The following is a 57,671-nucleotide window of genomic DNA, read 5'->3' on the forward strand; positions in this document are numbered from 1 at the left end:
AGGGTATCAAGTGATAGCAGAAGAACTTTATCGAATATTAAACTAGATAAAATGCTAGCTATATTAGCGACAGTGTGTAAAAGTTAGTTTATAATGTTAAGCAAAAAGTTCTCATATAAAAAGTAAGAAAGGAAAATTATCGTGAAAAAAATTAATTTTATTTATTATTTATGCGCAATAGCAATGGTTATCTCTTTGGGAAATGTATTTATAAATGGTGATTTCTCAGTAGAGGGTTCGGCACTGTTAAATAACAATTGGGGAGTTATGTCTTTGGTGGATCTCTTTGCAGGAATCATTATCTTTTCAACTTGGATTGTATTTAGAGAAAAGAATAAACTATTGATTGGAGTACTTTTAGTTTTAATGGTGTTATTTGGATTTTTAACTGCAAGCTTGTATATACTAGTTAATTTATATAAAAGTAAAGGCGACTGGACGGAATTTTTCTTCGGCAGTAGAAGAAAAGAGATAGTAGAAAAATTAAATACTACAAGAAAATGAAACCTTTGAACAATTATTTGAAAATAGGATAGATGAAGTCCAATGATTTTTAACGGATAAGATAAGTGATGCAAGTTTTCCACCTATAGTGGATTAGATTCAATGGTTATCTAAAAATTAAGGTATAATGTATTTATTAAGGAGTGAGTTTATGTTTACGTTTACGTTGGGAAGAAAGACAGATTTTAGTTATAAAACAAATCAACTAATAGCACTATTGTCACTGTTAGTAGTTGCTATAGGATGGATGTTAACAGGAAAGGTTTCGTCAGGGATTTATATAGGAGTTGGAGTATTTTTAACTTGGGCACTTTCTAGAGAAATTGATCCAAAACATGAGTATTCAGCATTTCTGGCCGCTGCCTTTTCATTTTTGAATTTACTGTATTATGACAATGTTCAGCTTTTAGTGATTGTTTGGATGCTTTTACTCATGAGAATAGTAAATGGAATTACAGGAAAAGAGCTAACCGTTTTTGATATTTTTTCAGTATTAGGACTCACTATATACCTATCTTTAAACGGTGGAAACAGTGTGTATTTAGTGATATTTATTTTAGCTATAGCCTTTATTATAAAAGCTAGAGAAAAAATGAGAGCAGCATTGATAGCTAGTGGGATTGGTTTAGCATTCTTTATAGTAGAGAGCTTTTTTATGAGCTATTTATCATTCAACACTATAAATTATTTAGATCCAATCAATATATTCGCCATTGCCACATTAAGTCTATCTTTTGTATTATTTTGGTTTTTATCAAAAGCTGAAACTGAAGATGATAAAGGCAATAGATTAAACAGATTTAAACTCTTAGCAAGTCAAATAGTGTATAGTTCTGCTGTTCTGCTGTTATTTTTATTTGGTGATACAAGTCTTAATAATTTAATTATATACTTGTCAGCTATAGTAGGGGTAACAATTTACTTTATTGGATTTAACATTTTAAATAGGGAAAAATAAAAATAGTTCTAATTAAAATGATAATACATTTGAGCTTATGTTTAAAGACTTGACTCGATTACTCATCTATTAGTTTATAATAAAATTATAAGATCTTATTGATAAAAATATCTGGATTTTTTTACTTTTAAAATAAAAAAAGAACCATTATTTAGTAAGGTTTTAGATACACGTTTTTAAGCAATTTTATGTATTACATTCTGCTAATAAGCGGACAAGACAAAGAGCAATCAATCTTTTTTTTTGATGTTTTGTACTATGTTTTTTACTTTTTTAGTTAACTCAGGATACCTTTTTTAACGATTTTTTAAAACGGTTCATATAAAAAAACTCCTCGAATATTTTTTGAGGAGTTTTTGGAGCGAATTAGTCTGAGACTAATTAGTTAAAACGAATAATTTCTTCGACTAAATCCACTAAGTTTCTATTTGACATATCTGGTTTCAAATAGTAAGGGTTGTATTGATCTTCTTTACGTTTGATATAAGCTGTGACAAGTCCAACTTTTTTAGCACCAAATAAATCCCAATCATGAGTCGCAACCATGACCGTTTCATCAGCATGAATGTTTTCTTCATTCATTACATAGTGGTAGATATCTTTAAATGGTTTATATTTTTGTACGGACTCTACAGAATAATACGAATCAAATAAATCAATAAGTCCTGAATGAATCAGCTGCTCCTTAACCATTTTGTAAGAAGAATTCGTTACGGAAATGACTTTTATATCATTGTCTCTTAATAATTTAAGCGCTGCAGGGACATCATCATATGCTGGTAAATTTCTAAATGAACCTAAAATATCCGTTTTGATTTCATCTGTTAACTCTTTGCCACTCTCTAAAAAAACACTTTCTAACGCAGCTTCTGAAAGTTTTCCAAAATCAGTGTATTCATCCATACCGCCGATGACAGTGGAGGAGTGAAGCAACTTGGCAAACCAATAATTAAGCACATATTTATCCTCAAAATGTTTCCCAAATTTTTCTTTTAATACGTTCAAATCTAGCAGTGTTTCGTTCATATCGAATAATACCGTTTTTATCATTTTTTCAGCTCCTTATAGTTTATGATCTTAGCTTTCTTAGTTGTGAAGTTATTAAATAATCGTTTTGCATACTTACTTCAATGACTGTTTTATACGATAACATATGTGTTTCATTTTCATCTTTATTATTTTGTCCAATTTGGAATCATTTCGACATCGGCAGCTTCTAATGTTGTAAATATGGGACATCTTGAATCAACTATTATTTGTAATTCATTAATACGCTCTTCAGATTCGTTTGTTTTTACACGAGCATTTATTTTAATTGATTTAAAGTAAGGACGGACATCTTTATTACCCATCATGCCTTCTGGATTCATTTCTCCTTTTATATCAAATTCTATACCTTGAAGATCAAAATCTATTTCTTTTGCTACCATATTAGCTATAGCGTTCTCACATCCTGCTAGTGAAGCTAGAAATACCCCCAGTGGATTTGCTCCTTCATCTTTTCCACCCAATTGTTGAGGCTCATCAATAATAATCTGATGCCCTTTAGAATTAGCGACTGTTTGCATCCCTTTTGAAATTGCTGTAATTTTTTCGATTTTTTTAGTCATTTGATTTTCTCCTATTTATGTTAATTTTATTCTTACTTATTCTATAAATATTGATTATCTCTACATTGTTTATACATGTTTTTAAGCAGTAGAAATAATTTCATCTTTAGATTGAAATCCATTTTTTTGATCAACTAGTTATCCATCTTTGAAGAAGGGGATTGCAGAAATAATCATAATACTATATTTTTTTGTTATTCCTGGATTTTTATCAATATCTGATTATTCCATTTTCTACTTGGAAAATTTCTTTTAATACAGGTGCAATCAATTTAGAAGGTCCACACCAAGGTACTCCAAGTTCAGCGATAACTGAGCCATCTTTTGTACCACCCACAAATGTTGCATCTGTTTAACATTTAATAGATTTATAATCTCTCTTTATTTTTTAACCGTTAAAATACGCTCAAGTGGTTATACATTGATAGTACAGTATGGTATTATTAAAGTCAATCAATCAGTTTAAAGGAGAATGATAAATGATTAAAAATATAGAAACAAGATATTCTTATCTATCTGAATATTTATTCATTAATCTACTTAATACAATTAATGGAAGAAACAATGTTTTTACAGATTTTCTTGAAGAAGAAGGTTTAATGGATGCTTGGCTGTCATTAATGAAAGAAAGAGGTTTATTACATTCCGAACAAGTTGAGAAAATAAAGGAATCTCCAATTGATATAAAAAAAATACAATTATTTCGTGAGCAGTGTAGATCTTACTTTTTAGAACCCGAAACAAAATCAAAATTTTTAGAGAATTTAGCATCTAATACTGAGAAAGCCCCTCTTTTTTTCGACAAAGAATTTAGACCTACACCAAGTGAAGGCGGGACTGATGGACTCATTTCACTTATCACTTATGATATGCTTACGGCCCATTATAATGGCCTATTTCCTAAAATTAAAAAATGCAAGTCTGACTCATGTTATGCATTATTCGTTGATACAAGTGGAAGACGAAAATGGTGCTCAATGGAAATTTGTGGTAATAGAACAAAAGCACATAAATATTATGCTAAAAAAAGTAATAAATAGACATAGAAATATAGGGACGATATTATCAGTTGAAGAGTTTTTGGGATTATATACAAAGTAATTTAATGAATATGCTAATGGGCTTAAAGTTGAAACTATATCCTATTAATTAAAAATGAGCTGGAATAAATACGGTATTAATCCGAATTTATTCCAGCTCATCTTCAGTTAGTAATGACTAAATTTTTTGGTAATCAATTGTATTTATTTTAATTCAATTAAATTTGTTGTTTTGCCATACTTGCTGAAACTTTTTCATCAATACGTAGGAAAGGTAGATATATAAATACACTTGCTGTAATAATTAAGACTTGCAATAAGGATGCACGCCAATCACCGCCGGTTGCTAAGAACCCAGAAAGTATTGGTGGTGTAGTCCATGGAATCTGGACGACAACATGATTAATTAATCCAGCTGCTGTAGCAAAATAAGCAATTGTTAAAGAAAATACAGGAGCTAGTACAAAAGGAATAATTAAACTTACATTAAAAACAATTGGAAGACCAAATATAATCGGCTCACTAATATTAAAAATTGCAGGTGCAACTGTAAGTTTAGCAAATTCTTTATACTCGCTACGACGACTAAATATAAAAATAGCAATTAATAACGCAATAGTATTTCCTGATCCTCCCATTACGGCAAAACTATCTTTGAACGCCATATTAATAATATGAGGAATTTCTTCTTTATTGGCATATGCAGCCATATTCTCTTGCATATTTTGAAGTAAAAACGGATCAAGAAGAGGACCTGAGATAACTGCTTGATGTATACCAAATCCAAAGAATAAATTGGCTACTGATGTAATTAATAAGAACCCAGGTAATCCGGTAGTAATTTTACCTAAAGGACCAGTTATAAGTGTTGTAATTAATCCGTTTACGTCTATATTAAATAATTGATTAACTGCAAAAGAAATAATCGCAAATGTGGTAACAGTTATAATAATTGGAATTAAAACATTAAATGATTTCGAAACTGCTGGCGGAATGTTGCCTGATAATTTGATTTCTAATTTTTCATTATTTGATAATTTAATAAATAATTCAGTTGCCAACAACCCAACAAAAATTCCGACAAACATTCCAGAAGCCCCTATATGAGATATTGGTAATATTCCTGTAACTTCAATAGCTTCACTAGCATTTTCTGGTGTAAACATTGTATTCATAGGTGTTAATACAACAAATGTTGAAATTGATACGAGTATAACTGCAATATGATTAGTGTAACCCCTGTTAACAGACATGTGGTAAGAAACTGCTGCAACAATTAATAAAGCAGTAATACTTAATGTCCCGTTTGCAATTGACATACCAATTTGCTGAACAGTTGTCAGTGTGTCTGGATCAATTATTTTACCCATAAATCCTGTAGGTTCTAAAATAACGTAATTTATTAATGTTACAAAACCAGCTAACATCATAAACGGCATAAAGGTTGCAAATGAATCACGCAAAGTACGTAGATGAATTTGATTGCCTATTTTTGTTGCAATTAATCCGAACTTTTCAAGTAACTTATCTTTTTTTGTCATATTCATAAACCTCTTCTCCTTTTTTGTAAGCGATAACTTTTTATTATAATCCTATATTACAGCAGATTTATATAAAAGTAAATACTTTAAAAAAAAGATATATATATTAAAAAAAATAAAGAAAAAATCTTAAGAAATTGTTTCTAACTGACTAATTTTCAACAAATACTGCTTCAAATATAAAGTCTTTATATATATGTCTAGATAAGGAATATTCAAAAGGAGTTCCAGAAGAAAGTGAGACTACCTTATCTACTTCAATCATAAAATCTCCTTTTTCAATATCTAATATATGCACATCAAACTCTGTCGCTAGATCCCCTTTTATCCATATATGAGAGTCTTTAATCTCTAAGTTAAGTTCCTGATTAATGTAAGAGTAAACAGATTTCTTTAAATGTTTGGGCTCAAGTCCTGGTATAATTGACAAAGGCATAAATGTCTGTTCGATTGAATACGGTTGTTGGTCTATAAAACGACTTCTAATAATGTTATAAACATAATCCTTTGAATCAATTTTTAGCATATCAGCTACCTTTTTAGATGGTAACTCAATTGAAAAATTATGAATTTGGGATTTAACATGTTCTTCTCCTACCACACTAAATAATCCTGCATTTGGTCCAAAAACCTTTGAGTTATCAATAGGTGTTCTTAAAACTTCAGTTCCAAAACCACTTCTACTTCTTAAAACTCCTTCAGAAACGAGCAAGTCAATACCTTTTTTTACAGTAAGTTTACTAGTTTTATATTCTTCTGCAAGTTTTTCTCCTGATGGAAGCTTTTTTCCAACCTTATAATAACCGGTCATAATTTTTTCTTTTATATCTAGATATACATTCATATATTTTGGGATTTTTTTCATAATATAGCTCCTAATTTTTTTAATAAGTATAGTAACAGGTATATTTTACCATAGATATGGGGTCGATTGCTAGATGAAATATATAACATGATTATGAAAGTATATTGTTTTAAATAAAAGTATTTATTTTTATCGAAAGTAATGTTAATATAGTTTTATAATGTAAGGAGGAATACGAATGAATAAACAAAAATTATCTTTCCCACAAGATTTTTGGTGGGGTTCTGCATGGTCAGCCGAACAGGCTGAAGGAAGAGGAGAAACTGGGAAAGCTGAAACGGTCTGGGAGAGATGGTATGAAGAAGAACCATATCGTTTTTATAAAGGGATTGGTTCAGAAATAACTACTGATCATATTCATCAATATAAAGAAGATGTCCAGTTAATGAAACAAACCGGACACAATTCATTTCGTGTCTCAATTTCTTGGGCTAGAATGTTTCCTGATGGTGGTACTGGCAAAGTAAATCCTAAAGCAATTGCATTTTATAAAGACTTATTTAAAGAGATGAATGAAAATGGTATAAAGGTTTTTGCAAATCTTTACCATTTTGATATGCCTGCTAAATTACAGGACATAGGAGGCTGGGAATCTCGAGAGATTGTTGACGCATATGTAAACTTTGCTGATACATGCTTCAAAGAATTTGGAGACTTAGTCTATCATTGGTTTACCTTTAATGAACCACTTGGACCTATTTTAGGTTCATATCTAGAAGATTTTCATTATCCAAATATTGTTGATTTTAAAAGAGGTGCTCAAGCAGCTTTCTTTACAATCTTATCTCATGCTAAAGCTATTGAAGCCTTTAAAAAATATAATTTATCTAGCAAAATTGGCGTTATTTTGAATTTAAGTCCAACGTTTCCAAGAAGTCAAAATCCAGCTGACGTAAAAGCAGCTGAAATTGCTGATTTGTTCTATACAAGAAGTTTTCTTGATCCTATGGTTAAAGGAACTTTTCCTGAAAAATTAGTTAATTTATTAAAAGATTATGATCAAATGCCTGCTGATTTTACTGTATCAGATTTAGCATGTATTGCTGCAAACACTTCACAAATACTAGGATTAAATTACTATGAACCTCGTCGAGTAAAAGCTCGCCTAACAGCGATTAACCAAGAAGGTCCATTTTTACCGGAATGGTTCTTTGAAAATCATATTATGCCGGGGCGTCGTATGAATGAATACAGAGGTTGGGAGATTTATGAAAGAGGTATTTATGATTTATGTATAGACATTAAAAATAATTATGGAAATATTGAAGCATTTATTTCCGAGAACGGAATGGGAGTTGCAAATGAAGAACTTTTCATGGATGAGAGTGGTCAAGTAATAGACACATACCGTATTGAATTCATTAAGGACCACTTAGCGTATTTATGGAAAGCTATTAATGATGGATGCAATATTAAAGGTTATCATTTATGGGCTTTTATTGATTGTTGGTCATGGATTAATTCTTACAAAAATCGTTATGGATTAGTCTCTTTAGATTTACCTACCCAAAAACGAACAATTAAGAAAAGTGGAGAATTTTATAAGCAACTAAGCGATGAAAATGGTTTTGAATACGATAAAGATTTACTAGTGTAATATATTCTGAAAGATTTATTCAGAGTTAAATATGCTTTTAAAGAACAAAAAGAGGCTATTAAAATAGCAGAAATAACTACCTATAATAAAATAGTTGGTTAAAGGTGTATAGTGACCTCAAAAATTTGAAGTTTTCAGAGTACAGAAATCTATTCTGTTTTTTGTTTTTTCTCTAAGCTCATCGTTGTTAACTATCCATAATGCAATCTATGCACCATATTTTCAAAATAAGAATAGATAACGGCCTTTGTCATTTAAATACTCATGGACAACAGTCAATTTGAATTCAAAATCATAATTGGCCACAGAACCTCAAAAAAAAATTAGATTTTTAGGTTTAACTTTATTTGAGAGCAGCTTATGATTCAAAAGACGAAATAGCGTTGGTATATAATTCAATCTTAAATTAGTCAGAAATAGCTTGCGATAGTGCTCGTACTAAATAAACTTGTAAGTCTTCTCCTTGAAGGTAGTACAAGAAATTTATTTTTAATCTGCTTATAATACAACATTTATAAAGATCTATCGTTAAAGTTAATAGATCAAAAACACAGTAAATGTTTAGATAAATCAACTAATAATTAGTGAGATTATTTTAAAAAATGATACTCTGATAGATAAAAATAAAGAATTAAGATATAGTTAAATTGGTAAATGTAGGATTAAAAATTTTTACTTTGGACGAGTAATTAAGTACACTTGTTATATTCACACGTATACATGTATCTAAGTTTACAAAGATATGTGTATACTATGAGTAATAGTAAGGAGACCAGAAAATGAAAAAGTAGAAAATCCGACTTTGATTTGTCCGAAAATGAATAACAAAAAAGCAAGCAGAAATAAAAATTGTTCGTATTGGGATTGATGGGCATGAGTACTTGAGAAACGAAACATTTAAAAGAAATTTACGGAAAATTTCCGATCAATTACGAACGTAAAAAAAAACGAAAAAAAAAATGAAAAAACGAAAAAAATTCTATAAACTAAAATTATTATTTGGTTCAAATTTTTATTCTATTTGTTTTTATACAAAAGCCGAATTACTTTCTTCTTTTCATTTTTCTTTTTATAATAAAGATAACAAAGAGAGGGAGGGATAAAATGGAAACTTATCGTAATTTAGATTTGCAATTTATCGATGGAGGTTGGCGTAATGGAAAAGGCTCAAAGCAAGTTGAGTCCATCAACCCTTACACACAAGAAACCTATGCAACATTTCAAGCAGCCAGTTTAGATGATATCGACGAAGCGTATCAATCTGCAAAAGAACATCAACCAGCTTGGTCAGATATGAATCCTTTTGAACGAAACGGTATTATGCGCAAAGCTGCAGAAATCATGGAACGCCGAAAAGATGAACTGATTGATATACTGGTTAAAGAATCTGGTTCAACGATTATAAAAGCTGAACAAGAAGTAGAGTTGAGTATTTCAATCGTTCGTTTAGCAACAAATTTCCCATTTGCTATGGAAACGACCGTCAATCAATCAATGGTTCCGGGTAAAACGAACTACCTGATTCGTAAGCCGTTAGGAGTCGTAGGAGTGATTGGACCTTTTAATTATCCAATGTATCTAGCCATGCGCTCCGTGGCACCAGCATTGGCAACAGGAAATTCGGTAGTTCTGAAGCCTTCTTCTTCTACCCCAGTCAGCGGCGGAACGGTACTAGGGAAAATTTTTGAAGAAGCTGGAGTACCTAAAGGTGTTATGCATGTTTTGACGCCTAAAACTTCTGAAATCGGTGACGCTTTTTATGAGCATCCGATCCCTAAAATGATTTCATTTACTGGATCAACTGAGGTTGGAACACATATCGGTGAGATAGCAGGTAAAAATGTGAAAAATACGATTCTCGAACTAGGTGGAAATAATGCCTTTGTTGTATTAGATGATGCGGATATCGAAAAAGCTGCTCGTGGAGCCGTTTTTGGACGGTTCTTGCATAGCGGTCAAATCTGTATGTCTGTTAATCGAATCATTGTTGAAGAATCGGTTATGGAAGAGTTTTGTGAGAAATTTGTAGAATTAGCTAAAACAATTAAAGTAGGGGACCCAGAGAAGAAAGACACTTTGGTAGGACCGCTTATTTCACATTCTGCTATCGAAAGACTTCAAAAAGAAATTAAGCAAGCAAAAGAAGAAGGAGCAGAGATGCTGCTTGAAGGGAAAGTAGACGGAAATGTTATGGGGCCTACAATTCTTAAGGGCACCAACGATATGACTACTGCGAAAAATGAGATGTTTGGACCAGTTGTGACTGTCATTCCTGTCAAAGATGACGAAGAAGCGCTTAAGGTAGCTAATGATACAGAAGCTGGATTAAGTGGCGCTCTTCATACAACAGATAAAGAGCGTGCATTCAAATTTGCTCAGAAATGGGAAACAGGTATGGTTCATATCAATGATCAAAGTGTTAACGATGAACCTTATATTGCTTTCGGAGGCGAAAAAATGTCCGGTCTCGGCCGTTTCGGCAGAGAGCATTCACTGGATGAATTTACTACGTATCAATGGATATCTGATCAAGTCAAACCTAGAGACTATCCATTTTAAATAATATAAGACTACTAGTCTTATAAGAAAACCCATCATTTAGTTAAGAGATAGGCGAAGATGAATTTCTTCGTCTGTCTTTCTTTTGTACTTAAGTTGGAGTGTGTTATTATTTAATAAAGAATTAAGTGAGCTATGTTCTTCACGATAGGATAAAAGAATCAAATTGAAAAAATAACAGAATCCCAGACTGAAGTTCAATAAATCCTCACTAATTTTATCTTCGTTGACTCCAATATAGTGTTTCATAATTGTTTTGCTGCTAAGAATAAAGATTTCCATTAACGTGGCCACATCTTTGGTCTTTTTGTAGTAATGGTAGCTAAAGATTTTGCGCAGCGTGTTTGCTGCCAGGTCTTTGATATATTCCTGAATCAGATCCTGTAGACTACTTAAATATAAAATAGGGGTTTTCCTCGTTTTCTGTTCGACAATTCGGGGATTTTTAACTGAAAGAATGGCCTTTTTCTTCAGTTTGACGATATCTAACATACATAAACCGTAATTAATTCCAATCAAAAAAGGGAGAACATCTCGTTTCGCATTTTTATTGCGTCTTAACCCAAATAAAAAGTCATTTATTGCTTGCTGTAATTTTAATGGTTGCACGGTGGAACTCATCGAAAAGTTTTATTTTCTCACAAAAAAGATACATGATTTCGTTTTAGTATATTATATAGTCATTTGTCAAAAGGAGTTTTGAAAAAAACCTAGTATGAAAGGACGATTGATATACAATTTTATCTCATTTCATGTATCATAAAAAAAATAGACTAAAAACCTCCTGTGAAAACTGGTGCGATAAGAAAAAATTGAGATAGATTAGAAGAGGCGGATAAACAGAGAGTTGACCTGACATTCATAAAGCAATCTTTTCTTGTTGTTAGCTGGATTATATACGTCGTGTTTTTAATTATCCCACTGTCATACTAATATAAACAATTTTTTATCATCAATTTCTTTAAATATTGGAATAATAGCTTTTCAATACCTGGATAGAGAATAGATAAAAGAAACAGAAAAATAATAGGCTAAAAAGCTTTATTTTTCTAGTTCGTTTATTTGCTGCTTTTAAGAAGAGTTTTTAAGAGTTTTTAAAACTAAATTGTAATCATTCGTACAAAATTATTTATCGTACTATTTTAAAATAGTGAACTAGAAAAAAGAGTATCCTAACTAGTCCATTTGGAGACTGGATTTATTCGACTTTTTTGTTTGAATGTTATTATGAACTGCATTTAGGTTGTACTTGACCATCTATTGAACTTGTACTATACTATTTTGAAGCGTAAAAAATATAAGCCTAAACTTCGCCACCGGGTGAAGCTTATAAGGTATTCTGTAGCATTCCATTAGGTCTTAGGAGGAATGTTATCAGAATGCCTTTTTATTTTGAAAGGAGAAAAAATGAAGCATTCAGTTCTTCAAAAATTTATTAAGTATACCAGTGTAAATATTTTAGGCATGATGGGTCTTTCTCTTTATATCTTGGCGGATACCTATTTTGTGTCTAAAGCTTTGGGCTCAATAGGAATAGCCTCACTGAATCTTTCAATTTCTATTTATAGTATTATACATGGTCTGGGTTTAATGATAGGGATTGGAGGGGCTACTAAATTCATTATATTAAAAACACAAAAGAATGAGAAAGCTAATCGTGTATTTTCTACCGCATTAAAAGTAGGACTGGTGATAGGAATACTATTAATCTTGATAGGTATTTTTGGCTCAAAGCGTTTAGCTATGGGTCTAGGAGCAGATAGCGTAACTCTACCATTAACGCAAACGTATCTGACTACAATTCTAGTTTTTGCACCATTTTTTATAGTGAATAATATTCTGTTAGCCTTTGTACGAAATGACAACAATCCAAATTTATCAATGATTGCCATGCTAGTGGGTAGTTTTTCAAATATCATTTTAGACTATCTATTTATATTCCCGCTTAATATGGGAATATTTGGTGCTGCTTTTGCAACCGCCCTCGCCCCAATGATAAGTATTTTAGTTCTGATGGTTCATTTCGCACATAAGAATAACACGATTAAGTTGATTAGAAATAAATTGGAATTAAATCTAGTTTATGATATTTTTAGTTTAGGACTATCTTCATTTATTATTGAAGTCTCTTCAGCCGTTGCTTTGATTACTTTTAACATCGTTATTTTACGACTAGAAGGAAATGACGGGGTAGCAGCCTATGCCATTGTAGCTAATTTAGCTTTAGTAGCCATTGCGATTTTCACTGGATTAGCTCAAGGTGCCCAACCGTTAATAAGCAACTATTTTGGGCTAAAAGAATTTGATAGGCTAAAAAAAACCCGTAAATTTGCCTTGATTACAACGTTTATAATCGCATTTGTAATCTATATTATCACTATGGTGTTTTCTGAAAGTATTATACAAATTTTTAACAGTGAAAATAATAGCCTTGTTGCGCAAATGGCAGATGTAGGACTAAAATTTTATTTTCTTGGATTCTTCTTTGCAGGTATAAACATTGTAACCACTATGATCTTGAGTGCTACAGAAAACATTAGAGAAGCACTATTTATCTCACTCTCACGAGGATTAATCATTATTGTTCCTGTAGTTCTAATGGCAAGTTATTTTTGGAATATGATAGGTGTATGGCTTGCATTTGTTATAACAGAATCGATTGTCACTGGAATAGGTATTTATTTAGAACAGTTGAGAAATAAGTCAATAATCAATCGAAAGAACTAAGACACCAAAGAGGCTTTAAACATTTTCACAAGAAGAAAAATAAAATTTTGTTCTAATAAGGTTCTAGATACACGAATTTATCTCATTTCATGTGTTCATGAGTCATAATGACCTTTTTCAAGTTTTAAATAAATATAAGATGTAGTATTGAATTATGAGATTAAGGATTAGATAAAAGAAACTACACAATCAAGGAAATAAATAATAGCTCAAAACCAACATACAAACAGTAGGTATGTCACACTTCTAGAAAAGAGGTTATTATTATGAAACTTGAAAGTTTATATGCGGTTATTATGACAGAGGAAGTAAAAAAAGTTGCTCTTTTCTATACAACTATTTTAAATTTTGAAATCATTTAGGAAGAAGATGGGTATATCAGCTTAATAAATAAACAAGGTGAACATACTTTTGAACTTGCAGTATTAGACTACCAACACAAAACGGTTCCTAAGGATTTTAGAAACAAAACTACAGGCTTAATTATTAATTTTAAAGTTGAGAATGCCACAGAATTATATAATAAGATACGATTAGATGATAACATAAAAATTGTGAAGACATTAAGAGATGAGGATTTTGGGCAAAGACACTTTATAATGAGTGATCCAATTGGAGTTCTTATTGACGTAATCGAAAATATCCCACCATCAAAAGCCTTTGCTGATATGTATAAAGAAGAGGTTTAAATGAAAAATAATGAACAGTCAGAATTAACCAAGTCTAAAATTCTAGCTACCGCTTTAAAAGAAGTTACTCAAAGGGATACGCACAAGTTTCCTTAGAAAAAATTGTAAAGCAATTGAAGTTGACTAGAGGGTCGTTGTACTACCATTTCAAAGGAAAAAAAGGTCTATTTCAGGCAGTAGTAGAAAACGTGCAAGAAAGTGTAGCAAGAGAAGTAGAAAAAGCAGCCATGCTAGAGTCTAATCCTTGGAAATCGCTTGTATCAGGGTCTAAGGCATTTATCAGAGTAATGTTGAGTGACGAAAATCAAAGAGTTTTGATAGTCGATGCACCAACCGCAATAGGCTTGAGACTTTGGGAAGAAATAGATGACACTTATTCCGGATCATATTTATATGATCATTTAAAAAGTATGTCTGCTATGGGTAAACTAACTAATCTTTCTGTTGAGGCGCTGACGTCCATGCTCTCTGGTGCAATGGATGAAGTTGTTATGTGGGTTGGAAAACGTGATAATAAAGAAACAGCAATAACTGAAGTTGGCGAAATTATCGAACAAATGATACTAGCGTTTAAAAGGGAGGTAGATTCATGTGGGAAAAAAATTAGTAAGCTATTATGATTTAAGTTATGCGACTGATATTGCAAATAAACTTAAATGTTCAGATAGTAAATTTGATGCAGAAATTTTTTTAGACTACTTAAATACAAATCTTGGAAGTGAAACCTTTCTTGCAAGACAAGATTTGTATGTAAATGCTTTTGAACTAGCACTTAATATTGAGTACAAAGATTATCTGGAATTGTTTAAATCCATTTGGGGTAGCGAACTTAAGAAAGAAACAGGTATGTTTACAGAGGGTTGGTGGCTTTGGCCAATAGGTCGCTTTGTTGAACGACATGCAAACGAAGACCCAATCGCTTCATATATTTTTATTAAAGAGTTTACAAAGAGACAGACGGGTGAATATGCTATAAGACCACTGCTGATACAACATACTGAATTAACTATGAAAACCATGTTAACATGGAGTACTGATCAAAACGTTCATGTAAGAAGATTAGCGAGTGAAGGGATAAGAATTCATTTACCATGGGCGCCAAAGACAGTAGCAGCACTCGACTATTTTGATATATACAAAACTATACTAACTAACCTCAAGAATGATACTTCAAAATTCATACAAAAAAGTGTAGGAAACAATTTAAATGATCTATACAAGGAAAATCAATCACTTGCAGATGAAATGATTAATTCTTGGAAAGAAGATGAACTTACAGCTGCTACTAAATGGATTATAAAACATGGACAAAGGCGATTGTAAGCAATCTAATTTGTTACAATAAAGAATATGGCTAAGTGGCTATAAAGAAATAAATTCAATAAAAAAGATTTTTGTATTTTGGTAAAAAACATCCTCTTATGAAATTGATATTCTTAAATTTTTAAAAGACTATGTTTTAGGAAAAAGCATAAAGAGATTCAGGCGCCTAGAGGTCGAAAAAGGGCGTTTTCTTAACTTTCTTCAAAAGGTTTCCCTATCAACGTTTGTAGGACACTTTTAAGGTGTTTTTTTGCCTGTCTTTTGTTTCTATGTTCACGACGAACCTTTTCAGACTAAAGGCGAAAAAAGGATCAGAGAGGACAGACGGTTTTTAGCCTCGCAGAAGACCACACTTTATGACGTAAAGTATAGAGGGTTGTACTTTACATCGAAGTTAGGCCGATATGAGACTTAAACCAGCAAGTGAAGACTGTCTTGAAAGATGGTCGCTTAGCGCTTACCAATAATTTAGCAGAGCGAGGTATAAAATCTCTCGTAATGGGAAGAAAAAATTGGCTTTTTGCGGCAACTACTGGAGGCGCACGTTCAAACGCTGCTATCTTAAGTATTCAAGAAACAGCAAAAGCAAACGGCTTGAATCCACGTAATTATTTTGAATACCTTCTAACACACCGACCAAATCAAAAAAATACACCCTTGGAGGCCTATTTACCATGGGCTCCAGAGGTGTAAGAAGAGTGTCGTTAAATAAAATAGATTTACTAATCCCGAGGATACTTCTAAGTATAGAGGTGTCTTTTTTAAAATTCTAGGTATCTTTCTATTGAGCGCTTACTTATAACAAGTGAAAAAGGAGAGGTAATCTATGTCGATTGTAAACCCTAGCCAAGCTAAAAAGTTTTTTATCAATTACTAAAAGACGTCAACAAAACCAATGAACCTATTTATATCTCAGGTAAAAATGAAGATAGCGAAGCTGTTATGGTTAGCAAAAAAGACTGGGATGCTATGGATGCTATTCAAGAAACTTTATACCTTCAATCTTCTGGATGAGCTGATGTGATCCAGCAGCGTAAACAAGAGAATGAGTTTATTTCATTGGGGGATATCGATTGGGATACTCTACAAAATGAGCAAGATCCGCTACGAAAGATCTAAAAAATTTAAAATCTGCTCTTTTAGATAAAAAATTCAAATAATTAATGGTTGTCTTACAAAAGAATTCTTTTCAAAACCATCCTCCGTATGAGAAATTTAAAAGATAAAGACTCGAGACGCTTAAATATTCAGCATCGAATTGTTTACGCTGTAGATAATGATGCAAAAGAAATCATTATCTGGTCAGCTTGGACACACTATGAAAGATAGAAAATTACTTTGAAAAAGGTGAGATTCTATCTTTTTATACTACAATAAGAAAACAAAAAAGAACCTTGTCATAAGGTTCCAAATACAAGATTCTATAGAATTTCATGTATTACAAATTGGGAAAAATCTTTAGTCATTTTTTCTATTTCTACCTGACCATTTTCTTTGAGTTTATCGTATCGGTTGAAGTCATTATTAAAAGCAACTACATCTGAATCAAGTGTATTTTCATCATAAGTCATCCTTTCGCTATTCTCTACCTGAAAGACATCAGCATAAAAATCCATTCCCTGGTAAACGTTTATATTAACTGACATAGCGGTTACTTCAGACATTCCTCTCACTCCCTTAACATGGATGTTTATTTGTATTCTTGGTCTCTTCCTACCATAAGTCTTCTTTGATAGCATCATCGGGTTAATTTAACTATTTGACCAGTAAAATGTTGACAGACCAGTTTTCTTTTTCAAGTTTTTTAATTTTGTTTTGAGAAATAAATTCGCTGCTTCCTTTACCTGGAAAAGCTTGATCTCCAAATTTCTCATATTCAGCAACCCAGCGATACAAAGTATTTTCATGAATATCAAGTGTGCATGATATAAAACGAATGGGTTGTCCTTCAATTAGAATTAAATCGACAGCTTGTCTTTTGAATTTTTTACTATAGGATTGTCGCTTCACAACAAGACCTCCAATTTTCTCTTAACTACGTGTCCACTTTAGTATAGCCTTTCCAATATACACACTATCTTTTCTGCCCAACTAAATGTAGCCTATCCAAAGATTTTCATTCAGATTTAGGGAAGAAATAGGAAAACATGAAGATAGATAATATATTAGAAGCATTTAATATAAAACGTTCCTTAAGTAGAAAAGAAAATTTCTGCGATAATACAGCAAGCGAAGCTATAAATAAGATTTTGAAGATAGCATCTATATATCAGAATAATTCTAAAAGAACTAGAATTGCAGCTAGCTGAATATAGTTACTAGTATAACTATATGAAGATTCATGGCTCTTTAGGATATATAACACCTATAGAATATAGAAATGTGATTCGTCTAAAAATGATAGCATAAATTATGTTTAAAAGATAAAAATTTGTTCGGCCATCATAAGTTAAGAATGTTATTTTTTATTCATATTATTACTCAGCATTTTTTATGATGCAAGCTGGTAGAACTCATATATGTACTTTTTCGGGAGATATGTTACAATGTATAAAATTGGAAAGAGGGGTATTATGGATAAAAAAAGAATTGTTATTTATACTATATTATTTTTAGCAACATTAGCAATAGCAACACAAGGATTTACTAATATCGGTTTGGATGGACTAATTGTTCCCTTAATTTTTACCTTTGTTTATTTTACGATAATCTTTATTATAGCAACAGTGATTAAGAACAATTCAATCGTCGATATTGGTTGGGGCATGGGTTTTGTTGTTGGAAGTTGGCTTACATTGATTGTGACTGAAAATCCCACGGTTTTATCATATGTTATTGTTGGCTTTATTAGTGTGTGGGGTCTTAGGTTATCATTACGTTTACTAAAAAGAAATTATGGGAAACCCGAAGATTTCAGATATGCACAGTGGCGTAAAGAGTGGGGTGATAAAGTAGTTGTCATTGCCTTTTTTAGAGTGTTTATGGTTCAAGGTATTATTAACTTTATCGTTGGGTCTGCAAGCTATTCAGTAATAAAATACAATGAATTTAATTTTAATTCAGCTTACCAGTATTTCGTTTACGTGGCATTATTTATTTCGCTAGTAGGACTATTCTTTGAAGTAGTTGGTGATGAACAATTAAGACAACACATTAATAAAGGATCACATACACTGCTACAATCAGGATTATGGTCAATCACACGTCATCCAAACTATTTTGGAGAGATTTTAATTTGGATTGGATTATATGCCAGTGGTATTACGTTGTTCTTTGCTGGTTCTGTAAGCCCAATTTATTATCTGTTTTTAATTATCTCACCTATTTTGATGACTACCGTATTAATCAAAGTATCAACTCCATTACTAGAGAAAAATATGGAGAAATATGATGCATGGGAAGAATATACAAAAAAAGTTCCAATGATTTTTCCTTGGGCTAAAAAATAATGTAGAATAGTTCATTGTTAAAAATACTTTATTAAATAAAATTCAAAAAGCTGTGTGTGAGGAATGAGTTATTTTATTCCTTACACACAGCTTTTTATAGTGAGCAATTTTTTGTGTTAAGAATAGGCTAACTAACTATTTTTTAAACTTATTCATTTGTCTCTTAACAAGATTAAAAAGAAATAATATCAATCCGCTAAATATAAATAAATAGCCTAAGGGAATAAGAAAAAAGAAGGGTTCATGTAAAAAACCGTTACTATCTATTTCTGATTTTGAGAATCCCTTTATTACAAATAATATCCCTCCAATAAGCATTAATAAAAAACTGATCATATTAAATCGAGTTTTCTTTACTTCAGTTCCATCTTTTACTAACTTGTCTGTCATTGTATCATCTCCTAAAATAAGTTGATTAAGGGGGGCATAGAATAGTTTAGCAACCGTAACAGCCATTTCTAAATCAGAAAAATTTCGACTGTTTTTCCAACTAGATATAGTTTGTCGAGAAACAGTTAATTTTTGGGCTAAGGGTTCTTGTGTTAATTGATTATCTGTTCGAATGTTCTTTATTTAATCATTAAATCCCAATACTTTTCGTTAAAATAGTGATTATTATAAGAAAGAATAAAAGAATAAAAGAATAAAAGTAAAAAACATCCTGATAAAAAATATACTTCCTAAATATTTATTGTACTTAAAGTTAATAATAAATATCGTACTTACAATTATAGCCGTAAATAAAAGATATGAGGGAATAAATATTTTCAGAAGATTTATATATTAACGACCAATAGGTTACATCGATGGTTTAAAACATTATTTTTCCATGTCTGATTTTCTAAGAAAATAATAACCTAAGATTAATAAAATATAGCCTATAACTATTTCTTGAGTGACTAATTCAACTATAGCTCCACTAAAAGTAAGAGCAGAAAAAAATTTAAAAAGGACAGACTTATTCAACTACATACCTCTCATTCTGATAGTTATCTTAGTATCTTTAAAAATATCAACAAGATAAAGAAACGTAATGGTTTATACAACAACATATACTACTAAAGATAAGAATTAGTAGTTTATAATTTCAATTTCATACCTGTTTAAAAGAAACTTGGAACTCAAACGTAAAAATGAAGTAAATAAAGATTAGTTAGAATAATATCATGAAATTTAGATTGTTGACTATCTTCTACTGAGACTTGATTTCGGATATTGCAACAATTTTTGTTTCTTCAAAAGTGACAATTACATAAATCTTGTTATTTTCATTATTGAGAATATGCCCATCTAGCAACATTCTTTTAGGTCCTAATTCTCCAATAATTCCTACTTCATTAATAATTACATCGACATCTTTATTTTCTTTAAAATAGTTTATTGCTTCTTTTTTTGTATTTTCTTCTGATTTAGGTAATTCTTCTTTACTAAGCAGATTCGTATAGGTAGTTGAAATATAGAGTACGAATGAAAAAGCAATAAATATTAAAACACCTCTAATGGAAACTAAATTTTTTTCATTATAGTGTCTCCTTTAGTAGATAGCTAAAATGAGTTTTTTTTATATTCCAAAATATCACCCGGTTGACAGTCTAAAACTTCACATATTTTTTCTAAAGTTGAAAACTTAGCAGCTTTTGCTTTTCCATTTTTTAAAATAGAGATATTTGCTATTGTAATTCCAACTTTCTCAGCTAATTCTGTCACACTCATTTTTCTTTTAGCTAACATTACATCTATGTTTACTATGATGGCCATCATTTAACACCTCAAATCGTTAAGTCGTTATCTTGTTTTATTTCACTAGCATTTCTAACTAAATGAGAAAGCATGGAAGTGAATACAGAAATAATTACTGAGAAAAATAAAATTATGACTAAGATGATTAAACTATTGATGGAATAAGTTTCAAATTTAAAAATAAAAAAAAGTGCACTAGTATATAAAATACCTTCAATCATTGATAAAAAACTTATTATCTTTAATCGTTCTGCATTTTTAGCGGTAAAAGCTTGATCAAAGCTAATATCTGTACATATAGACCAACCTAAAAATAGAGCGATAAAAAAAGGAACAGTCGTAACCCAAATGAATGCAACAAATGGAGTATAAAGTGTTTTAAGGTTTGCTGAACTTTGCATAAGAACTTTTCCAGTTTCAAGGCCAATATAAATATTAAAAAAAAGGACGAATAATCCACAAAAAATAATGATTAATTTTAACCATACTGATAGTTCTTTCTGCCTCATAAAAAATCCTCCTTAACTAATTAATAATAGATTAATTCAAAAAAAATGAAATGTCAATAAATATTTATTGTTTTACGATAAATATTTATTGTTATTTCATTTTTTTCGTAAATAATGTTAAAAAAATTATCTACTTATTAAATGAACTGAATAAGAATGGAGCGCTAATAAACTATTCAAGAAATAAATGTGCTTAACTAAAAAATCTTGAATTAACAAGGTTTTTGATACACTATATTTTTTACAACGACTAAAAAATAGTCAAATGGTTGTATCCACTTCTATAGATTCTTTGATGTTATCAAGATGAATCGGATAAAAGGATCTGATAATCCAACAAAATACCAAGAGTGAGGTGAAAAATTCAAAATATATACATGTATATTGATAAAAATAGTAGTAAAAAAGCAAGTTTTTTCCCGGGAATATCAATACTCTATTTTTGATATTACTCTTAAGATAGATTATAATAGGTTAAAGAAAAGAAAATCTGTCACATACTCGTTTCTAAATTGACCCACTGAGATTGGATTCTCAAACTGTATAAAAAACCAGCAATGTTTATATACACTATTCAACTCAAAGAGAGGGTGATTTTATGAATGATTTTGTTATACAAATCCATTGGTTTTATGTCATGGTAATGCTCGTAGGGGCTCTTTATTTTTATAGTCAAAGTAGAAATCCTAAAGGTGTTCCAAAATACGAATACATGATTGCAATTTTCATACCAGTATGGTCAGCACTAGCTTATTTTTCTATTGCTATAGGACAAGGATCTTTAGAGACGTCTGAAAGAACGGTCTATTTTGCAAGGTATTTAGATTGGGTATTTACAACACCCCTACTACTTGTAGCGTTGGCGCTTACAGCAATGTACTACACAAAAAAGAATATTTCTATTATCTTGTCTCTTGTATTTTTGGATGTAATCATGATAGTTTCTGGGCTGATAGCAAGTTTTTCAGAGAACGCTGTGAAATATATCTGGTATTCTATTGGAGTAGCCGCTTTAATCATCATTTTTTATATTGTGTGGGTACCTTTAATGAATATTGCAAAGGAAAGTGATTTAAAGCTCTACAATCACTATAAAAACGCAGCATTGTATTTATCTCTTTTCTGGATTGGCTATCCAACAGTGTGGTTACTTGGTCCCTCTGGGTTAGGGATAGTATCAGAATTTATAGATATTCTAGCTTTTATACTTTTACCTATTTTTTCTAAAGTGGGTTTCAGTGTCTTAGATCTCAAAGGTCTACGAAATCTTAAACAACAAAATAGTAAATAAAAATAAAAAAATAATGACACAATACTAAACAAAAAAACGAGTTAAAGAAGGGAACTTATTCTTTAGCTCGTTTTTATGGCGTGGATTGTAAGATTAAGCTATACAAATAAAAAAGCCATTCGTGATACACTCTAATTGTATTTCCAACCATAGAAAACAAGGAGTGATCACAAATGACCTATACCCATATTACCATGGATGAACTAGTGATGATAGAAGCTTATTACCATCGAGGTATTCCAGTTGCTAAAATAGCTGCTTACTTGAATCGTACTCGAACACCGATTAATAATGTTATCAGGTTCTTCAGAGCAGGACATACAGCTTTTGAGTATTACCTACGGTATAAGAAAAACAAGAAGCAGTGTGGACGCGAAAAAGTCGTTTTACCAGAAGAACAACATCTTTATATCAAGGAAAAAGTAGCTGAAGGCTGGACGCCTGATGTCATTATTGGCCGTAAAGAAATGACAATAGACTGTTCCGTACGAACACTTTATAGACAATTTAAAGAAAAAACATTCGATGAAGCTACCCTTCCAATGAAAGGGAAAAGAAAGCCTAACGGACATCAAGAACGTAGAGGTAGACAAGCTTATAAACGAAATATCTCTGAAAGAATAATAGATTATCCAACATTTAAAGAAGAATTTGGTCCTATCGAAGGAGATACCATCGTAGGTGTCCGCCACAAAAGTGCGGTCATTACTCTAGTAGAGATTTTATCGAAAGCTATCATTACCTTAAAGCCCAAAGGGCGTAAAGCCTGCGACATTGAGAGTGCTATGAATCAATGGTTCCAATCCATACCAAAAAAATTATTCAAATCAATTACTTTTGATTGCGGTAAGGAGTTCTCCAACTGGAAATCTTTGTGCAACCAGCATGATGTCGCTATCTACTTCGCTGACCCTGGAACGCCTTCACAACGAGCTTTAAACGAGAATTCTAATGGGCTTCTTCGAAAAGATGGATTGCCAAAAGAAATGGATTTCAACGAAGTTGATCAGGCTTTCGTATCGTCTGTTGCACACAAACGGAATATAATTCCAAGAAAGTCATTAAATTACCAAACACCGCTGGAAGTTTTTATGAGTTACATGGATGAAGATATTTTGTATAGCTTAATTTGACAAATCAGAATTTTAAAATATTTAATCTATTAGAAGTACTTTATTTGAAAGTTAAACTAACTTATTATATTCTATTACAATTTTCTTAATCAAATTATTATCTTTTAATTTTGTTACTTCTTCGATTACTTTCTCAATAGGTTTCTTTGCTAATAAATTAGCTAAATTGCAACTTTCTTCATCTTTATCGTCATGGTAAATTAATATTTTAGCTACTGTGTTAACCAAATAATCAATAGAAAGGTTTCTTTCATGTGCTTCTCTAATCGGACGAATAAATCGTTCATCATAGCCTAATTTTCTCATCGGTGTTCTTGCCACACGTGTAATATCATCTGAAATATATGGGTTCATAAAGCGAGACAATATTTTTTTAATATAAGCTTGGTGCTCAATTGCATCAAAACCCCATTTTTCAATCATCAATGCGCCTGTTTCACCTAATACTTGTTTGACTTGCTCTTTTACGGTCTCATCTTTTAAAGCACCATCTATCGTTGTGTGACCAGCGTACTTGCCAGTATAGGCTGTTGTTGCATGTCCTGTATTTACGGTAAATAATTTTCTTTCAATATAAGGTTCTAGTTCTTTTGCATAGTGAGCACCATCTAGTTTTAACTCTTTGTTTTTTAATACTTGCTCATCAATTACCCATTCTTTATAAGGTTCAACAGAAACAAAAAGTTTATCTTCATGTGTTTGAAGAGGAACTATACGATCGACAGCTGCATTAGGAAAACCAATATATGAATCAACATAATTGATATCTTCATCGGATAGATGTTTGATTACTTCATTTTTAAGGAAGTCACTTCCGCCAATCATATTTTCACAGGCTATCACATCTATCTTTTGAGTGGAATTAATTTCTTTCCGTTTTTGAATTCCCTTAGCTATTAATGGCGCAATAAATGGCAAAATATTTGGACCAATAGCTGTTGTAATGATTGATGCTTCTTTAAAAGCTTCTACTACTAATTCTGGATGCGTTCCATTATTAATACCTGAGACGTTTTTAACAAGAATTTGCTTTTTATTCTCTTCAGCTAATTCTATTGTATATTCTTTATATTGGTTCAATGCATTAATAATTTCTGCATTAACATCTACAAACGTAATGTCAAATCCATTTTCATACAAAACTTCTCCAATAAATCCTCTACCGATATTTCCTCCACCAAAATGAATAGCTCGCATATTATTCAACTCCTTTTAATGCTGTTAAGATTTCATCTTCTGTTGATGCATCTGCTAGTTTGACTACATTTTCTATTTCTGAACAGTAAATAGCTATATTTGAAAGAATCTCTAAATGTTCATCTCCTATACCAGCAATCCCAAAAACAACAGTTACTATTTTTTCGTCTTCTATTGTTCCAAAGTTTACTCCACCTGGAATTTGAACAACTGATAGACCTGATTTATTAATCATATCTTTTGAATTTTCAGTTCCATGTGGAATAGCAATAAAGTTACCCATATAAGTTGTTAAGTTTTCTTCACGTTGTAGCATTTCTTGGATGTAGCCTTCTTTAACATATCCAGCATCAACTAAAACTTTACCTGCTTTGCGAATAGCCTCTTGTTTACTTGAAGCAGTTTGGTTTATTAAAATATTTTCTTTTTTTAAAATTTCCACTTTTTTCTCCTCTTTCTTATAGCATTATTTTTTGTATTTCTCTAAGAATAAAATATTTAAATAATTGGTAATCATTTTTTTAGAGCCTGTATTAAATAGTTCTAAATTTAAATTACTTTCAACAATAGTAGAACTAATTAAACCAAGTATTTCTTGTTCAATTTCACTTAATGGATCTGGGCCTATCATCATCAATACTCTTTTCATTTCAATCGTTTTTTTATCAATTGAATCCATTACAAAAGAATTTGGACTATCATAAATAGCAAAGTATGGAACCGATATTCCTTTATCGATACAATGAAATAAAGCTAGATTTGTCTCAGGTAAACCGATAGGCGCTATATTCATACGTTCTATTAATTTTGATTTAACTTTTTCTGGATTTAAAAGAATTCCTTTACTTTCTAAATCAAAACAAATAGAAGATAATAACTCATTAATAGAGTCATAATGTTGCCACTCCTTTAGGTCAAATCTTTCTAACAACTGATTTACTATTACTATTTTTTCATAGAATTTATTGAATTCATGATCATTTAATGATGTGACTACTAAGTTTTTAACAGGATTTTTTTCTAGTTGTTTAATAGATTGTCTTATACTCCTAATTTCATCATCCATAAGTAACGGTGTAATAACTTTATATTCTGTTTCAAATCCTTTTAAGAAAATCGTAGACAATATTAAATCGTAGTCTCCTAATTTCAATTCTTCTAATTGAGAGATTCGAGCAGTGGTAATATCCGAAATTTCTGAAATATTCTTTTTCAATCGATTTTGTAGTATTTTTGCCATACCAATTCCACTAGAACAAATCACAAGAACGGATACATCTCTTCTAGATATTAATTTCTCATACGTAGATGCAAAATGAATGACTACATAGATAATTTCTTCAGGCAAAAAATCAATTCCTAAAAATATTTTTTTGAGATTTTTCTCAACTACAAGAGATAGTTGGTTGTACTGTGCATGAACTTTTTGTAATAGAGAACTTACGTTACTAGGCATTGGAGAAACTGATCGTCTTACTGCAGCAGAGATATGAGTCAATAAGTCCATATACAGGGTTTCATCTTGATTAAAATCCCATCCCATTTGTTTAGAAACACTACTAATTAGTTCATTGACCTTAAAACTTAAATTAGCATCATAGTCTTCAGAAAAAAATTCTTTTCGAATATGAACATTTAAACCTTCTAATTGTATAGCTAAGAAATAAATTTCTTCCAATTTTAGTTTTAGGTGTTCTTGTTTCTGTATCAGACGAAAAATTTCTTTAGAACTATTTAAACTTATCGGATCTTCAACTGTCTCTAGTAAAGCATCTACTTTTTCTAATTCTTTACTTTGTTTAATGCGCATAATAGAGAATGTTAACAATATAATTAACTTTTGAAACTGAGTATCTGTTACTCGTTTGAAAAACTCTTGGTTGAATTCTTTCAATACGCTATAAACATTTCCTAACACCTGTTTATCTAATAAGTTTAAAAATGGGTTTTCTCTTTCCGTCCACAAACTATCATCTTTTACTTTTGATAGACTTTCTAATACCTTAGTAAAATCGTATTCATTAATTTCGCTACTAATTAGCCCGCTAACGATTAGTCTAAGATTTCTTTCTTTTGCTATAGCCATAATCCCTTTTGCTTTTTTCCTTTGAATTTTAATCTTAAAATCTTTAAAAATATCTTCGATTGACAATAAATCTGATTGAATAGTTCCGATACTTACCTGAAAATCGATAGCTAGAGCTTCCATTTTTACTTCTTCTTCACTTAATAGTAGTTGAATGACTAATAGACTTTGGCGTTGTTGAACGGTTAATTCTTTTGATGATAAGTATAAGTCTTTTTGTAAATCTTGAAATGCAATAGCATGTCCAATCAATCGATAGCCTTTGTCCGGTTCCCGAACTAATTTGATTTGATAAGTAGCTAATAGGCTTTCTAAACTTGATACTTCTCGATAAATTGTACGATTACTAACATGAAGTGTTTCTGTTAAAAAGTCTAAAGTTACGCCATTTTTTTGTTCCAAAAGGAGTTCAATAATTTTTTTTTCTCTCTTAGAAATATTAATAGGTTATTTCCTCCTTTCAAATGAATAAAAATGAGTAAAAACAGTAGAAACACTCTACTGTTTTTACTATTATTCTTTATTCTTTATTCTTTATTCTTTTTTAAATTATTAATTATCTCATCATATTTAGGACTATTTAAAAAATTGCTTACTGATACTTGTACAGCTTGAGGTGTCTTTTGTTTTGCACGTGTGGTTAATTCTTCTTGTGTAATAACCAATAACCCCTCTTCATCTTTTAAATTATTGATAGCAGAATTCGTGACTGAAATATCTAAACCTGCGTCTTTCACTTTTTTCCTTAAGATCGATGCTCCCATTGCACTAGATCCCATACCAGCGTCACAAGCAAAAATTATTCTTTTAACTTCGACTTCTTGTACTTGATTTACACCATCTAATTTAGGGCTTGGATTGTTTGTTGAAGATGAAACTACGCTTGAGCCTTTTGACTCAGCTTTCATTTCTTTCATTTCTTTTTGTTTTACTTCAAGAGCTTCTTCATCTGTAGATTTATCTGATTTTAAAATAATCATTGCCACTAAGAATGAAACAGCTGCTGCAACTAAAACCCCTAAGATAACTCCTAAATAGCCACCTTTAGGTACTAATGCTAAAATTGCAATGATTGAACCAGGAGAAGCTGCGGCAACTAACCCTGAATTCATAATTACGTTCGTTAATGTTCCTGCTACCCCACCAGCAATAACTGATAAAAATAGAATTGGTTTCATTAAAACATATGGGAAATATATTTCATGTATCCCACCGATAAATTGAATTAATATAGCACCAGGTGCAGATGCTTTAGCAGCGCCTTTTCCAAATAATGAATAAGCTAATAGTAGTCCTAAACCAGGTCCTGGGTTAGCTTCTAACAAGAAGAGAATAGATTTTCCTGCTTCTGCAGCTTGTTCAATACCTAGTGGAGTTAAAATCCCGTGGTTAATTGCATTATTCAGGAATAATATTTTAGCTGGTTCAATGAATACGTTCGCTAAAGGTAAGAATCCTGCATCAACAATCCATGCCACACCATTTCCCATTGCTTGTGTAAGTATTGTTACGAATGGTCCTACTCCATAGAAAGCAGCAATTGCTAATAAAAACCCGATAATTCCACTTGAGAAGTTGTTAACCAACATTTCAAGTCCAGCTTTTATTTTGTCTTTAAACATATCGTCAAATTTTTTGATACAATAAGCTCCTAATGGACCTAACGCCATTGCTCCGATAAACATTGGTACTTCTGAACCAACAATAACACCTAGTGTTGCAACAGAACCTACAACTGCACCACGTTGTCCATAAACAGTGCTACCACCTGTATAGGCAATCAATAATGGTAATAGATAGGTTAACATTGGTCCAACCATTGTCGCTAAATCTGCATTAGGTAACCACCCATCCTCAATAAATAGAGCTGTTATAATTCCCCAAGCAATAAATGCTCCAATATTTGGCATAACCATTCCACTTAAATAGCTACCCATTCTTTGGATAAATGCCTTAGTTCCTTTTTTTCCATTACTAGTCTGTTCCAATATATTTCCTCCTCAAAAAATTATTTTTATTAGTGCTGTATATCTCTATAAATAACCTTAACTTGTTATGAATACGATTACAATATTTAGTACAGGCATTTTTGGCAGACTTACTAGTGACAGAAGCTAATTTAATGAAATTTTACCCTATCAAATTTGTTGAAAAGGAAGTACCATAAATATAGATAATTTACTTGCTGCATCTTTATCAATGATAACTGTTACATCATTGTGCTTTTGTAGAACACTAGCTGGTACATCTTTTGTTACAGAACCCTCAATCATATTCTTTATAGCATCTGATTTTTCTAAACCGTAAGCTATCAAAACAATTTTTTTACTTTTCATAATAGATCCAATTCCCATTGATAATGCTTGTGAAGGTACTTCTTCTATATTATCAAAATACTTTTTATTAGCATTTATAGTTGATTCTGTTAAATCAACAACTTGAGTTTCTACATCAAAGTTAGTACCTGGTTCATTGAATCCTATATGGCCATTTTGTCCTATACCTAATATTTGAATATCTATAGGATTTTTAGCTATAATCTCATTGTATTTTTCACATTCTTTATCTAAATCGCTTGCTTTACCATCTGGTAAATAATTTTCTTTAAAAGGTTTTGTATCGAATAATCTATCGTTCATAAAGTATGAATAACTTTGCTTGTCTTCTTTGCCTAATCCAACATATTCATCCAAGTTTACTGAAATTGAATTTGTAAAATCTACATTACTTTTGTTTAATTCTTGATATAATGTTTCTGGCGTACTACCTGTAGCAAGACCAAAAACTTTCGCTCCATCTTTAAGCCCCTGTTCTAGTATCTCAAAAGCTTTTTTTCCACCTTCACTATCATTAACTTAAATTCTTTATTATATTTAGCCATAAAAAACACACCCCAAATAGTTAGATTTTTCCTCTAACTTTTGGGGTGCAGTACAATAGAGCTTAGATACAATTTTTTTATTTCGTGGATTGTAAGATTAAGCTATACAAATAAAAAAGCCATTCGTGATACACTCTAATTGTATTTCCAACCATAGAAAACAAGGAGTGATCACAAATGACCTATACCCATATTACCATGGATGAACTAGTGATGATAGAAGCTTATTACCATCAAGGTATTCCAGTTGCTAAAATAGCTGCTTACTTGAATCGTACTCGAACACCGATTAATAATGTTATCAGGTTCTTCAGAGCAGGACATACAGCTTTCGAGTATTACCTACGGTATAAGAAAAACAAGAAGCAGTGTGGACGCGAAAAAGTTGTTTTACCAGAAGAACAACATCTTTATATCAAGGAAAAAGTAGCTGAAGGCTGGACGCCTGATGTCATTATTGGCCGTAAAGAAATGACAATAGACTGTTCCGTACGAACACTTTATAGACAATTTAAAGAAAAAACATTCGATGAAGCTACCCTTCCAATGAAAGGGAAAAGAAAGCCTACCGGACATCAAGAACGTAGAGGTAGACAAGCTTATAAACGAAATATCTCTGAAAGAATAATAGATTATCCAACATTTAAAGAAGAATTTGGTCCTATCGAAGGAGATACCATTGTAGGTGTCCGCCACAAAAGTGCGGTCATTACTCTAGTAGAGATTTTATCGAAAGCTATCATTACCTTAAAGCCCAAAGGGCGTAAAGCCTGCGACATTGAGAGTGCTATGAATCAATGGTTCCAATCCATACCAAAAAAATTATTCAAATCAATTACTTTTGATTGCGGTAAGGAGTTCTCCAACTGGAAATCTTTGTGCAACCAGCATGATGTCGCTATCTACTTCGCTGACCCTGGAACGCCTTCACAACGAGCTTTAAACGAGAATTCTAATGGGCTTCTTCGAAAAGATGGATTGCCAAAAGAAATGGATTTCAACGAAGTTGATCAGGCTTTCGTATCGTCTGTTGCACACAAACGGAATATAATTCCAAGAAAGTCATTAAATTACCAAACACCGCTGGAAGTTTTTATGAGTTACATGGATGAAGATATTTTGTATAGCTTAATTTGACAAATCAGATGGTATAAAAGCATACCAAACAAAAATACTGTAAAACATGAAAAGGATAGAAAGGATATAGGCTATCAGAAGCAAGAGGGAGGGGAATGCACTCTTTTTAAGGTTAATAAAAATAAAGTTCTTCACATGAACGGCTACAGATAATAAGCAGATGACTAATAAAAATAACTGAGCGATTCCAATAGGGCAATACCCAAAATCTATCGGAACAGCAAGATAAACAAAATAGGTTCCTAGAAACAAAAAATTTAGGGTAGCTAATATAAAGTAATTTTTTTTAATACTCAAACGAATAGATTCCTCCTTTTTAATCGTTTGATTCAGACTTCGACTCGTTCTTAGTTCGTTAAGTATACCTTAATGAAAAAAATAGTTGCCCGTTTCTACTCTATTTAACTCAACTATCCGCTTTAGTTGAATCTTTGAAGACTAGACGTAAAAATAAGACGATATTTGTAGAGACATGTTTGATTGTCCTAAAAAGCAATCCATTTATTGTAGACTTAAAGGCTCTACAACATAAGCTTGTTTCTCTCTAGTATGCCGTAATGTCCTTAGCCACATATAACAATTTATGTGTATGTAGAACTCACTAATCAAGCTGTAGAGAGACAAGCTGTAAGGCTTTATACTATAGGATCTGCAAGAACCACCAGTAAGAGGAATATAAGGAGGTAGACAAGGGGACTTAAATCAGAGTCAATCAATAGCTGCTATGTTGATGATAAATGATAGAAAAAGCCTTAGCGACAGTAAAGATAGTATATACTATACACGATATTATAACTAATGTTTTTTATGTTAAAAGAAATCAAAGATAGCTTAGAGAAAAATAGTAGAAAGAATAATAGAGATACATGGAAAAGGATTCTGCAAGCAAGACTATCAAGATGAAGGTTAGGTAACATCGAGGTCATGACTAATGCTAGTAGATCTGTCCTTCAGACATCGTGGAAAGGCTTCACACTTAATATTAATACAACAAAGCTATCAGTAGACAGATAGTTATTTATTTTAAAATTTCACAAAAAAATCTCATAGTGGAACTTTAAGGTTTGCCCATAGCAGATACTATCAAGTTTTAGGCTTGTAGAATATTTGGAATAATAATAGAAAGATAAAAAAAGAACCGTGTCTATGTACCGACCCCTAGAAGTTAGACCTAAAAAATCTAACTTTTGGGGGTTTTTCATATGGCAAAATATACATTTGAACTTAAACTAGAAATCATTCAAGCCTATTTACGTGGTGAAGGGGGATATGGAACACTAGCGACTAGGTTTGGGGTTTTACACGCATACCAGGTTCGTATGTGGGTTAATAGTTATAAACAGTTTGGCGAAGAAGGACTTATGAGAAAAAGGAAAAATAATTCTTATTCTATTCAATTCAAAACAAATGCGGTAGAATTATATTTAACTACAGAGATGTCCTACTTTGAATTAGCGAATTTCCTTGAAATCACTAATCCTTCTATTCTTACACGTTGGGTAAAGGAATATCGTCATTATGGTATTCAAAGGCTCTCTAAACAACAAGGGAGGCCACCGAAGGTGTCTGATAAAAAAGATAAAGTCATTATCTCTGAAAAGCTGCCTAATAAAGTAGAAACAACCCGAATCCAAGAACTTGAAAGACAAAACCGCGCTTTACAAATTGAGATTGCTTGTTTAAAAGAATTGAGGAGGTTGCGTCGCGAGGAAACTCGACTAGAAATGAAGTTATCTCAAGAATCATCCACAACCTCCGAAGAGACTTCCAATTAAAAGAAATTCTTGAGGTTCTTAAATTTCCAAAATCAACTTACATGTATTGGCAAAAGAGATTCAATCGGCCTAATAAGGATGAAGAAGATGAAAAATTATTACTTCAAATTCGTAAAGATCATAAGGATTATGGGTATCGTCGTGCACAAAAAGAGATGGAAAAGCGAGGACGCAAAGTAAATAAAAAGAAAGTTCAACGATTAATTAAAAAGCTAAAAATCCAAGTACACTCTTATACTCGTAAATCACGTAAGTATAGTTCGTATAAGGGGACTGTTGGTCGCATAGCGAAAAATAATATCCACCGCCGGTTCTATACTAATGTAGTTCATCAAAAAATCACAACGGATACGACTGAATTCAAATACTTTGAGACGGATAAAAACGGTGTTATCCGTCAGGGAAAGCTCTATTTAGACCCTTTCTTAGATATGTATAATAGTGAGATCATCTCTTATCGTATTTCAAAAAGACCTACTGCATTAGCAATAATGGGGGCTCTTGAAGAGGCTATCGAAGCTACAAGTAACTGCCATTATAGACGTACCTTTCATTCTGATCAAGGTTGGGCCTATCAAATGAAAAGCTACTCCTATAAATTAAAAGAACACAAAATTTTTCAAAGTATGTCCCGTAAGGGAAACTGTCTAGATAATTCACCAATCGAGAATTTTTTTGGAATACTCAAACAAGAAATTTATTATGGCGAAGTTTACCGCAGCTTTAATGAATTAAAACAAGCAATAGAAAGTTATATCGAGTATTACAATAACGAACGGATGAAGAGTAAATTAAACTGGATGAGCCCTATTCAATTTAGAGAACAACAAACTGTACTCCTTAATGATTACTCTGCTTGAGTGTCTCTAAGGTCACAGCTAATCTCTAAACAATAAAAAAGCAGTCTTTGTTTAAACCATTTTTAGAAATAATTATAGTGTAAAGGTAAAAGAGCACAAAAAAAGGAGTAGAATTAACTACTCCGTTAAAAGTCTAACTATTTGGGGTCACTACACTAGTAAGGTTCTTTTTTTATCTGATTTCTTATGTTGTTATTAAGTTTATAAAATAGATGCTTAATAATCTTAGTAGCAAATGTCCGAAGCTCAAGAAATTAGCAATGACAGTTTATTTCACTGCCTCATTGTTCAACGGATTCTTCTTGATCTGTCAGACTAGCTACAGACAAGTTCAATAGACGCGTACGTTCAATATTATTTGCAGTCAAACGATACTGACCATACTTAATTTTATTCTGCTCTCTAGGACGTGGAATAGTCCCCTGTTGTGTAATGAAATAACCAGTAATTGAATCGACATCATTCGATTTAATCTTTGTTTTAAAGTATTCATTAAATTTTGACAACGGAGTAGATCCATTTACCAAATAGTAATTATCTGTAAGTTTCCCGATTAAGTTATAGGTTTCATCATAGTCATCGTCTATATCTTCAACTAGATGACTATCGAATGGATTACTTGCAAAAATATATTGAGCAAATGAAAGAAGCCGTTATAGGTGATGTAGATTTAATGGGTTATACTAGTTGGGGAGCTATTAATTTAGTAAGTACCTCTACTTCTGAAATGTCTAAACAGTATGGATATAGCTGCGTTCATCAAGATGACGAAGGAAATGGCACTAACCCAATTTATTTATAGTATTAACAAAATTTTGAAAGGTAAATTTAAATCAAGAAACTAAAGTACCCAAAAATTATTTGAAAAAAAATATGGAGGAGAAAAAAATGGGATTTAAACAAGGATTTTTATGGGGTGGAGCTACTGCTGCTAATCAAGTTGAAGGGGGCTATGATGAAGCTGGACGTGGTTTAGCAAATGTAGATGTAGTTCCTATAGGAGTTGATCGGTTTCCAATCATAGCTGGACAAATGAAACACTTCGATTTTGATGATCAACATTTCTATCCAGCTAAAAAAGCCATTGGTATGTATCATCGTTATAAAGAAGATATCGCATTATTTGCTGAAATGGGTTTTACAACCTATCGTTTATCTATTGCGTGGAGTCGTATTTTTCCAATGGGAGACGAGAAAGAACCAAATGAAGAAGGGTTACAATTTTATGAAGACTTATTCAAAGAGTGTCATAAATATGGAATTGAACCTTTAGTTACCATTACACATTTTGACTGTCCAATGTACCTAGTTGGAAAATATGGGGCATGGCGTAGTCGTGAAATGATCGGTTTCTATGAAAATCTTTGTACTATTATTTTCCGTCGTTATAAAGGACTAGTGAAATATTGGTTAACGTTTAACGAAATTAATATGATTCTGCATGCACCTTTTATGGGAGCGGGATTGTATTTTGAAGAAGGGGAAAACGAAGAGCAAGTAAAATACCAAGCAGCTCACCATGAACTAATAGCGAGTGCTATGGCTACTCGTATTGCTCATGAAGTGGATCCAGAAAATCGAGTAGGTTGTATGTTGGCTGCAGGACAATACTACCCTTATTCATGTAGACCCGAAGATATTTTCAAAGCACTAGAAGCTGACCGTGAGAATTATTTCTTTATTGATGTTCAATCACGTGGCGAATATCCGGCATATGCTTTGAAAAAATTAGAACGTGAAGGTGTTTCAATTAAAATGGAAGAGGGAGATTTAGAGTTGTTGAAAGAAAACACAGTAGATTTCATCTCTTTTTCCTATTATTCTTCACGTGTTGCTTCAACTGATCCCAAGATAAATAAAACAACAGCTGGAAATATTTTTGCTTCTGTAAAAAACCCTTATTTAAAAGAAAGTGAATGGGGATGGCAAATTGATCCATTGGGACTAAGAATTACGATGAATTCACTGTATGATCGTTATCAAAAACCCCTTTTCATTGTTGAAAATGGACTTGGAGCCATTGATGAACCAGATGAGAGTGGGTATGTAGTTGACGATTACCGTATTGAGTATTTAGCAGCTCATTTAAAAGCAATGAAAGATGCCGTTGATTTAGACGGAGTTGATTTAATGGGTTATACGAGTTGGGGTTGTATTGATTTGGTTAGTGCTGGGACAGGAGAAATGAAAAAACGTTACGGCTTTATCTATGTAGATCGTGATAATGGAGGAAATGGAACATTAGCTCGTTCTAAGAAAAAGTCCTTTAACTGGTATAAAAAAGTAATCGAAACAAATGGAGAAGACTTAACTAATAAATAAGTTAAGAGGTTGGGATAAAAAAATTCAATCTCTTTAATATTTTTAAAAAAATAATTGCAATCTCTTCTGATTAGAGTGTACCAATAAAAAATATTTAGAGAGAATGGCTTTCACTATGTTTATAGTGTAGATGATAAGTGTCGATTAAATAGCTCATGAAGGGCTGCGTACTTTATAAAATGAAGTCTGGAAAATGGAGTTTATTACTATAAATCTACTACCTGTGATAAAGTGGAAATAATAAAATAATAATTGGAGAGAGAACGATGACTAACTTAATAAGCAAGAAATTTACATATATATCCAGAGATAAAACTGAAATAATGGTATACAACTGGATGCCAGTTGGTCAAGAACCAAGAGGAGTTGTTCAAATTTCTCATGGTATGGCTGAAACGGCAGTTAGATACGAGAGATTTGCTAAAGTATTAAATAAAAAAGGGTTTATCGTTTATGCTAACGATCACAGAGGCCATGGTAAAACAGCTGCAAATATAGATGAGCTAGGCTACCTTGGAGATAAGGATGGATTCGAGTTACTAATAGAAGATATAGCTAAATTATCAGACATCATAAAAAAAGAAAATCCAGATTTGCCAATTTACTTATTTAGCCACAGCATGGGTTCATTTGCTGTTCAACGCTATATTATGGAGTACAAGGATAAAATCGATGGCCTTATCTTATCTGGTTCTAACGGGGAACAAGGTTTAAGCTTAAAAGCAGGAAAATGGATAGTAAAGTTAGCAATGATGATCAAAGGTAGGAAGACTAAATCCAAATTTATAGACTCTTTAATTTTTGGTGGTTTCAATAAGAAGTTCTATCCAAAGACAACTGGATCTGAGTGGTTAACAAGAGATGCAGATGAATTAGATAAGTATGTGCAAGACCCGTATTGTGGCAATCTATTTCCTATAAGTTTCTACGATGAGTTAATAGAGAACTTGGAATATATTGAGGATAAAGATAACGTTAAAAAGATACCAAAAAATTTGCCAATATTTATTATATCAGGAGCACAAGATCCAGTTGGTGATTTTGGTAAAGGAGTAAAAAAACTCTATAAGAGATATGAAAAATGTGGGGTTAAAGATTTAGAGATAAAAATGTATGAAGGAGCCAGGCATGAGCTTTTGAATGAAACAAATAGGGATGAAGTAATGGGGGATGTTGTCGAGTGGTTAGAAAAGAGAGTAGGATAAAAAAGGAAAAGGTTTAATGCAACCAACTGTTCTCGATTTTTATCTAACCTGAAAAAATCATATTTGGATTACCTTATGCTTTTAAACTACAAAGACAGCAAGCTAATAAAGTTCAATTAAATAGCGTGTACTTACCTTTATTGAGATTCATAAACCTACGTAAAAGTTCTAGTACAATTGTTTACTAATTCGAAAAAATTCAAAAAACTCATTCTAAAATAGTTAAGACTCAATATTTTTACTGGTTTCATTTGCTCATTCATTTTGAAATTGTATTGTTGTACTTCTAATTTCATCCCAAGCTTCACTCTACGTGCTTTATCTGAAGCTAAATCTGTTTGAACTTCCTTTTGTATCGAATATATCCGACACAAAATTTAGATGTATGATAATGATGGAGATGGAATGGTTGGAGAATAAGAAACTAGATCAAAAAAACAAACTAGTTTTTTTGATCTAGTTTGTTTTTTTTACGATACAGATAGACGATTAGGGGAACTCGATTATCGAGCCCCTCCGCCACCACCACCACCGGCACCTGCTCCACCACCAACAGAGGTTGACCCACCTATTCCGGATGCTGCAGATGAAGCACTTGAGTGAAATCCTCCACTTTCTAACCCAGTGGACCAGTCTTTTCTAAATCCTGTCATCCCATTCCAATACAAGGGATAATAGATAAAGTTATTCTCTCCAGAAACATTATTCAAATTCGGAATGAATCCTTTGAATTCCTTCGTTATTTCTTCACTCCTAAAGTATAAGATATTCCAGAATAAAAGTTCTCTAAACGTTAATAGATTGGTGTTACCAGTAAAGTCTTCTAATTTAGTCTGTTCTAAATAATGATCAAATTGAACAAAACGTTCAAATAATTTATCCCCTTCAGGACTAGCAATAGCTACCTCATGTTTCATCCCCCATACTTTAATTTCAGTAAATGAAATGAGTCCTTCTTTTTCTAGATACTCTTTTGAGTAATCAATCAAATAATCTGCTAACTTTTCTACTTCCTTAGCGTGTTTTTTCGCCCATTGTGTCATTTTTTTGTCTTCAATGAAACCATGACGGTTTGAAGCATCCAATAGCATGAACCACAACCCATTTTCATAAGTTTCCCCAGAGCTCATTTCTAAGTGACCAATATAATCAGCGAATGATTGAGGATATCGAGCACGCTCCTCCTCAAAATGACAGATTTCTATTTCCGCATCAAAAGTACTACCAAACAAAGATTTTTTTTCAGTTGTATGGATGATGATTCGTTCTTGTGCAGACCATTCCAGTAAATAAGCTGAGAAGTAATCCTCAAAATATCCTTTTTGAATATCTTGCAATAAATAAGCAAGTCCTGCAAAATCTTTTCCTTGATAAGGAATTTCTTTTAATAAAACCTCTTTGTTATCCTTTATCCTCTGTGCTCCTGAACGCATTTGCCCAGCATCCTTTTTAGCTTTTTTCATTTTATTATAATAGGTGAGGCCTAAAATAGCTCCTCCTCCACCAGTAACTGCTAGTAGAGATGCAATAATAATAATGGCCGTATTAGAAGAAGCCTCTTCATTATAAGCTGAACCATCCATTGCCATATCTAACTGTTCTTCTAAAGTCAGATCTAAATTAACTTGTGTATTAAACTGTTCTTGTGGAAACTGAAGCAATACCGTCACATCTTTACTGCTATCGATTTCTTCTTCCGTTCTCCAGACAACTGTTTCACCTTCTAATTGAAGCTCTCCTGCAAAACCAAAACCCCAAAAGCGGATATCTTTTTCTGTGAAGGGTTCAAACCCAGTAATTTTGACAGTTAAATTTTCTGCTGGAATAGCAGAAAAAGTATCAAAATTCCATAACAATGCTTGTCCATCCTCTAATTCGCGAACTAAATTTGATAAGGTATAAGAGACTACATATTCATTTTCTCCATATTCACCGATGCCCCAAATGAGTTCCAATCCGCTATCTGTTTTAACTATGCCATAACGGTTAGCTTTTTCCGCTAATGAAGCATCTCCGTTCCATAACGCTACCTCTTGAAAACCAGTTACTGAAAAATCAAGCAATTCTGAATCCTGCAGATCATCCAACACAATATATAATTCGGTCCCTTCATCCATATTCATTTTTCTATGTTCTGTGACAATGCCAGAGCCATCTTCTTGTAACTCAACGTCAATAGTTATATCGGATAGCTTATTTTCCGCAAAAACCGTTTCACCAAAAGCCATACTAAACAGAAAAAATACTCCAATAATTAACGTTCTTTTTAGTGTTTTATTCATCCTTTTATCCTCTTTTTCTTTTAATTATCTAACAAATTGTTACAATCCAGCCTGCTAATCTAACTAGTATAATGATAACCCGCTACTTTAGTTCAGCTTTTCTTTCTATTTTAGTTAACAGTGACTCAGTCTCTCTCAGTGTTATCTTTCTAGATAAGGAGCTTTGAGATATACCAGCAATTCGGATAATATTTTCAACTGAATAATGTCCTGAGTCATATAAGTGTAAAGCATCTTTTACCTTTTGCTTGTCTATTATTGGTCAGGCAAGTTCTATACCACGTGGTTTAGCCGACGCTAAATCTTTATGGACTCGCTGAAGTGCTAAGTCTCGTTTTAACTGAGCAATCACAGCCATCATCTGAAACATAGCTTGCCCAGTAGGTGTAGAGATATCTAAATTCTTCTTTAACAACGAAATAACTTCTACGCTTGGTTCTTTAAATTCTTCAACCGTAGAAAGACTAGCTAACATCTTTCTACCCAAATGACTAATGGATTCAATGATGGCAGTTCACCTAATCTAAGGCAATTAAATGAGGGGCCTAGTCAGGCATATTTATTCTGTATACCTGTGAATTTCTCTTGAATAAGTTTATTATATCAGACTAGTTCTTCTATTGTATATGTAGATCAATCTGTTTACTTTTTAGTCTAACAGGAACAGTCTTATAGATAATGGTATTTAGGAATGATTAAGGAGAACGCTTTTTTTTAACTATAGAAAGGTGATTCTATAAAATTTTTTTGCTGTTTTATTTTCTGCAAAAAAAGATTCACAAAAACATTTAATTTTGGGAACGGTTACAAATAGTTAATTAAAAAAATATTTGAGAAGGCAATACAGGATACTAGTGATGTATGGATAGCTAGCACATAAGACATTATGCTGTAAAAGGTGTTTCCAAAAAATACAATGCCAAGAGTATATTTTACTGAGGTTACCAAAAATTAAATCCGATATAAGTTTGGCGAAATGTTGACTATGAACGATATAATTTCAGAGATAGAATATAAAAATAGTAGTACTGCTGATTAACTGCTAATAAGAAAGTCATACTAGGGATATACAGATGAAAATAATACATATCAAAAAGAACATACGAGTGTATTCTAGAATTTCAAAGTAAGTAATAAATTTTTAAAATTATCTAGCCAAGTATCAGGCAATATAAAATTGGAACAAGCATATCTGAATATTCCAAATATGCTTGTTGCAATGTATCAAGTTAATTTCTTTCTCTAGCCAAAGCTAGCCAACCAATAAGTTCATTAACACGGTCTAAACTGGGTGATTTTGCCTAGCCCCTAAAAAAAGGAGGAATAAGCAAATTATCTTAAAAGTTGTCTACGAAATATCGGAGAAAATTCTTGCTGTTCTGTTTGTGGTAAATACCAATTAGCTAAGAGGCTTTTAATTTTTCTTGGTATTCAAATGAAACTTTTTTAGTTTTTGCATATTTTGCAAGACCTTAGTTCCTTTTTTCTAATCAATTTTTTCTTTGCACATATTTACGAAGTACCTATGAACTTCTAAGTTATCAGTCATTTCCGGGTGGAAAGACGTGGCAAACATATTATTTTGCCTTGCTGCTACAATTTTATCATCAACAGTACAAATTATGTTAACATCCTCAAAAACTTCTGTAATTAATGGCGCTCTAATAAAAATTAACGGTATAGGATCACTTGAGATCTCATTGATTATAATATTCTTTTTAAAACTATTAACTTGACTTCCGTAAGCATTTCTTTTTACTTTTATGTCCATAACTTTAAGATGACCCTGAGAAGATTCCTCATTATATTTAGCAAGTAGTATCATACCGGCACAAGTTCCCCAAACAGGAAATCCTGAAATAATTTTTTCTCTTAAAATCGCAAGCATTTTTCTTTCTCTTAAAATGTTCCCTATTGTTGTACTCTCACCACCGGGTAAAATTATCCCCTGTAAATCGTTCATATCTTCAAGTTTTTTAATCTCTACGCCTTCATGTCCAAGCTTATTAATGTGGTCTATATGTTCTGCTACACCGCCTTGAAGTGATAAAACTCCAATTCTCAATTTTTACCAGCCTCTCTCTGCAAACTTTTCTTTAATTTCACCTATTTCTAGACCGCTCATTGATTTTCCAAGGTTTTCTGAAACTTCAGCTATAACTTTCGGGTCATTGTAGTATGCAGTTGCTAAAACTATAGCTTTTGCGACCGCCTCTGGGTTTTCAGCTTTAAATATTGCTGAACCCACAAAAACTCCTTCTGCTCCAAGTTGCATCATTAAGGCAGCATCTGCTGGCGTCGCAATTCCACCTGCAGCAAAATTCACTACTGGAAGTTTACCGTTTTCCCATACATATTGAATTAAATCAATTGGTGCTCCCATATCTTTAGCAATTGTCATTAACTCTTCTTTTGGAGCATTTTTCACTTTTCTAACATCATCCATTATACATCTCATGTGCCTAACAGCTTCTACTACATTTCCTGTACCTGCTTCACCTTTTGTTCTTATCATAGAGGCGCCCTCTCCAATCCTTCTTAGTGCCTCTCCTAAATTTCTCGCTCCACAAACATAAGGAACCTTAAAATCCCACTTATTTATGTGGTATTGTTCATCTGCTGGAGTTAAAACTTCACTTTCATCTATAAAATCTACCCCTATTTCCTGCAGAATTTGTGCTTCAACAAAATGTCCAATCCTACCTTTAGCCATTACCGGAATAGTTACAGCCGCCATTATTTCTTTAATCATTTGAGGGTCAGACATTCTAGCTACACCGCCCTCTTTTCTAATATCTGATGGCACCCGTTCTAGTGCCATAACTGCACAGGCCCCTGCCTTTTCTGCAATTATAGCTTGCTGCACATCCACTACGTCCATAATTACTCCGCCCTTTAACATTTGAGCCAAATTTTTATTAATTTCATATCTTTCCATAAAAAAACCTCCTAAAAATGATTTGATAAGTAAAGTATATTATATATTCGTAAATTTTCATAGTGTATAGATACGGATTAGGCACAAACAATAATCTGAAAACTTCACAGAAAATAATTTCAAGGCCCTAATCAAGGCAAGCTCGTATAATGAACTGAGAAATAGACTATATCTCTAGCCCGCATAACCAGATTTTGGTAATTTCAAGGTAGGGAGTTTTTTACAACGCTGTTCTTGTTGTATGCTCTGAATTCTCTTAGTTCTTTTTCCATTCCTTATTATTTTATCCAATAGCAGACAAGATTTTCGAACTTATCCTTTATTTATGGAATTAAAATACCTATAGGTTTAAGTTTAGATCCAGTGAAATACTTTTTATTGCTGAATCTCGATAATTATTAATCGAATAAAATTCATTATCAAAAGAAGCGAAGACCCCTGTCTAGATGGGTCTTCGCTTCTTTTTTCTATCTAGGATACCACATCGCCTTAGAAACTGATAATTGGTTTTTTCGACAAATTTGCAATGCTTGCCTGAATAATACTTACCGGCAAATAGATAATGATACTTAAAATCATGCTAAGTTCATAGAAAAGACCACTTTTTTTGATGGGTTTTCCTTTCAAGCGGCTTAAGAAGGCACTCAGTGCTATGCCATAGACATTTCCAATCATGATGGTTCGGATTGACCCCAGAATACCATTAGCTTTTTTCTCCCCGTATAATGATACGATACGGTCCCAAGACTCTTCGGTCGGGTTCCCTCTGGTATCGGCATAATATTGAGCAAATAGAAACGCTGACAATTCTTCAGAAGGAATGCTATCCGCCGTTCCAGTCAAAAAATTCTGGATTTCATCATTGCTCATGCCTTGCTCCAAGGCAATCTTCGTGTGGGCATAGGAACAAACCTCGCAGCCATTGACTTCCGTCACGCCTAACATGATTCTTTCGATGAATTCTGGACTCAAATCCATGTTCCGTTTGGCCTTGGACATGTATTTCGTTGTCCGTAACCCCTGATACAGAATTCGGTAAAATTCCCGAACTGAATAAATTTTCTTATATAATTCTTGGCTCATTTTTATCTCCTTTTGAAATATCAGCTCATCACTGCAATCATTTTAAAACTTATTATACCCCATATAGTATAATAAGTATATTATTCTGTTCAGCGAAAGAAGGAAGGCTGTATTAAGCCGACCCCAAAAAGTTAGATCTAAAAAATCTAACTTTTTGGGTCACTACACACTACATAGTTCAAGATTCTTTTTTATTAAGCATGCTTCCTATTCTTGTTAATTCAAATTATTTTCACCCATATAAGCATAGCAAAATAGGCTTATTCATTTTAAAATAGTGCATTCAACTAAATAGGGGATATAATTTGCTTAATATAAAATATATTTGTCATAAAGGGAGGGGTAATAGGGCAAAGAATTTAAGGTTAAAGGTAGCACGAGCAAAAAAATGATATGTCTCAACAGCAGTTGGCAGATGCTGTTAATGTTACCCGACAAACAATTAGCGTGATTGAAAGAGGAGATTACAATCCGACAATCAATTTGTGTATAGAGATATGTAAAGAATTTGATCTAACAGTAAACGATTTATTTTGGGAGGAATCAAAATGAAACAATACGATGAATACCAAAAATTAATGAGATATAAATAGGGCTATTATTCATTTATTTCTTTGATTAGTCTATTTATATTAAATTATTTACTGGGTCTATTCTTTAATTTGCAATGGGGTGCAACCAAAGAGATAGAAATATTGGTTATAATGTTTGTAGTCGGTATATACTTTGCCAATACAAGTGTCTATCGCAAAGCTTATTTTCGTAAAAATGATGACAAAAAAACTACTCTTGGCTATTTTTGATTGTGGGATTGTTCAGCTTAACTAAGACTTATCAAACTTTTTTAATTATGCCTGAAGAAATAATAATAGATGGAAAAATGAAGAAAAAAGAAGGTTAGTATACTTAGTGGATTGATATACATGACTTTATGTATCTAAGTAACCAGAATTATTGGATTTCATCTACTTAGGAATTATATCCAAGTATGAATGTCCAAAAAAATAAGTATAGTGAAACTAATGTAATTATTGTTCCTATAATTATGCTAAATAAAGCTGAAGATTGGCTTTGCTTTCGTATTTTTATTCCAGTAGCTATAAGTGTAATTCCTCCAATTAAAAAAATAACTTCAAATAGCAATATAGGCCATTTTATTTCTAGTGATCTTTGTATGAAATTCATAAGACACCGCCTTTTTATTAATATAACTATTGTAACTAAAATGAGTTGTATTTGATACACTGACACTGAAATAGCCTTTGTTTGAAAGGAATACGGATACACGATTGGATGTCATTTCATGTAGGATAATCAATTGAAACTACAGAAGATTCGACTCGTTTAGTTAGTAAGCAACTAGTTAATGAAGATGCAATTAAAGATGTCAATGAAGTGACCGAAGAAAAGAAAAATTTCTTTAGTAGGATTTTTAAAAAATGATTACCACAGTGCAGTTCCAACTGCGTTTTACGAAGATGAAGAATGATACATAACTGATACGATTAAATACATTATTTATTTACAAAATCTAGGAGTAGATTCGGTTTTAGTTTGTGGATGTACTGGTGAACAACATAGCTTAAATGTGAATGAAAAATTAACTGTTTTGAGCACTATAGAAGAAGAATTGAAAATAAAAAAATTTTTTTGAAATAATTTTTGGTTTAGCAAGTGTCTGACAAAAAGAAGCTAGAACGTATATAAAATAAATTTCTGATCTCATAAACGAACCGATTATTATTTATAACAATCCAAAACGAATAGAATTTAATAGGTCTATAGATTCAACAGATTATCGTCTATTTCTGGAAATTGGTATCCTTTAGAAATAGCGAGAGCGGTTTCACTCGGTGATTAAAGGCTCTGAACAAGAATTTTATCGACAATGTGACATAAATAAAATATTTAAAAGTAGTCCAATAACTTATTTTAAAAAAGAGATTTCAATTAACAAGAATTTAGCAATGGACATAACTAGAAGCCCACTAGGCAATAAATAATTAATAATTTATTCTAAGTCAACTTAAAAACTAATCTTTATTTTACGCCAGAAAATGTCCTTGTCGCTTCTCCGTAAAAATTATAGTAAACTAGATTAAGCATACCTTTCCATTTCACAGAAAGAAGGGATCAAATGACAAAGGAAAAGACACTTCTATTAAATCAGAGCACGATTAAAGATTTGGTCGATGTAAAAGATATAAATGAAATTGTGCATGAAACGTTTAAAGGTTTGGGGGACGGTTCGATTGTGAATCCTTCTAAACTTACGCTCGACTTGGGAGAAACAGGTGGCTATCCTTCCTACGATGGCTTTATGAATGCAATGCCTGCTTATATTGGTTCTCAGGATATCGCTGGGATGAAATGGGTTGGGGGATTTCTTGGAGAACGCAAAGAGGCTGGACTGCCTTACATTACAGCTATGATTCTGCTGATTAATCCGCATTTAGGAACGTTTATCGCTGCACTCGATGGCGCTTATATCACGAATAAACGAACGGGTGCCCAAACAGCGAATGCATTATTTTATTTATTAGACAAACCGCAAGTCAAGATTGGCTTATATGGTGCTGGCGAACAAGCCCGGACTAATATTATGGCTATCGCTGATTTATTTGAAATTACTGATTTAATCGTATGGAACCACCGCTTAAAAACGGCTGTAACTTTTGCAAAAGAGATGCAAGAGTATGTAACAAATCCTATTGAACCTACGTTGGATGCTTACAAAACGAGCCAAATGGATGTATTGATTACAGTTACACCTGCTCAAGAACCGATTATCAAAACAGAATGGGTCCAACCGGGAACAATTGTCTTTCCTCTCGGCTCCTTTCAAGAGATTGAAGATGACCTTATTTTAAAAGCAGATAAAATCATTGTCGATCATGTGCACCAAGCACTTAATCGTGGCGCCTTGAAAAAATTGACTGGACAAGGAAAGCTATCAGAAGAAAATATTTACACTACTTTAGGTCAACTGGCTCTTAAGAAAGCGACTGTGGGTGATTTGTCCCATGAAATTACTCTTTGTATTCCAATCGGTACAGGCGCGATGGATGTGGCCGTTGCTTGGATTGTTTATCAAAGAGCTCTCGAAAAAGGACTTGGTGAAGACTTTAATTTTGAAGGATAATAGCTATGACTGGTAAAATTAAAAAAATGCATTGAAAGTCAGTTACTAAATTATGTAAAAGGATCATTGTAGAAAATACGAAAAAAATATAAAAAGTACGAATCGAGAATCTGTAAAAGTCATTATTTTTACAATACTATCTTACATAGTACCGTTTGTTGGGATAGTATTTTCAATTTATCTCTTAAATAACTCCATTATGAAAAATTATAGTAGTTGGATTAAACCGGTAGCATTAATTTTTTTAATTATCCAGATTCTAACTATTTTAAGTGCAGTAGTGTACTGCACTTAAAATAGTTAGAGAAAAAATCTATTTTATCTAATACATGAAAACCTATAGAATCATGTATCTAGAACCTTGTTAAATCAACGTTTATTATAAATGTATTACTTTTGTTTTCAAACATGTAAGATAATATGAAATTCTTAGTCTAGAATAAAGTAAAACACCAAATAAGTGTAAAGATATCTTTACACACTTATTTGGTGTTTTGTCATTATATAATTAAAGGTATCTTTACTTTAATTTGGAGGTTCGATTAATGAAGGGGACTAATTATATTCGAGAAATCTGACAAGAAAAGGGAATAACTCAAATGAAAATGGCTGAGGATAGGCAAATTACGTGCCAAACGATAAACGCAATTGAAAAGAATAAGTATAATCCCAGTCTAGAGTTAGCACTAAAATGGATAGCCTATTTTGATTTGCTAATCGACGATATATTTATTTTAGAGGAGGATAATAAATGAATGTAAAAGATAAACAAACAGGCAATAAAAGATTAACAAAATGGAGTCCTTACTTTAGTATTAGCTGTACACTTATTGGTGCAGTTTTGGGTTCGTTTCTTGTTTACTATTTTAAAGGTGAGTTTCCATACGAAGTACTTGCTGGCGGACTAGTAGCAACTCTCTTTTTGACAATTATTGAAGTAATAAAACAAAAGCAAAAGAAAAATAATATCCTTGAGGCCGACGAACGAGTTATAAAGAATATTTTTTGGTTTTTTCGCACATACGTCGCCTATTTTTTTAGGCAATTTAGTTATAACTCTAGGAGTTTTTACCCTTTTAGGTAATGAATCTAGTTCAATTTTTTATTTATGGATTCTTTTCTTCTCCTATATCTGGGTTGTAGGAATAGGAGCTCTTATCATTAAAAGAAAGCAGTCGAGTTTAAAAGAATAGTTAATTTTTATTAATAAATGAAATGAAATCATGTATCGAGAATTCTTCAACAGTGCGTTTTTTATTTTGGTCCTCTAATACGAGATGGCATGATAGACTAAACGAAAGCTTGTATCACTTTTGTAAGAGGAGAGGGCTTTTCAATGAGCTGCAATGTCAAACCATTACGTTCGCAGCAAGAAATAAATGACTTTTTATTTGGGTTAAGACGCAATAAAAATGCGAAACGAGACATCTTTCTCTTTTTAATCGGCATTAACAACGGTTTGCATATGTCCGATATCGTCAAATTGAAGAAAAAAGACATTCTTTTAGCTAAAAATTCCCGGATCATCGAACAGAAAACGGGGAAAACCCGTATTTTGCATTTAAGCAGTCTGTAGGATCCGATTCAGGAGGACACCAAAGACCCGGAAACAAACGATTATCTTTTTTTCAAGTACAAAAGGCAGTTATTTAGCAGACAATACCGTTTACCAGATGTATCAGAAGGTCGCTAAGCTCTTAGGAAGAGATGATAGAGGCACATACACGCTTAGAAAGATTTTTGGTTACCCTTACTACAAAAAACCAAAGATGTGACCACGCTAACAGAAATCTTTGTTCATAGCAGCGAAACGCTTACGAAACGCTATATTGGAATCAATAAAGATGAAATTAGTGAGGCCATGTTGAATTTTAGAATTGGTTTATAATTTTTTATAAAAAATGAGGGTTATTAATTTATTTGCCCCCATACTTAAATCCTTTATACAGAGCAGATACAGACTCGCTAATCGTGACAATAATGATGACTATTGTCGTAAATAATATCATCCTCTCAAAGGATATCGGAATGGACTGTTCGAATCTCTGAACGAATTCACTATTCCAAATGTTCAGGTTGTAGATGACAGTGATAAAAAGAATAGCCGATAGGATGTTTAACAATGTGGTAAAGAAAGCTATTTTTAATGTCCATTTACCTTTAATAATCTTGCTTAATTCTACTAAGATATTAATTGTGAATATCAGAAAGAGAAATAGTCTGATGGGAGTAATTTTCTCTATATTCAAAAGTGGAATAAAACTAAATTCACCGTCTGATCTATAATATATCCCAATTCTCTCATACAGAAAGAAGAATAACAGAAGAAACAGTGTACTAATAACAATAGAAAAGACAGATTCTCCCCTTGATATAAGGGCCTTTTTTTCCGGTAATTCGGGCAATTGAGAAGGGTCCCACTCCTGTTGTTCTATTCCGGACTCAATGGATATCTCGTAGTACTCTAATAAGGCAAAAATACTGGTGACCCAAACCGCTCCTTGCAAAACAGCAGAAAATAAAGAAATTAAATAATTTCCGAACACTTTCGTTAGGCTATCTAGTGAGAATATAGCGCCGATTCCCGATACTATTGACATACCGATAATAATAGATAGGGTGACAATTTTTATAACAAAAAGATAGTTGTAGAAGTATTTTGGGCCAATGAGATGTCTTTCTTTCCCTCTGTAGAGATTTGCTAATTCTATTGGATTTCCAAGCTCTCGCAATACTGTGTTTACTTTTTGTTGTTCAGAAAGTGTGTCATCCGTTTCATTTATCTTTTCGTCAATCAATAAGTTTAATTCATTGGCAACTTTTTTTCTAGATTTCTCCGGCAACTCTCTTGTAACCGAATAAATATATCTATTAATCAACACAATTACACCCTCTTTAAGTGAGTGATCCTTTACTTGATTATACCCTCTAGGTAAAAAGAGTAGAAAAAGTTAGCATTTAAGTTCCAAAAGTTAGACAGAAAGTGAAGAGGTTTCTCTAACTGGATAAAAGAATAACACCTCTAACATTAGGAGTGACAGAAACTCATGAGGTGCCTTTTATAATAACTAAAAGGCAAAGAAAAGCAGAGTCAACTAATTATAAAAAGGAAAAATCTGAATTTATAATACCGGTAATTCGATAAAAAAATTCAGGGAAATAAAATGTAACACTTTGAGGATTTGATAAGTGGAGAATTTAAGAAATAAGTGTCTACAATAATTAATTACCTATTTTTATTTTGTGTGCTACTATTTTCCGAAGTAACCACCAAAAAATAGAAGCCTTAAGAACCTGTAGTTTCCCAAATTATGTAATACACCCAAAAAGTTAGATTAGCTGTATTCAACAGTGGTATGTGTATTTAAGACTCATTAATTGGGGTCATTTCATATTTTATATGTTCAACTTTTTTTCTTCTTTTTTTCTTCTAAGTTATCCATTCTTTTCTGCATATCAGTTTGCTGTGACAGAAGTTTGTCTAGTTTATCATGAATGTCTTCTGATAATATTTCAGATTTCAAATTAACTTTAAAATCATTTCCTGCTGTTTTGCGGTCTCGTTCAGCTTGTCTATTCTGGCTCATCAATATGACTGGAGCTTGAATAGCCGCTACACACGACAAAACCAGGTTTAATAAAATAAAGGGATAAGGATCAAAAGATTGAGTTCCATTTAGTTTATTAAATATGATCCAACTTAAGAGAATAACAAAAAAGATAATAATAAATTTCCAACTTCCAGCAAAAAGAGTGATGCGATCGGCTAAGCGTTGACCAAATGTCATGGAAGTAAGCTTTGTATCTAATTCTTTAGATACTTTAGTATCCTTTAAAATTTCAATAATTTCTGTTGCATCATTAGTTAATAGTTCTTCATCTAAAATGATTTGAGCCAATTCTGATCGTGTTAATTTATCGCTCATTAACTGCTGCCTCCATTGGTATTTATTTTGCTTTTAGTATAGCACCAAAGTCAAAAAAAAGAGGATAAAACACCTCTATTTGACTGGATATTCAATAGTTCACTACCTTTATGAGCATATTTTTAAATGCCACTATTCGTTTGCTTTCTTTCTCTAAAATATCACTAGCGAAAGTAAAAGAAGAATCAACGTTTTAAGTTGCTAATAATTCAACATACTGTGTTTTTATATTTTTTTAATATTTAATGATGGAAATCCTTCTTGCAATAAAGAATGGTTTATTATGATTCGTTCGTTTCTATCTGAAAATGGATGACTCCTCTTAAATTGTATGCGAGTATCTAAAATAGCTAGTAACTTATCTTCATTCGTTTTAGCATGTAACAGTCGATAGCTTAAATTATCTCCTAATTGAGAGCTTAACATAGTCATTTCTAAAGGAGAAGATGGCTGAACTTCGGCACCTATAAACAGGTTCCCGTTCTTTTTAAAGTGGCCTTTCTCGTGTTTTGGGGGTGGGGGCAGTTGAATCACCATGAATCTCTTTAATGATTTTAACAGAAAATTGATCTTAGTTTATTAAATGATTGATCAGGTGTTCAAAAGCTGTCTTAAGATGTTCAATCTCGTGAAATTCTCTTACTGTTGTGCCTGAAATTGTCAGTAAATCTCTGTTTATAATAATAGAAACGGTAGCAGGTAAAGAAATGGGTATTGCCTTCAATTTGTGTTGAATTATAGGGTAAGCGTACTAAAGCATCTTCAAATAAGCACTAATAAAAGCATTCAAATTTCGCTTCTCCTCCTTAAAGGTCTATCTAACAAAAAAGAATACTCTCTTGTAGATAGAAGAGAGTATATTTTTTAATGATCCAATAAATGCTGGTACCTTTAAGGTTAGCAATTTTCTAATCAATACTGTATATTTTATATAGTATTAATTTATTTCTGGAAAAAATGTTAATGTTAAGAAATGGGGAATAGTTATGATAGAGTTTAAGTACGATACACAATTGCTGATAGAAGGGCAAGATTTATCTGAAGAGAGTATTAAAAATCATATAAATTATAATTTTGAAGGTGATTGCTTACTTGTTGTTGGAGACTCTGATTTAATAAAGTTACACTTTCACACAAATAAACCTTGGGAGATTATAGAATATTGTTCATCTTTGGGTGAAATATTTGATATCGTTATTGAAGATATGAGCAGGCAAGAAAAAGGTCTACGTGGTTAATAAAACACCGATAAAAAAAGTTAGATATTTTTATCTATCCCCCAAAAAGATGCAATAGGTAAACTTGGTTTTAGAATTATTAGTAATCTTAGAAAATTCAGTTCGTACAAAGTGTCATTTACAAGTAGGGCTTAAGGGCATAAAAAAATTAATAGATAAACACAAGAGATAAACACGGTTAAAACAACGTTTATTCCTTGTGTTTTTTATATGTTCAAATATAAGGTTTAATTTGTACAACCGTTTAATTGAAGCAATCCATTTTTTTCAGAGTTCGGTGTGGTGCTATCGTATTCAGCTTTTTATCAGCGTACCATTCGTTGGATATAGATTCCTTCAGTTTAGAGTTGAAGCTGAATTCTTTATGACCCCCAACGATTGTACTTCTTAAAATGATTGAGTTATCTTCCGTAAGACAACTTGCGTGCACTAAGGAAGTAAAATCATACTGACCTCTTATTTTGTCTACAATAGGTTCGAAGTACTCGTTAGGAATTTTTTTCAGGAGGTTCAAATAAAGTTAGCCGAAATTCTTTATTTGACTCAATCTTTCCGCAACGTATAGAAATTTACCTGACGGGTTAATTATTATAATGACTTCTAAAGATTTGCAAACAAATTTTATTAATTTTTGTGTTTGAAGAGGTTGGGCAACCTTTCATTTGCTAACTAATGTAATTATATCGTAAGTCTATTTTTAAAATTGATATAGGCGATGAGAGGGAGGTAAGTAGGTATATAAAAAATTAAAACGTCCTTAAAAAACCTTATTCATTAAGTTTTTTTAAAAAATCTATATTTTAAAAAGCAAACACATTTTTCTGCTTCTGTTAGGCTACCCTTACTTTTATTTCCACTAAAAGTTTGCGTTAAAAAAAAGCTTAACTTTTATTTAACTATGAAGCTTTACGGTGTTAATTTATTTTTCCCACAATAAGTTGACAATTGTCAACATTGATGTTAGATTAAATAGGCTTTATGGCAAAACGTAATCGTTACGTTTTAGGAAATATGAAATGAGGAATTTAATTATGGCAAAAAAAAGTAAAATTGAAAAACACAAACGCCAACAAGCAACTGTTGCAAAATATGCTGCTATTCGAAAAGAATTAAAAGCAGCTGGTGATTATGCCGCTTTACGAAAACTGCCTCGTGATGCTTCTCCAACCCGTTTGCATCACCGTGATGCTGTAGATGGACGGCCAAGAGGTTATATGAGTAAGTTTGGTGTGTCAAGAATTACGTTCAGAAATTTAGCTCATGCTGGACTTATTCCTGGTGTGAAAAAAGCCAGTTGGTAAGATAGTCGTTTTTTTAGGAAGTCATTAAATGAATACGAAAGTTCTTGTAGCCATTATCGAGGGTTTTTAGATGTGGGCATAGATCATAACTTTGTTTTAGATATAAAAGAGGAAATATTCCAGATGAATAATGGTTGCTTATGTTGTAGTATGAGGATTGATTTTGTTGATAGGTTGCATGCAATTGTAATTGTAAAGCAGGAACAAAATCTTACCGTTGATAGAATTGTTATTAAAACAACTAGTTTAATAAATCCTGCTTCTATTGCTCAAACTTTTATACGTACCTCTTTTTACAAGAGTCTTTTTATCTAAATAGTTTACTCTCAGTTGTTGGTGCCAAAAATACTTTATAGTAGCTTTCACAATATGAAGAAGCAGTAGATCAAGTAGGTTTTTTAGATAAATGACTAGTTTCCAAAACTGAATTAGTTGATGAGACACTTTTAAATAGTTTGAAAATAACTCAATATATTGATCTAGAGCATGTTCAATTTAATGATGGTTTTAATTGAAACTTGTTTAATGTTAACAATGAAAATGTCGGAGATTTTTCAGAAAATAGAGAAAAGTACCACCAACATTTAGAATAGATAACTACATTCATTTTATATGAAAACGAGTCTCTTGGTAAGGTGTAACTAGATATATGGATGAAAAAATTAATTATGACGTATGTAATAATTCTGTTGTGCTATAAAGGTATTCTTTCAATAGCCGGAGTTGAAAAGCAAGTGATCTTTCAAGGTGTAAATAGGGCTTTTAAAACGGAGCCTGGTTTGTTCTGGGGTGATAAACAAAAAAGTTCTTCCCTAGTCTTTATTGGCAAACGATTACCTGTTAAATTTTTAACCGATTCATTCAAAAAAAGTATTACTTCATAAAACTATCAGAGAAATAATGGTTAAATTAATCAAAATAGTAGCTAATAAAATTAAGCATAATATGAGGAGGCTATGAGATGCCTGAAAAGCAAGAGTTATCAAGTGCTAGACGAAGAATGAAAAGTCCAAATATAAAAACAAAGAAACGTGCTTTAAAATTTATCCTAGATGTAAAAAGAAGAAAAAAAGGGATCAGATAAAGGGTTTAGACTAAATTAAAAGATACCCTCAGCCCAGATCAGAGATAAGATACTCACTGAAAGTTAAATTTTTATATTCTAATAGACATTAGTTATTCGGCTGTAAAAAAATTGAATAATATTAGTTTTATTACTACTAACTACCATAAAGCAACTAGTAAATAATATTTAAAAGGTAGTAAAAAAACTTTTGAAAAAAAAGAAATTGAAGAATAAAGATTTTTTCTATGTTTTATTATTTAATAATCGATGTATCATTAAAAGACGTGTATGTTATATAAATAAGGAAATTCACAAAATGTAACAGGTAAAATCTAGAGAATAGTTTATTATAATCTCTACATAAAAAAATAGGAGTTGAAGAATACGATGAAAAAAAATAACCGATTATTCATACCGGTATTAGGAATAGCAATGTTCCTTTTACTAAGTGCTTGTGGAAATACAGATTCTGAAGTAGAAGAAAATAATAATGAAGAAAAAACAAAATTAAAAGTTGTGACAACTTTTTATCCAATGTATGATTTTACAAAAAATATTGTACAAGATAATGCAGAAGTTTCAATGTTGATTCCAGCGGGGACAGAGCCACATGGTTTTGAACCGAGCGCAAAAGTTGTTGCTGCTATTCAAGAGGCGGATGTTTTTATTTATAATAGTGAAGAAATGGAAACTTGGGTACCTAGTACACTTGAAGCGATTGATACAAAAAAAGTAACCGTTATAAATGCAAGTGAAGGAATTGAATTTATAAAAAACACAGAAATTGAGGAGCATGCTGAAGAAGGAAACGAGCATGCTGAAGAAGGAAACGAACATGCTGAAGAAGAACACGAGCATGCTATAGATCCTCATGTATGGCTGGATCCAGTCTTAGCACAAGCTGAAGTAAACAATATCCAAACAGGATTGGCAAAAGCAGATAAAGAGAATGCTGTCATCTATAAAGAAAATGCTTCAGAGTATAATCAAAAATTAATGAATTTAGATCAAGAGTTTAAAGCAACTTTTGAAAATGCTGAGAATAGGACGTTTATTACACAGCATGCTGCTTTTGCTTATTTGGCTGAACGGTATAATTTAACTCAAATTTCAATATCTGGTCTATCACCTGAGTTAGAACCAAGCCCAGCTAAATTAGCTGAATTATCAAAATATGCTGAAAAAAATAATGTTCGCTACATTTATTTTGAAAATAATGCTTCTTCAAAAATAGCAGAAACGTTAGCAAGCGAAGCCAACCTAGAGTTAGCCGTTTTAGATCCAGCTGCAGGTGTCTCACAAAAAGAACAAGATGCTGGAACAGACTATGTTCAAGTTATGAAAAACAATCTTGAATCATTGAAAAAAAGTATCCAATAATAGAATTAAAACTTAGCTTTTTGCGTTAACTGCACCTATTTTTTTTATTTAGAGTGTAGTTAAAGTGAAGAGTTTTTTTGTTAACCTGAGATATCTTATAAGTAATAACAACGTAAATTAGATAATTTAATACGCGAAGGTAAGAACAAAGAAAATGAAGTGAATAGCTTGAAATCAGAATTAAATACTTTGAGTACAGATGTAAAAGAAACAAAAGATTTAGAGTTAAAGAATAGTAGCGAAAATATAGCGACTTAAATTACAGCATTAGAAAAATTAAAATAGACGGTTATAGCTCTTAAAAAAAACCAAGAGATTCCTGCAGGATAATTTATTGTAGGAACGGATATTGAAGCAGGAAGATAGAGAATTAAACCAGTTAATGGATAAAGAAATTATTTTATCAATGGTGGTGGAAATGTAAATATATTCTTAGGTAATAGTAAATAGGAGTTATCTGGGTATGTTCTTAATTTAAAAAATGACCCCTTATATTATCATTTTTAGACCCCTGCAAGTTATACAAAAATAACAGTATAACTTGCAGAGGTCTAAATAATGCTCTCGATTAGATAGTTAAGATTTTTTTTCTAGCTTTCCTATAATCGGTTGAGACACCTTTTGGGAAAAGAAAGAAATAAGTGGTCCGGCGAAGAAACCAGTGATAATAGTGGAGATTCCGACTGGTCCAGCAAGTAAGTAGGCTCCTAGGACTACGAGAAGGTCCTGCCCTACTCTAACAGGCGTGTACTTCCAATCTGTTCGATCAATTATGAGTGGTGTTATCGCATCATAAGGGGAAACGCCCAACTCTGTATCCATGTATAACGCTACACCGAGAGTGAAAATCATGATGGCGATAACCGTAATGATGAGACGGACTACTAAATTTATTTCCTCTATGTTAAAGAAGGTTCCAAACAGATTACCGAAAAAACTTACTTGGTATCCCACCAAAACCATGTTATAAATGGTTCCCCATCCAATCAGTGATCGTTTCATGAAAAATACGATCACTAAGATGATAAGATTTAGACCGAGCTGATAGTTTCCTAAACTAAATCCTAATAAAGATGAGGCACCTCTGTTTATTGCAGTAAATGGATCTAACCCCATATCCATGGCTTCGCTAAGAGCAGCACCAAAGCTGATAAAGGTAATTCCGATAATTGATGCTAGTGATCGTAAAATAAAATCTTTCCAATTAATTGACATAACTTCCTCCATTTTTCAGAATTTGAACGACTGATGGAATAATTTCTTTAAATACGCTTTATCCATACATGGTTATTCTTAGTCAGTAATTCTTCGGCTTCAAACGGACCAAATGTATTTGCTCGATAATTTGGGAAAGTTGGCTCTGGCATTTCCTCCCAAACGGAGAGAATGCTATCCGTGATGCGCCACTGCTCTTTGATTTCTTCAAAAGTTGGGAAATTGGTTCGAACTCCAGCTAAAGCATCATGAATCATATTTTCATATGGGTAAGCAATGTATTTATCTTCGAATGTCTCTTTATCAGGACCGATAAAGGTAGTCAGTGGTTCATATTTATTATTTGGCATTTTCTGATTTAAGACTAGGGACAATCCTTGTGCAGGTTCGGCCATAAAGGTTAGACGTGTGGGCACATCGGAATCAATTGCATCGGTTGGCTTCAATAAAATATCGATTGCGGTGTAGTCTTCTATTAAAGCTTTTCCTGTCCGCAAGTAGAATGGGACGCCTTCCCACCGGGGTACATTAATAGTAAGCTCTATTGCTACATACGTATCCGTGTTGCTGTCGCTTGGCACATCTTCTTCATTGCGATAACTTTCGAACTTTCCTTCGCTGTCCGCTTTGTATTGTCCGCGAACGACTTTTTTTTCGACCTGTTCTTTGCTAAATGTTGGTATGTTCTGCAAAACCTTTAATTTATTGGCATGAATCGACTCGGTTGTTAATTCATCCGGCAACTCCATAGCTACTAAGGACAAGATTTGCAATAAATGGTTCTGGAACATATCTAGCAATACCCCAGCTTTATCATAGTAACTGCCTCGTGTCCCAATAGATAAGTTTTCTGGAAGAGAAATCTGGATATTTTCGATGAACTGATTGTTCCAAATCCCTTCAATAAGAGGATTGAAAAACCGTACAGCCAAGATGTTTTGGATGAAATCCATTCCAGGGAAATGATCCATGAAATAAATGTTTTCTTCATTGAACACTTCCAAAAATAGTTGATGGTATTCTTTTGCAGTCTCTAAACTGTCTCCCACTGGTTTTTCTATGATCACTCGATGATTTCCTTTTAATTCAGTGATTTGTGCTT

At 32.3% G+C, this 57,671-nt stretch carries 55 protein-coding genes and 5 pseudogenes (2 of these 60 only partly in view); 33 read left to right on the plus strand and 27 right to left on the minus strand.

Annotated elements, in window-relative coordinates; genetic code table 11:
* The 3 genes from BR44_RS08175 to BR44_RS08185 form a co-directional block, all read left to right on the plus strand.
* Nucleotides 1-46: the 3' portion of a GDSL-type esterase/lipase family protein gene (locus BR44_RS08175; RefSeq protein ID WP_034551805.1), read on the plus strand. It extends 743 nt beyond the left edge of the window; the window shows 46 of its 789 coding nt (coding positions 744-789); the start codon falls outside the window, past its left edge; the stop codon is at nt 44-46.
* Between the two features lie 95 nt (nt 47-141).
* Complete coding sequence (locus BR44_RS08180; protein WP_051912624.1) at nt 142-504, plus strand: DUF1475 family protein; 363 nt, start codon at nt 142-144, stop codon at nt 502-504.
* Between the two features lie 151 nt (nt 505-655).
* A complete protein-coding gene (locus BR44_RS08185) occupies nt 656-1,462 on the plus strand; it encodes a hypothetical protein (RefSeq protein ID WP_034551807.1) in 807 nt (268 codons plus the stop codon).
* Between the two features lie 381 nt (nt 1,463-1,843).
* Here the strand turns inward: BR44_RS08185 and BR44_RS08190 are convergent, their stop codons facing one another.
* The 3 genes from BR44_RS08190 to BR44_RS12065 all read right to left on the minus strand — a co-directional run bounded on the left by BR44_RS08190 (nt 1,844) and on the right by BR44_RS12065 (nt 3,409).
* On the minus strand, nt 1,844-2,512 hold the full coding sequence (locus BR44_RS08190) for a haloacid dehalogenase type II (RefSeq protein ID WP_034551809.1): 669 nt from the start codon (nt 2,510-2,512) through the stop codon (nt 1,844-1,846).
* A gap of 125 nt (nt 2,513-2,637) precedes the next feature.
* Nucleotides 2,638-3,072, minus strand: a complete 435-nt coding sequence (locus tag BR44_RS08195) for an OsmC family protein (RefSeq protein WP_034551811.1) — start codon at nt 3,070-3,072, stop codon at nt 2,638-2,640.
* A gap of 211 nt (nt 3,073-3,283) precedes the next feature.
* On the minus strand, nt 3,284-3,409 hold the full coding sequence (locus BR44_RS12065) for a thioredoxin domain-containing protein (protein WP_281173139.1): 126 nt from the start codon (nt 3,407-3,409) through the stop codon (nt 3,284-3,286).
* Between the two features lie 142 nt (nt 3,410-3,551).
* On the opposite strand from BR44_RS12065, the gene BR44_RS08205 reads away from it, so the two are divergent.
* The gene (locus BR44_RS08205; RefSeq protein WP_034551813.1) at nt 3,552-4,112 is read left to right on the plus strand and encodes a CGNR zinc finger domain-containing protein; all 561 of its coding nucleotides are present in this window, start codon (nt 3,552-3,554) and stop codon (nt 4,110-4,112) included.
* 218 nt (nt 4,113-4,330) lie between these two features.
* Here BR44_RS08205 and BR44_RS08210 read toward each other — a convergent pair whose 3' ends face one another.
* The gene (locus BR44_RS08210; RefSeq protein WP_034553146.1) at nt 4,331-5,653 is read right to left on the minus strand and encodes a PTS sugar transporter subunit IIC; all 1,323 of its coding nucleotides are present in this window, start codon (nt 5,651-5,653) and stop codon (nt 4,331-4,333) included.
* A 151-nt stretch (nt 5,654-5,804) separates the two neighbouring features.
* The gene (locus BR44_RS08215) at nt 5,805-6,518 is read right to left on the minus strand and encodes a GntR family transcriptional regulator (RefSeq protein ID WP_034551815.1); all 714 of its coding nucleotides are present in this window, start codon (nt 6,516-6,518) and stop codon (nt 5,805-5,807) included.
* A gap of 178 nt (nt 6,519-6,696) precedes the next feature.
* Between BR44_RS08215 and BR44_RS08220 the strand changes: the two genes are divergently transcribed.
* Together BR44_RS08220 and BR44_RS08225 are read left to right on the plus strand one after the other, a co-directional pair.
* A complete protein-coding gene (locus tag BR44_RS08220) occupies nt 6,697-8,115 on the plus strand; it encodes a glycoside hydrolase family 1 protein (protein WP_034551816.1) in 1,419 nt (472 codons plus the stop codon).
* Nucleotides 8,116-9,219: 1,104 nt separating this feature from the next.
* Nucleotides 9,220-10,674, plus strand: coding sequence for an aldehyde dehydrogenase family protein (locus BR44_RS08225; RefSeq protein WP_034551817.1), 1,455 nt, complete (start codon nt 9,220-9,222; stop codon nt 10,672-10,674).
* Between the two features lie 39 nt (nt 10,675-10,713).
* On the opposite strand, the gene BR44_RS08230 is transcribed toward BR44_RS08225, so the two are convergent.
* Nucleotides 10,714-11,295: a site-specific integrase gene (locus BR44_RS08230; RefSeq protein WP_425393559.1), complete on the minus strand. Its 582-nt coding sequence runs from the start codon at nt 11,293-11,295 to the stop codon at nt 10,714-10,716.
* A gap of 747 nt (nt 11,296-12,042) precedes the next feature.
* Between BR44_RS08230 and BR44_RS08235 the strand changes: the two genes are divergently transcribed.
* From BR44_RS08235 to BR44_RS11545, 7 genes and pseudogenes are all read left to right on the plus strand, one after another.
* Entirely contained in the window at nt 12,043-13,401 is a 1,359-nt protein-coding gene (locus tag BR44_RS08235; protein ID WP_211249870.1) for an MATE family efflux transporter, read from the plus strand.
* A gap of 772 nt (nt 13,402-14,173) precedes the next feature.
* A pseudogene (locus BR44_RS12100) lies at nt 14,174-14,257 on the plus strand (TetR/AcrR family transcriptional regulator); the annotation flags it as partial.
* Between the two features lie 60 nt (nt 14,258-14,317).
* Entirely contained in the window at nt 14,318-14,710 is a 393-nt protein-coding gene (locus BR44_RS08245) for a hypothetical protein (protein ID WP_342668086.1), read from the plus strand.
* Nucleotides 14,682-15,413, plus strand: coding sequence for a DNA alkylation repair protein (locus BR44_RS08250; protein ID WP_034551818.1), 732 nt, complete (start codon nt 14,682-14,684; stop codon nt 15,411-15,413). The genes BR44_RS08245 and BR44_RS08250 overlap by 29 nt, the downstream gene beginning before the upstream one ends.
* Before the next feature lie 423 nt (nt 15,414-15,836).
* The gene (locus tag BR44_RS08255) at nt 15,837-16,106 is read left to right on the plus strand and encodes an IS66 family transposase (RefSeq protein WP_084676120.1); all 270 of its coding nucleotides are present in this window, start codon (nt 15,837-15,839) and stop codon (nt 16,104-16,106) included.
* A 180-nt stretch (nt 16,107-16,286) separates the two neighbouring features.
* A pseudogene (locus tag BR44_RS12190) lies at nt 16,287-16,427 on the plus strand (type II toxin-antitoxin system Phd/YefM family antitoxin); the annotation flags it as partial.
* Nucleotides 16,428-16,619: 192 nt separating this feature from the next.
* A complete protein-coding gene (locus tag BR44_RS11545; RefSeq protein ID WP_156954928.1) occupies nt 16,620-16,742 on the plus strand; it encodes a type II toxin-antitoxin system RelE/ParE family toxin in 123 nt (40 codons plus the stop codon).
* Between the two features lie 92 nt (nt 16,743-16,834).
* On the opposite strand, the gene BR44_RS08260 is transcribed toward BR44_RS11545, so the two are convergent.
* Together BR44_RS08260 and BR44_RS08265 are read right to left on the minus strand one after the other, a co-directional pair.
* Nucleotides 16,835-17,077 carry a hypothetical protein gene (locus tag BR44_RS08260; protein WP_034551820.1) on the minus strand — a complete coding sequence of 81 codons (243 nt, stop codon included), beginning with the start codon at nt 17,075-17,077 and terminating at the stop codon, nt 16,835-16,837.
* Between the two features lie 91 nt (nt 17,078-17,168).
* Nucleotides 17,169-17,423 carry an IS3 family transposase gene (locus BR44_RS08265; RefSeq protein WP_034551822.1) on the minus strand — a complete coding sequence of 85 codons (255 nt, stop codon included), beginning with the start codon at nt 17,421-17,423 and terminating at the stop codon, nt 17,169-17,171.
* Between the two features lie 563 nt (nt 17,424-17,986).
* On the opposite strand from BR44_RS08265, the gene BR44_RS08270 reads away from it, so the two are divergent.
* Nucleotides 17,987-18,862, plus strand: coding sequence for a DUF1295 domain-containing protein (locus BR44_RS08270; RefSeq protein WP_051912627.1), 876 nt, complete (start codon nt 17,987-17,989; stop codon nt 18,860-18,862).
* Nucleotides 18,863-18,997: 135 nt separating this feature from the next.
* On the opposite strand, the gene BR44_RS08275 is transcribed toward BR44_RS08270, so the two are convergent.
* From BR44_RS08275 to BR44_RS08285, 3 genes are all read right to left on the minus strand, one after another.
* Nucleotides 18,998-19,435: a DUF3955 domain-containing protein gene (locus BR44_RS08275; protein WP_034551823.1), complete on the minus strand. Its 438-nt coding sequence runs from the start codon at nt 19,433-19,435 to the stop codon at nt 18,998-19,000.
* A gap of 972 nt (nt 19,436-20,407) precedes the next feature.
* Nucleotides 20,408-20,620, minus strand: coding sequence for a helix-turn-helix domain-containing protein (locus BR44_RS08280; protein WP_034553159.1), 213 nt, complete (start codon nt 20,618-20,620; stop codon nt 20,408-20,410).
* 11 nt (nt 20,621-20,631) lie between these two features.
* Complete coding sequence (locus BR44_RS08285; protein ID WP_034551824.1) at nt 20,632-21,111, minus strand: DUF2975 domain-containing protein; 480 nt, start codon at nt 21,109-21,111, stop codon at nt 20,632-20,634.
* 598 nt (nt 21,112-21,709) lie between these two features.
* Here BR44_RS08285 and BR44_RS08290 point away from each other — a divergent pair.
* Together BR44_RS08290 and BR44_RS08295 are read left to right on the plus strand one after the other, a co-directional pair.
* A complete protein-coding gene (locus BR44_RS08290) occupies nt 21,710-22,402 on the plus strand; it encodes a bacteriorhodopsin (RefSeq protein ID WP_034553162.1) in 693 nt (230 codons plus the stop codon).
* Nucleotides 22,403-22,575: 173 nt separating this feature from the next.
* Nucleotides 22,576-23,535, plus strand: coding sequence for an IS30 family transposase (locus tag BR44_RS08295; RefSeq protein WP_034551825.1), 960 nt, complete (start codon nt 22,576-22,578; stop codon nt 23,533-23,535).
* Nucleotides 23,536-23,586: 51 nt separating this feature from the next.
* Here the strand turns inward: BR44_RS08295 and BR44_RS08300 are convergent, their stop codons facing one another.
* From BR44_RS08300 to nagB, 5 genes are all read right to left on the minus strand, one after another.
* Nucleotides 23,587-24,732 (minus strand): mannitol-1-phosphate 5-dehydrogenase, encoded by a 1,146-nt coding sequence (locus tag BR44_RS08300; protein WP_034551826.1) that lies wholly within the window; start codon nt 24,730-24,732, stop codon nt 23,587-23,589.
* 1 nt (nt 24,733) lies between these two features.
* A complete protein-coding gene (locus BR44_RS08305; RefSeq protein WP_034551827.1) occupies nt 24,734-25,174 on the minus strand; it encodes a PTS mannitol transporter subunit IIA in 441 nt (146 codons plus the stop codon).
* A 24-nt stretch (nt 25,175-25,198) separates the two neighbouring features.
* Complete coding sequence (locus BR44_RS08310) at nt 25,199-27,262, minus strand: PRD domain-containing protein (protein WP_034551829.1); 2,064 nt, start codon at nt 27,260-27,262, stop codon at nt 25,199-25,201.
* An 83-nt stretch (nt 27,263-27,345) separates the two neighbouring features.
* Nucleotides 27,346-28,755: a PTS mannitol transporter subunit IIBC gene (locus BR44_RS08315; protein WP_051912724.1), complete on the minus strand. Its 1,410-nt coding sequence runs from the start codon at nt 28,753-28,755 to the stop codon at nt 27,346-27,348.
* A gap of 201 nt (nt 28,756-28,956) precedes the next feature.
* Nucleotides 28,957-29,637 (minus strand): glucosamine-6-phosphate deaminase, encoded by a 681-nt coding sequence (nagB, locus tag BR44_RS08320; protein ID WP_051912630.1) that lies wholly within the window; start codon nt 29,635-29,637, stop codon nt 28,957-28,959.
* Between the two features lie 239 nt (nt 29,638-29,876).
* On the opposite strand from nagB, the gene BR44_RS08325 reads away from it, so the two are divergent.
* Both BR44_RS08325 and BR44_RS11340 read left to right on the plus strand, forming a co-directional pair.
* Nucleotides 29,877-30,836: an IS30 family transposase gene (locus BR44_RS08325; RefSeq protein ID WP_034551831.1), complete on the plus strand. Its 960-nt coding sequence runs from the start codon at nt 29,877-29,879 to the stop codon at nt 30,834-30,836.
* A gap of 1,202 nt (nt 30,837-32,038) precedes the next feature.
* Nucleotides 32,039-33,471, plus strand: a protein-coding gene (locus BR44_RS11340; protein ID WP_425393555.1) for an IS3 family transposase whose coding sequence is annotated in 2 segments (ribosomal slippage) — nt 32,039-32,513 and nt 32,513-33,471 — 1,434 coding nt in all. Because the reading frame shifts where the segments join, the coding sequence is not laid out codon by codon here.
* A gap of 281 nt (nt 33,472-33,752) precedes the next feature.
* On the opposite strand, the gene BR44_RS11655 is transcribed toward BR44_RS11340, so the two are convergent.
* The gene (locus tag BR44_RS11655; protein WP_084676122.1) at nt 33,753-34,100 is read right to left on the minus strand and encodes a transporter associated domain-containing protein; all 348 of its coding nucleotides are present in this window, start codon (nt 34,098-34,100) and stop codon (nt 33,753-33,755) included.
* Between BR44_RS11655 and BR44_RS08350 the strand changes: the two are divergent.
* From BR44_RS08350 to BR44_RS08360, 3 genes and pseudogenes are all read left to right on the plus strand, one after another.
* A pseudogene (locus tag BR44_RS08350) lies at nt 34,070-34,255 on the plus strand (family 1 glycosylhydrolase); the annotation flags it as partial. The gene BR44_RS11655 and the pseudogene BR44_RS08350 sit on opposite strands and share 31 nt — an antisense overlap.
* Nucleotides 34,256-34,359: 104 nt before the next feature.
* On the plus strand, nt 34,360-35,793 hold the full coding sequence (locus tag BR44_RS08355; protein WP_034551836.1) for a 6-phospho-beta-glucosidase: 1,434 nt from the start codon (nt 34,360-34,362) through the stop codon (nt 35,791-35,793).
* A gap of 266 nt (nt 35,794-36,059) precedes the next feature.
* Nucleotides 36,060-36,998, plus strand: a complete 939-nt coding sequence (locus tag BR44_RS08360; RefSeq protein ID WP_034551837.1) for an alpha/beta hydrolase — start codon at nt 36,060-36,062, stop codon at nt 36,996-36,998.
* A gap of 503 nt (nt 36,999-37,501) precedes the next feature.
* On the opposite strand, the gene BR44_RS08365 is transcribed toward BR44_RS08360, so the two are convergent.
* The 5 genes from BR44_RS08365 to BR44_RS08385 form a co-directional block, all read right to left on the minus strand.
* Nucleotides 37,502-39,280, minus strand: a complete 1,779-nt coding sequence (locus BR44_RS08365; protein ID WP_051912632.1) for a DUF2207 domain-containing protein — start codon at nt 39,278-39,280, stop codon at nt 37,502-37,504.
* 262 nt (nt 39,281-39,542) lie between these two features.
* On the minus strand, nt 39,543-39,755 hold the full coding sequence (locus BR44_RS11550) for a recombinase family protein (RefSeq protein ID WP_169740200.1): 213 nt from the start codon (nt 39,753-39,755) through the stop codon (nt 39,543-39,545).
* A gap of 1,011 nt (nt 39,756-40,766) precedes the next feature.
* A complete protein-coding gene (gene pdxT, locus BR44_RS08375) occupies nt 40,767-41,345 on the minus strand; it encodes a pyridoxal 5'-phosphate synthase glutaminase subunit PdxT (protein WP_034551838.1) in 579 nt (192 codons plus the stop codon).
* A 3-nt stretch (nt 41,346-41,348) separates the two neighbouring features.
* Entirely contained in the window at nt 41,349-42,218 is an 870-nt protein-coding gene (pdxS, locus tag BR44_RS08380) for a pyridoxal 5'-phosphate synthase lyase subunit PdxS (RefSeq protein ID WP_034551839.1), read from the minus strand.
* Nucleotides 42,219-42,707: 489 nt separating this feature from the next.
* Nucleotides 42,708-43,301 carry a carboxymuconolactone decarboxylase family protein gene (locus BR44_RS08385; RefSeq protein ID WP_034551840.1) on the minus strand — a complete coding sequence of 198 codons (594 nt, stop codon included), beginning with the start codon at nt 43,299-43,301 and terminating at the stop codon, nt 42,708-42,710.
* Between the two features lie 323 nt (nt 43,302-43,624).
* Between BR44_RS08385 and BR44_RS11350 the strand changes: the two are divergent.
* From BR44_RS11350 to BR44_RS08415, 6 genes and pseudogenes are all read left to right on the plus strand, one after another.
* Nucleotides 43,625-43,853: pseudogene (locus tag BR44_RS11350) on the plus strand (helix-turn-helix transcriptional regulator).
* Nucleotides 43,854-44,817: 964 nt separating this feature from the next.
* Nucleotides 44,818-44,955 carry a dihydrodipicolinate synthase family protein gene (locus BR44_RS12195; protein ID WP_425393580.1) on the plus strand — a complete coding sequence of 46 codons (138 nt, stop codon included), beginning with the start codon at nt 44,818-44,820 and terminating at the stop codon, nt 44,953-44,955.
* A gap of 483 nt (nt 44,956-45,438) precedes the next feature.
* On the plus strand, nt 45,439-46,443 hold the full coding sequence (locus tag BR44_RS08400; protein WP_034551843.1) for an ornithine cyclodeaminase family protein: 1,005 nt from the start codon (nt 45,439-45,441) through the stop codon (nt 46,441-46,443).
* 590 nt (nt 46,444-47,033) lie between these two features.
* The gene (locus tag BR44_RS08405; protein WP_281173159.1) at nt 47,034-47,198 is read left to right on the plus strand and encodes a helix-turn-helix transcriptional regulator; all 165 of its coding nucleotides are present in this window, start codon (nt 47,034-47,036) and stop codon (nt 47,196-47,198) included.
* Complete coding sequence (locus BR44_RS08410) at nt 47,195-47,527, plus strand: hypothetical protein (RefSeq protein ID WP_034551844.1); 333 nt, start codon at nt 47,195-47,197, stop codon at nt 47,525-47,527. The genes BR44_RS08405 and BR44_RS08410 overlap by 4 nt, the downstream gene beginning before the upstream one ends.
* Nucleotides 47,528-47,779: 252 nt before the next feature.
* Nucleotides 47,780-48,331: pseudogene (locus BR44_RS08415) on the plus strand (tyrosine-type recombinase/integrase).
* Between the two features lie 28 nt (nt 48,332-48,359).
* Here the strand turns inward: BR44_RS08415 and BR44_RS08420 are convergent.
* The 3 genes from BR44_RS08420 to BR44_RS11725 form a co-directional block, all read right to left on the minus strand.
* Nucleotides 48,360-49,325 (minus strand): hypothetical protein, encoded by a 966-nt coding sequence (locus BR44_RS08420; RefSeq protein ID WP_034551845.1) that lies wholly within the window; start codon nt 49,323-49,325, stop codon nt 48,360-48,362.
* Nucleotides 49,326-49,847: 522 nt separating this feature from the next.
* Nucleotides 49,848-50,369: a DUF1003 domain-containing protein gene (locus BR44_RS08425; protein WP_034551846.1), complete on the minus strand. Its 522-nt coding sequence runs from the start codon at nt 50,367-50,369 to the stop codon at nt 49,848-49,850.
* 225 nt (nt 50,370-50,594) lie between these two features.
* The gene (locus BR44_RS11725) at nt 50,595-50,801 is read right to left on the minus strand and encodes a hypothetical protein (RefSeq protein WP_211249871.1); all 207 of its coding nucleotides are present in this window, start codon (nt 50,799-50,801) and stop codon (nt 50,595-50,597) included.
* Nucleotides 50,802-51,355: 554 nt separating this feature from the next.
* On the opposite strand from BR44_RS11725, the gene BR44_RS08435 reads away from it, so the two are divergent.
* The 6 genes from BR44_RS08435 (at nt 51,356) to BR44_RS08455 (ending at nt 55,354) form a co-directional block, all read left to right on the plus strand.
* Nucleotides 51,356-51,607: a dihydroxyacetone kinase gene (locus BR44_RS08435; protein WP_034551847.1), complete on the plus strand. Its 252-nt coding sequence runs from the start codon at nt 51,356-51,358 to the stop codon at nt 51,605-51,607.
* A gap of 1,031 nt (nt 51,608-52,638) precedes the next feature.
* Complete coding sequence (gene rpsN, locus BR44_RS08440; RefSeq protein ID WP_034551849.1) at nt 52,639-52,908, plus strand: 30S ribosomal protein S14; 270 nt, start codon at nt 52,639-52,641, stop codon at nt 52,906-52,908.
* A gap of 72 nt (nt 52,909-52,980) precedes the next feature.
* Complete coding sequence (locus BR44_RS12200; RefSeq protein WP_084676123.1) at nt 52,981-53,223, plus strand: GTP-binding protein; 243 nt, start codon at nt 52,981-52,983, stop codon at nt 53,221-53,223.
* 338 nt (nt 53,224-53,561) lie between these two features.
* Entirely contained in the window at nt 53,562-53,792 is a 231-nt protein-coding gene (locus BR44_RS08450; RefSeq protein WP_034551851.1) for a GTP-binding protein, read from the plus strand.
* A 77-nt stretch (nt 53,793-53,869) separates the two neighbouring features.
* A complete protein-coding gene (locus BR44_RS11660) occupies nt 53,870-53,992 on the plus strand; it encodes a putative metal homeostasis protein (RefSeq protein WP_169740201.1) in 123 nt (40 codons plus the stop codon).
* A gap of 369 nt (nt 53,993-54,361) precedes the next feature.
* Nucleotides 54,362-55,354, plus strand: coding sequence for a metal ABC transporter substrate-binding protein (locus BR44_RS08455; protein WP_034551853.1), 993 nt, complete (start codon nt 54,362-54,364; stop codon nt 55,352-55,354).
* Nucleotides 55,355-55,930: 576 nt separating this feature from the next.
* Here the strand turns inward: BR44_RS08455 and BR44_RS08460 are convergent.
* Both BR44_RS08460 and zwf read right to left on the minus strand, forming a co-directional pair.
* Nucleotides 55,931-56,569, minus strand: coding sequence for a YczE/YyaS/YitT family protein (locus BR44_RS08460; protein ID WP_034551854.1), 639 nt, complete (start codon nt 56,567-56,569; stop codon nt 55,931-55,933).
* A 47-nt stretch (nt 56,570-56,616) separates the two neighbouring features.
* Nucleotides 56,617-57,671, minus strand: partial view of a glucose-6-phosphate dehydrogenase gene (gene zwf / locus BR44_RS08465; protein ID WP_034551855.1) — the 3' portion only. The gene runs 400 nt beyond the window's last position; 1,055 of the gene's 1,455 nt are visible here — the last part of the coding sequence; its start codon lies off the right edge, out of view; the stop codon is at nt 56,617-56,619.

The organism is Carnobacterium funditum DSM 5970, from assembly GCF_000744185.1.
GTDB lineage: Bacteria > Bacillota > Bacilli > Lactobacillales > Carnobacteriaceae > Carnobacterium_A > Carnobacterium_A funditum.

Coding starts and splice junctions, on each gene's coding strand:
- BR44_RS08435 (WP_034551847.1), top strand. CDS start 51,356: ATGATAGAGTTTAAGTACGATACACAATTGCTGATAGAAGGGCAAGAT.
- BR44_RS08290 (WP_034553162.1), top strand. CDS start 21,710: ATGAATGATTTTGTTATACAAATCCATTGGTTTTATGTCATGGTAATG.
- BR44_RS08280 (WP_034553159.1), bottom strand. CDS start 20,620: ATGGCCATCATAGTAAACATAGATGTAATGTTAGCTAAAAGAAAAATG.
- BR44_RS08205 (WP_034551813.1), top strand. CDS start 3,552: ATGATTAAAAATATAGAAACAAGATATTCTTATCTATCTGAATATTTA.
- BR44_RS08365 (WP_051912632.1), bottom strand. CDS start 39,280: ATGAATAAAACACTAAAAAGAACGTTAATTATTGGAGTATTTTTTCTG.
- BR44_RS08425 (WP_034551846.1), bottom strand. CDS start 50,369: ATGAGCGATAAATTAACACGATCAGAATTGGCTCAAATCATTTTAGAT.
- BR44_RS11550 (WP_169740200.1), bottom strand. CDS start 39,755: ATGTTAGCTAGTCTTTCTACGGTTGAAGAATTTAAAGAACCAAGCGTA.
- BR44_RS08400 (WP_034551843.1), top strand. CDS start 45,439: ATGACAAAGGAAAAGACACTTCTATTAAATCAGAGCACGATTAAAGAT.
- BR44_RS08270 (WP_051912627.1), top strand. CDS start 17,987: ATGGATAAAAAAAGAATTGTTATTTATACTATATTATTTTTAGCAACA.
- BR44_RS08195 (WP_034551811.1), bottom strand. CDS start 3,072: ATGACTAAAAAAATCGAAAAAATTACAGCAATTTCAAAAGGGATGCAA.
- BR44_RS08235 (WP_211249870.1), top strand. CDS start 12,043: ATGTTATCAGAATGCCTTTTTATTTTGAAAGGAGAAAAAATGAAGCAT.
- BR44_RS08245 (WP_342668086.1), top strand. CDS start 14,318: ATGCTAGAGTCTAATCCTTGGAAATCGCTTGTATCAGGGTCTAAGGCA.
- BR44_RS08230 (WP_425393559.1), bottom strand. CDS start 11,295: ATGAGTTCCACCGTGCAACCATTAAAATTACAGCAAGCAATAAATGAC.
- BR44_RS08225 (WP_034551817.1), top strand. CDS start 9,220: ATGGAAACTTATCGTAATTTAGATTTGCAATTTATCGATGGAGGTTGG.
- BR44_RS08455 (WP_034551853.1), top strand. CDS start 54,362: ATGAAAAAAAATAACCGATTATTCATACCGGTATTAGGAATAGCAATG.
- BR44_RS08450 (WP_034551851.1), top strand. CDS start 53,562: ATGAAAAAATTAATTATGACGTATGTAATAATTCTGTTGTGCTATAAA.
- BR44_RS11660 (WP_169740201.1), top strand. CDS start 53,870: ATGCCTGAAAAGCAAGAGTTATCAAGTGCTAGACGAAGAATGAAAAGT.
- pdxS (WP_034551839.1), bottom strand. CDS start 42,218: ATGGAAAGATATGAAATTAATAAAAATTTGGCTCAAATGTTAAAGGGC.
- BR44_RS11545 (WP_156954928.1), top strand. CDS start 16,620: ATGAGAAATTTAAAAGATAAAGACTCGAGACGCTTAAATATTCAGCAT.
- BR44_RS08460 (WP_034551854.1), bottom strand. CDS start 56,569: ATGTCAATTAATTGGAAAGATTTTATTTTACGATCACTAGCATCAATT.
- BR44_RS08215 (WP_034551815.1), bottom strand. CDS start 6,518: ATGAAAAAAATCCCAAAATATATGAATGTATATCTAGATATAAAAGAA.
- BR44_RS08220 (WP_034551816.1), top strand. CDS start 6,697: ATGAATAAACAAAAATTATCTTTCCCACAAGATTTTTGGTGGGGTTCT.
- BR44_RS08300 (WP_034551826.1), bottom strand. CDS start 24,732: ATGCGAGCTATTCATTTTGGTGGAGGAAATATCGGTAGAGGATTTATT.
- BR44_RS08210 (WP_034553146.1), bottom strand. CDS start 5,653: ATGACAAAAAAAGATAAGTTACTTGAAAAGTTCGGATTAATTGCAACA.
- BR44_RS08360 (WP_034551837.1), top strand. CDS start 36,060: ATGACTAACTTAATAAGCAAGAAATTTACATATATATCCAGAGATAAA.
- BR44_RS08315 (WP_051912724.1), bottom strand. CDS start 28,755: ATGGGTAGCTATTTAAGTGGAATGGTTATGCCAAATATTGGAGCATTT.
- BR44_RS08385 (WP_034551840.1), bottom strand. CDS start 43,301: ATGAGCCAAGAATTATATAAGAAAATTTATTCAGTTCGGGAATTTTAC.
- BR44_RS08185 (WP_034551807.1), top strand. CDS start 656: ATGTTTACGTTTACGTTGGGAAGAAAGACAGATTTTAGTTATAAAACA.
- BR44_RS11725 (WP_211249871.1), bottom strand. CDS start 50,801: ATGACTATGTTAAGCTCTCAATTAGGAGATAATTTAAGCTATCGACTG.
- BR44_RS08355 (WP_034551836.1), top strand. CDS start 34,360: ATGGGATTTAAACAAGGATTTTTATGGGGTGGAGCTACTGCTGCTAAT.
- rpsN (WP_034551849.1), top strand. CDS start 52,639: ATGGCAAAAAAAAGTAAAATTGAAAAACACAAACGCCAACAAGCAACT.
- BR44_RS08190 (WP_034551809.1), bottom strand. CDS start 2,512: ATGATAAAAACGGTATTATTCGATATGAACGAAACACTGCTAGATTTG.
- BR44_RS08260 (WP_034551820.1), bottom strand. CDS start 17,077: ATGTCTGAAGTAACCGCTATGTCAGTTAATATAAACGTTTACCAGGGA.
- BR44_RS08295 (WP_034551825.1), top strand. CDS start 22,576: ATGACCTATACCCATATTACCATGGATGAACTAGTGATGATAGAAGCT.
- BR44_RS08285 (WP_034551824.1), bottom strand. CDS start 21,111: ATGAGGCAGAAAGAACTATCAGTATGGTTAAAATTAATCATTATTTTT.
- BR44_RS08410 (WP_034551844.1), top strand. CDS start 47,195: ATGAATGTAAAAGATAAACAAACAGGCAATAAAAGATTAACAAAATGG.
- BR44_RS08325 (WP_034551831.1), top strand. CDS start 29,877: ATGACCTATACCCATATTACCATGGATGAACTAGTGATGATAGAAGCT.